This window comes from Herbaspirillum huttiense, from assembly GCF_047300815.1.
Lineage (GTDB): Bacteria > Pseudomonadota > Gammaproteobacteria > Burkholderiales > Burkholderiaceae_D > Herbaspirillum > Herbaspirillum huttiense_A.
In genome coordinates this window covers 2101911-2158402 of record NZ_CP178608.1, presented here as the reverse complement: position 1 = coordinate 2158402, position 56492 = coordinate 2101911, and the positions used below count along the sequence as shown (strand labels likewise).

General features: G+C 63.1%; 50 protein-coding genes, 3 tRNA genes and 3 pseudogenes (2 of these 56 cut by a window edge). 15 read left to right on the top strand and 41 right to left on the bottom strand.

The features are described 5' to 3' along the window. Both ACLRDN_RS09900 and ACLRDN_RS09895 read left to right on the top strand, forming a co-directional pair. Positions 1–158 carry the 3' portion of a nuclear transport factor 2 family protein gene (locus tag ACLRDN_RS09900; protein WP_015912832.1) on the top strand. It extends 385 nt beyond the left edge of the window, so only the last 158 of its 543 coding nucleotides appear in the window; the start codon falls outside the window, past its left edge; it ends in the stop codon at positions 156–158. Between the two features lie 181 nt (positions 159–339). Next, complete coding sequence (locus tag ACLRDN_RS09895) at positions 340–843, top strand: ClbS/DfsB family four-helix bundle protein (RefSeq protein ID WP_003821138.1); 504 nt, start codon at positions 340–342, stop codon at positions 841–843. Between the two features lie 46 nt (positions 844–889). Here the strand turns inward: ACLRDN_RS09895 and ACLRDN_RS09890 are convergent, their stop codons facing one another. The 11 genes from ACLRDN_RS09890 to ACLRDN_RS09840 form a co-directional block, all read right to left on the bottom strand. Further along, positions 890–2086: an MFS transporter gene (locus tag ACLRDN_RS09890; RefSeq protein WP_021204989.1), complete on the bottom strand. Its 1197-nt coding sequence runs from the start codon at positions 2084–2086 to the stop codon at positions 890–892. 79 nt (positions 2087–2165) lie between these two features. Continuing rightward, on the bottom strand, positions 2166–2552 hold the full coding sequence (locus tag ACLRDN_RS09885; RefSeq protein ID WP_015912830.1) for a MerR family transcriptional regulator: 387 nt from the start codon (positions 2550–2552) through the stop codon (positions 2166–2168). Positions 2553–2601: 49 nt separating this feature from the next. Then, the gene (locus ACLRDN_RS09880) at positions 2602–4107 is read right to left on the bottom strand and encodes an efflux transporter outer membrane subunit (protein ID WP_003821143.1); all 1506 of its coding nucleotides are present in this window, start codon (positions 4105–4107) and stop codon (positions 2602–2604) included. A 20-nt stretch (positions 4108–4127) separates the two neighbouring features. Further along, a complete protein-coding gene (locus ACLRDN_RS09875; protein ID WP_343478324.1) occupies positions 4128–7304 on the bottom strand; it encodes an efflux RND transporter permease subunit in 3177 nt (1058 codons plus the stop codon). Further along, the gene (locus ACLRDN_RS09870) at positions 7301–8539 is read right to left on the bottom strand and encodes an efflux RND transporter periplasmic adaptor subunit (RefSeq protein ID WP_343478325.1); all 1239 of its coding nucleotides are present in this window, start codon (positions 8537–8539) and stop codon (positions 7301–7303) included. The genes ACLRDN_RS09875 and ACLRDN_RS09870 overlap by 4 nt, the downstream gene beginning before the upstream one ends. Positions 8540–8650: 111 nt before the next feature. Beyond that, positions 8651–11365, bottom strand: a complete 2715-nt coding sequence (locus ACLRDN_RS09865; RefSeq protein WP_012614060.1) for a heavy metal translocating P-type ATPase — start codon at positions 11363–11365, stop codon at positions 8651–8653. Between the two features lie 166 nt (positions 11366–11531). Then, positions 11532–12101: a DUF4148 domain-containing protein gene (locus ACLRDN_RS09860; RefSeq protein WP_034018378.1), complete on the bottom strand. Its 570-nt coding sequence runs from the start codon at positions 12099–12101 to the stop codon at positions 11532–11534. 229 nt (positions 12102–12330) lie between these two features. Continuing rightward, positions 12331–12708, bottom strand: a complete 378-nt coding sequence (locus tag ACLRDN_RS09855) for an ArsR/SmtB family transcription factor (RefSeq protein ID WP_003821152.1) — start codon at positions 12706–12708, stop codon at positions 12331–12333. 43 nt (positions 12709–12751) lie between these two features. Continuing rightward, the gene (locus ACLRDN_RS09850) at positions 12752–13774 is read right to left on the bottom strand and encodes a cation diffusion facilitator family transporter (RefSeq protein WP_003821153.1); all 1023 of its coding nucleotides are present in this window, start codon (positions 13772–13774) and stop codon (positions 12752–12754) included. A 133-nt stretch (positions 13775–13907) separates the two neighbouring features. Next, complete coding sequence (locus tag ACLRDN_RS09845; protein ID WP_003821155.1) at positions 13908–15218, bottom strand: MFS transporter; 1311 nt, start codon at positions 15216–15218, stop codon at positions 13908–13910. 9 nt (positions 15219–15227) lie between these two features. Next, the gene (locus tag ACLRDN_RS09840; RefSeq protein WP_003821156.1) at positions 15228–15485 is read right to left on the bottom strand and encodes a metal-sensing transcriptional repressor; all 258 of its coding nucleotides are present in this window, start codon (positions 15483–15485) and stop codon (positions 15228–15230) included. Between the two features lie 399 nt (positions 15486–15884). Here ACLRDN_RS09840 and ACLRDN_RS09835 point away from each other — a divergent pair, with 399 nt between their 5' ends. The 6 genes from ACLRDN_RS09835 (at position 15885) to lpdA (ending at position 23939) form a co-directional block, all read left to right on the top strand. Further along, on the top strand, positions 15885–17096 hold the full coding sequence (locus ACLRDN_RS09835) for a TolC family protein (protein ID WP_223656232.1): 1212 nt from the start codon (positions 15885–15887) through the stop codon (positions 17094–17096). A 34-nt stretch (positions 17097–17130) separates the two neighbouring features. Then, positions 17131–17682, top strand: a complete 552-nt coding sequence (locus ACLRDN_RS09830) for a hypothetical protein (protein ID WP_015912829.1) — start codon at positions 17131–17133, stop codon at positions 17680–17682. Continuing rightward, a complete protein-coding gene (locus ACLRDN_RS09825) occupies positions 17679–18794 on the top strand; it encodes an efflux RND transporter periplasmic adaptor subunit (protein ID WP_003821159.1) in 1116 nt (371 codons plus the stop codon). Before ACLRDN_RS09830 ends, ACLRDN_RS09825 begins: the two co-directional genes overlap by 4 nt. 13 nt (positions 18795–18807) lie before the next feature. Further along, on the top strand, positions 18808–21954 hold the full coding sequence (locus tag ACLRDN_RS09820) for an efflux RND transporter permease subunit (RefSeq protein ID WP_012614056.1): 3147 nt from the start codon (positions 18808–18810) through the stop codon (positions 21952–21954). Positions 21955–22007: 53 nt separating this feature from the next. Continuing rightward, the gene (locus ACLRDN_RS09815; RefSeq protein ID WP_015912828.1) at positions 22008–22406 is read left to right on the top strand and encodes a hypothetical protein; all 399 of its coding nucleotides are present in this window, start codon (positions 22008–22010) and stop codon (positions 22404–22406) included. A 105-nt stretch (positions 22407–22511) separates the two neighbouring features. Next, positions 22512–23939: a dihydrolipoyl dehydrogenase gene (gene lpdA / locus ACLRDN_RS09810; protein ID WP_015912827.1), complete on the top strand. Its 1428-nt coding sequence runs from the start codon at positions 22512–22514 to the stop codon at positions 23937–23939. Between the two features lie 109 nt (positions 23940–24048). Here lpdA and ACLRDN_RS09805 read toward each other — a convergent pair whose 3' ends face one another. Continuing rightward, positions 24049–24405: an ArsR/SmtB family transcription factor gene (locus ACLRDN_RS09805; protein WP_015912826.1), complete on the bottom strand. Its 357-nt coding sequence runs from the start codon at positions 24403–24405 to the stop codon at positions 24049–24051. 235 nt (positions 24406–24640) lie between these two features. Between ACLRDN_RS09805 and ACLRDN_RS09800 the strand changes: the two genes are divergently transcribed. The 4 genes and pseudogenes from ACLRDN_RS09800 to ACLRDN_RS09785 all read left to right on the top strand — a co-directional run bounded on the left by ACLRDN_RS09800 (position 24641) and on the right by ACLRDN_RS09785 (position 28945). Next, positions 24641–27136 (top strand): heavy metal translocating P-type ATPase, encoded by a 2496-nt coding sequence (locus ACLRDN_RS09800; protein ID WP_017511447.1) that lies wholly within the window; start codon positions 24641–24643, stop codon positions 27134–27136. Between the two features lie 15 nt (positions 27137–27151). Further along, entirely contained in the window at positions 27152–27631 is a 480-nt protein-coding gene (gene cueR, locus ACLRDN_RS09795; RefSeq protein WP_012614052.1) for a Cu(I)-responsive transcriptional regulator, read from the top strand. A 15-nt stretch (positions 27632–27646) separates the two neighbouring features. Beyond that, positions 27647–27985, top strand: a complete 339-nt coding sequence (gene fdx, locus ACLRDN_RS09790; protein ID WP_012614051.1) for an ISC system 2Fe-2S type ferredoxin — start codon at positions 27647–27649, stop codon at positions 27983–27985. A 223-nt stretch (positions 27986–28208) separates the two neighbouring features. Next, positions 28209–28945, top strand: a pseudogene (locus ACLRDN_RS09785) (MauE/DoxX family redox-associated membrane protein). A 74-nt stretch (positions 28946–29019) separates the two neighbouring features. On the opposite strand, the gene ACLRDN_RS09780 reads toward ACLRDN_RS09785, so the two are convergent. Together ACLRDN_RS09780 and ACLRDN_RS09775 are read right to left on the bottom strand one after the other, a co-directional pair. After that, complete coding sequence (locus tag ACLRDN_RS09780) at positions 29020–29214, bottom strand: heavy-metal-associated domain-containing protein (protein WP_012614049.1); 195 nt, start codon at positions 29212–29214, stop codon at positions 29020–29022. Positions 29215–29314: 100 nt separating this feature from the next. Beyond that, positions 29315–29563, bottom strand: a pseudogene (locus ACLRDN_RS09775) (Lrp/AsnC ligand binding domain-containing protein); the annotation flags it as partial. On the opposite strand from ACLRDN_RS09775, the pseudogene ACLRDN_RS09770 reads away from it, so the two are divergent. Continuing rightward, positions 29559–30128, top strand: a pseudogene (locus tag ACLRDN_RS09770) (4-hydroxyphenylpyruvate dioxygenase family protein); the annotation flags it as partial. The pseudogenes ACLRDN_RS09775 and ACLRDN_RS09770 sit on opposite strands and share 5 nt — an antisense overlap. A 320-nt stretch (positions 30129–30448) precedes the next feature. Next, complete coding sequence (locus ACLRDN_RS09765) at positions 30449–31342, top strand: LysR family transcriptional regulator (RefSeq protein WP_012614048.1); 894 nt, start codon at positions 30449–30451, stop codon at positions 31340–31342. A gap of 26 nt (positions 31343–31368) precedes the next feature. On the opposite strand, the gene ACLRDN_RS09760 is transcribed toward ACLRDN_RS09765, so the two are convergent. After that, positions 31369–31662 carry a helix-turn-helix domain-containing protein gene (locus ACLRDN_RS09760; protein WP_024082527.1) on the bottom strand — a complete coding sequence of 98 codons (294 nt, stop codon included), beginning with the start codon at positions 31660–31662 and terminating at the stop codon, positions 31369–31371. A 104-nt stretch (positions 31663–31766) separates the two neighbouring features. Here ACLRDN_RS09760 and ACLRDN_RS09755 point away from each other — a divergent pair, with 104 nt between their 5' ends. Further along, a complete protein-coding gene (locus ACLRDN_RS09755; RefSeq protein ID WP_012614047.1) occupies positions 31767–32408 on the top strand; it encodes a substrate-binding domain-containing protein in 642 nt (213 codons plus the stop codon). A 66-nt stretch (positions 32409–32474) separates the two neighbouring features. Here ACLRDN_RS09755 and ACLRDN_RS09750 read toward each other — a convergent pair whose 3' ends face one another. The 26 genes from ACLRDN_RS09750 to plsX all read right to left on the bottom strand — a co-directional run. Next, positions 32475–34418, bottom strand: coding sequence for a tyrosine-type recombinase/integrase (locus tag ACLRDN_RS09750; RefSeq protein ID WP_012614046.1), 1944 nt, complete (start codon positions 34416–34418; stop codon positions 32475–32477). 226 nt (positions 34419–34644) lie between these two features. After that, positions 34645–34720 (bottom strand) — tRNA-Gly (locus ACLRDN_RS09745). Positions 34721–34731: 11 nt separating this feature from the next. Further along, positions 34732–34805 (bottom strand) — tRNA-Cys (locus ACLRDN_RS09740). A 153-nt stretch (positions 34806–34958) separates the two neighbouring features. Then, positions 34959–35034: transfer RNA gene (locus tag ACLRDN_RS09735), tRNA-Gly, on the bottom strand. 66 nt (positions 35035–35100) lie between these two features. Then, the gene (gene pgsA, locus ACLRDN_RS09730) at positions 35101–35691 is read right to left on the bottom strand and encodes a CDP-diacylglycerol--glycerol-3-phosphate 3-phosphatidyltransferase (RefSeq protein WP_039786370.1); all 591 of its coding nucleotides are present in this window, start codon (positions 35689–35691) and stop codon (positions 35101–35103) included. Between the two features lie 123 nt (positions 35692–35814). Then, positions 35815–37680 (bottom strand): excinuclease ABC subunit UvrC, encoded by a 1866-nt coding sequence (gene uvrC, locus ACLRDN_RS09725; protein WP_413459946.1) that lies wholly within the window; start codon positions 37678–37680, stop codon positions 35815–35817. Positions 37681–37697: 17 nt separating this feature from the next. Continuing rightward, complete coding sequence (nagZ, locus tag ACLRDN_RS09720) at positions 37698–38726, bottom strand: beta-N-acetylhexosaminidase (RefSeq protein ID WP_413459945.1); 1029 nt, start codon at positions 38724–38726, stop codon at positions 37698–37700. After that, positions 38723–39115, bottom strand: coding sequence for a holo-ACP synthase (acpS, locus tag ACLRDN_RS09715; RefSeq protein WP_034332931.1), 393 nt, complete (start codon positions 39113–39115; stop codon positions 38723–38725). The genes nagZ and acpS overlap by 4 nt, the downstream gene beginning before the upstream one ends. A gap of 10 nt (positions 39116–39125) precedes the next feature. Further along, entirely contained in the window at positions 39126–39899 is a 774-nt protein-coding gene (pdxJ, locus tag ACLRDN_RS09710; RefSeq protein WP_209533143.1) for a pyridoxine 5'-phosphate synthase, read from the bottom strand. Positions 39900–40062: 163 nt separating this feature from the next. Beyond that, positions 40063–40914 carry a DNA repair protein RecO gene (gene recO / locus ACLRDN_RS09705; protein WP_413459944.1) on the bottom strand — a complete coding sequence of 284 codons (852 nt, stop codon included), beginning with the start codon at positions 40912–40914 and terminating at the stop codon, positions 40063–40065. A 101-nt stretch (positions 40915–41015) separates the two neighbouring features. After that, entirely contained in the window at positions 41016–41945 is a 930-nt protein-coding gene (gene era / locus ACLRDN_RS09700; RefSeq protein WP_088753666.1) for a GTPase Era, read from the bottom strand. Beyond that, complete coding sequence (gene rnc / locus ACLRDN_RS09695; protein ID WP_413459943.1) at positions 41942–42928, bottom strand: ribonuclease III; 987 nt, start codon at positions 42926–42928, stop codon at positions 41942–41944. Before rnc ends, era begins: the two co-directional genes overlap by 4 nt. Positions 42929–43123: 195 nt before the next feature. Beyond that, positions 43124–44038, bottom strand: a complete 915-nt coding sequence (gene lepB / locus ACLRDN_RS09690) for a signal peptidase I (protein ID WP_034340789.1) — start codon at positions 44036–44038, stop codon at positions 43124–43126. A gap of 1 nt (position 44039) precedes the next feature. Further along, positions 44040–45833, bottom strand: coding sequence for a translation elongation factor 4 (gene lepA, locus ACLRDN_RS09685; RefSeq protein WP_413459942.1), 1794 nt, complete (start codon positions 45831–45833; stop codon positions 44040–44042). Positions 45834–45997: 164 nt separating this feature from the next. After that, on the bottom strand, positions 45998–46291 hold the full coding sequence (locus ACLRDN_RS09680) for a glutaredoxin family protein (protein WP_413459941.1): 294 nt from the start codon (positions 46289–46291) through the stop codon (positions 45998–46000). Between the two features lie 121 nt (positions 46292–46412). After that, positions 46413–47891, bottom strand: a complete 1479-nt coding sequence (locus ACLRDN_RS09675; protein ID WP_413459940.1) for a DegQ family serine endoprotease — start codon at positions 47889–47891, stop codon at positions 46413–46415. A 14-nt stretch (positions 47892–47905) separates the two neighbouring features. After that, a complete protein-coding gene (locus tag ACLRDN_RS09670) occupies positions 47906–48952 on the bottom strand; it encodes a MucB/RseB C-terminal domain-containing protein (protein ID WP_413459939.1) in 1047 nt (348 codons plus the stop codon). Between the two features lies 1 nt (position 48953). Next, entirely contained in the window at positions 48954–49646 is a 693-nt protein-coding gene (locus ACLRDN_RS09665) for a sigma-E factor negative regulatory protein (RefSeq protein ID WP_413459938.1), read from the bottom strand. Positions 49647–49722: 76 nt separating this feature from the next. Then, a complete protein-coding gene (gene rpoE / locus ACLRDN_RS09660) occupies positions 49723–50325 on the bottom strand; it encodes an RNA polymerase sigma factor RpoE (RefSeq protein ID WP_006463502.1) in 603 nt (200 codons plus the stop codon). Between the two features lie 91 nt (positions 50326–50416). Beyond that, complete coding sequence (locus ACLRDN_RS09655) at positions 50417–50914, bottom strand: protein YgfX (protein WP_413459937.1); 498 nt, start codon at positions 50912–50914, stop codon at positions 50417–50419. An 81-nt stretch (positions 50915–50995) separates the two neighbouring features. Continuing rightward, on the bottom strand, positions 50996–52237 hold the full coding sequence (gene fabF / locus ACLRDN_RS09650) for a beta-ketoacyl-ACP synthase II (RefSeq protein ID WP_039786392.1): 1242 nt from the start codon (positions 52235–52237) through the stop codon (positions 50996–50998). A 33-nt stretch (positions 52238–52270) separates the two neighbouring features. After that, positions 52271–52510 (bottom strand): acyl carrier protein, encoded by a 240-nt coding sequence (gene acpP / locus ACLRDN_RS09645; RefSeq protein WP_006463505.1) that lies wholly within the window; start codon positions 52508–52510, stop codon positions 52271–52273. A gap of 163 nt (positions 52511–52673) precedes the next feature. Further along, a complete protein-coding gene (gene fabG, locus ACLRDN_RS09640; protein ID WP_134222094.1) occupies positions 52674–53429 on the bottom strand; it encodes a 3-oxoacyl-ACP reductase FabG in 756 nt (251 codons plus the stop codon). Next, positions 53426–54358: an ACP S-malonyltransferase gene (fabD, locus tag ACLRDN_RS09635; RefSeq protein WP_413459936.1), complete on the bottom strand. Its 933-nt coding sequence runs from the start codon at positions 54356–54358 to the stop codon at positions 53426–53428. The genes fabG and fabD overlap by 4 nt, the downstream gene beginning before the upstream one ends. 87 nt (positions 54359–54445) lie before the next feature. Then, positions 54446–55432 (bottom strand): beta-ketoacyl-ACP synthase III, encoded by a 987-nt coding sequence (locus ACLRDN_RS09630; protein ID WP_413459935.1) that lies wholly within the window; start codon positions 55430–55432, stop codon positions 54446–54448. Positions 55433–55449: 17 nt separating this feature from the next. Beyond that, positions 55450–56492, bottom strand: partial view of a phosphate acyltransferase PlsX gene (gene plsX / locus ACLRDN_RS09625; protein ID WP_413459934.1) — the 3' portion only. It continues 55 nt past the right edge of the window; only the last 1043 of its 1098 coding nucleotides appear in the window; its start codon lies beyond the right edge, outside the window; its stop codon occupies positions 55450–55452.

The window sequence follows — 56492 nt, the reverse complement described above, 5'->3', positions numbered from 1 at the left end:
AATTCACCGCCACCAAGAACAGCAATGGCGGGACGTCGCCCTCCAGTTCGACCATCAGTTATTTCGGCGCGAGCTTCTTCCGTGTTTCGAACGGAAAGATTGTCTATGCCAGCGACTACTACAACCACAACACCATGCAGAAGCAGCTTCAGCAGTAACGTAAATCCGCAAACAGGAAATCACCGACATGTCCCGCTTCATCATGCACAAGCCCTCGGCGCCGCCAGCGCAGCGGTGAGGCAAGCGCTTTTCCTCAATCCAAGGTAATTGCGCTGGTGACTTGATGAATATCTGACACGCCGGTTATCGAGCCTTGTCTCGATGAAATAGAAATCCCGAATGAAACTACCAACCACGAAGCAGGAACTCCTTGACAAGGTTCGCGCCAGCCACCGAAAGCTCGGGGTAGAAGCTGCCACCATTCCCGCCAGCCACTACCGGCACACGGCCATGATCTGGCAGGAGCCGCGCCTGCATACCAACGCTGCGATGGTCCTGGTGGACGTCATCGTCTGGAACACGATGATCCTGCAGTTCGCGCATGATCGGACGCCTGGACCTTCGGCGTCCTTTTACTCGCCGAGTGCGATGGCGCAGCGGGCCGAGCGTCTTTCTGCCGGCTTCCAGCGCCGTTTCGCGGGCAGAGACCTTCGCGAGCTGGAAGCCATGCTCACGGAGGGACAGGACCGGGTGCTCGACTGCGTGGCGCACCATTCGAACGCCTCGCTTTTCGATCCCGCGTTGAGCCCGATGAAGACCCTCGGGCGCAAGATCCAGTTCTTCACCTCCACCGCCTACGACGACGCGCTGTCGAGGCTGCGCCAGTGGAAGCAGGTGCTGTAGCGGCCGAGGCGACCCACTGCGCGGAGCGCCTCTTGCACCGCTCCGATCAGACCGGAGCTGGCAGCGCCGGCTTTCGCGCGGCCTGCCACAGCAGCGGCACCAGGATCAGCGCCAGGGCCGGGAAGATCATCCAGTTGACCGCCTGCCAGCCCGAGCTGTGCAGGATCGATCCCGCGAGGAACGACACGGCCGCCGTGGCGGCGAAGACGAAGAAATCGTTCATGCCCTGCGCCTTGCTGCGCTCGGCCGGGGTGTGGCAATCGGTGACCATCGCCGTCGCGCCGATGAAGCTGAAGTTCCAGCCGATGCCCAGCAGCGCCAGCGAGCCCCAGAAGTGGGACAGGCCGAGCCCGCCCAGGGCCACCACCCCGGAGGCGGCGAGCAGCACCATGCCGACGGCGGTCACGCGCTCCTTGCCGTAGCGCACCATCAGTCGCCCGGTGAAGAAGCTCGGCCCGAACATCGCCAGCAGGTGCCACTGTATTCCTAGGGCGGCGTTGTCCACCGAATGCCCGTGGTTGACCATCGCCACCGGCGCGGCCGTCATCACGAACGCCATCACCCCATAGGACACCACGCCCGCAGCCACGGCCAGCAGATAGCGCGGCATCGCCAAGAGCTGCAGCACCGTCCGACCGCTATCGGCGACTGCTTCGGCCTGGGTCTGGCTCGGCGTGCGCAGCATCAGCAGGATCGGCAAGGCGATCAGCGGCAGCAGCGCCTGGCTGAGGAAGCTGCCAACGTAGGGCGTGCCCGCTACCGCATCGCGCGTGAAGATCACCAACTGCGGCCCGATGATGGCGCCCGCGAGACCGCCCACCATGACCCAGGAAATGGCCTTGGCCTTAAGCGCGTCCTCGGCGGTGTCGGCGGCTGCGAAGCGGTAGCTCTGCACATACGCGCCGTAGAAGCCCGCCAGGAAGGTGCCGGCGCAGAAGATCCAGAACGAGGCCAGCATGATGCCCAACGCGGCGATCAGGCCCGAGGCCACGCCGAAGCCGACCCCCACCACGTATCCGTTGCGGCGGCCATGGTGCCGCATGATGAAGGCGGCAGGCAAGGTGCCGATGGCAAGACCCAGGCCGAACAGACTCACGGGCAAGGTGATCCAGGCCGAATTCTTGGCAAGCTGCTGGCCGACCAGCCCACCCAGCGACATCACGATGGGCGCGCTGGCGCCGCCGAGCGCCTGCGCGGCGGTGAGAACGCCGATGTTTCGGCGCGTGATGCTCTGGTCGGTCATGGGCGTCTTTCTTATTCGTTTGTCTGGCCGGAAATATTACACGCATGAATATATATTCAGTTATATGGACATGCGATGCTCACGAACCATCGCGAGCCGGTCCATCCTCGGAAGCCCCGGCGGAAGCAGCACCGTGCAGGGCCAATGCGAGCAGGTGCTCTTTCACCTGGATCAGTTGCTCCATGCGTTCCTCAACACAGGCGAGATGGCCTTGGACAGCCTGCCTTAGCAGCTCAGGTTCCAGGAACCCCTCATGTGCCCAACCCAGTAGGCGGCGCACGTCATCCAGGCCGATTCCCGAGGCACGGTAGTTGCGAATCAGGTGAAGCCGTTCGACATGGGCCGGGCCATAGCGCCGATAGTTGTTGCGTGACCGCTCCGGGGCTTGCAACAGGCCCTCCCGCTCGTAGAACCGAATGTTCTCCGGGGGGGTGCCCGTCAAGCGCGCAAGTTCACCGATCCTCATCCGGTTCTCCGTGCGCAACGATGGGGAACGCCGCCGTTGCGCATAGCCCTTATCCCGGCGACCGGGCGGATGGTTGCCCGGTGGCGCCCGATTGCACCGTGTGCTCAGTCCAGCCGCCACCCAGCGCCTTGTAGAGGTGGATGAGGTTGTTCAGCCGCGTCAGGCGCGTGCGCACCAGGGTCTGCTGCGCACCGTACTGTGTGCGTTGCGCATCGAGCAAGGTGAGGTTGTCGTCCACGCCTTCCTGGAAGCGTTGCTCGGCTAGTTGGTAGGCTTTCTGGCTAGCCGCTACCAGGAGCTGCTCCGAGCGGATCTGCTCATCAAGCGTGCGCTTGCCCGCCAAGCCGTCAGCCACCTCAGCAAAGGCCGCCTGGATAGACTTCTCGTAGTTGGCGATTTCGATCCTCTTTTGTACCTGTGCCACGTCCAGATTGGCTCGCAACGCGCCGCCGCGGAAGATGGGCAGCGTGATCTGCGGCAGGAAGCTCCAGGCCCGCGAGCCCGAATCGAACAGGCCGTCCAGCGAAGCGCTGGCCGTGCCCGCCGAGCCCGTGAGGCTAATCGTCGGGAAGAACGCGGCCCGCGCCGCGCCGATGTTGGCGTTGGCGCCGATCAGCATCTGCTCGGCGGCGCGGATGTCCGGCCGACGCGCGAGCAGTTCGGACGGCAGGCCGCTCGGCAGGTCGGTCGGCACGATGTCGTCCGGCAGCGCCACGGCCTCGTCAAGCTGCCGGGACAGCTCCGGCGTCAGCGGCTGGCCCAGCAGCAGCACCAGCGCGTTGCGGTCCTTGGCCGCCTGCCGCGTGTAGGCGGCGCGGTTGGCCTCGGCGGTGCGCAGCGCGATCTCCGCGCGGCGCAGGTCGAGCTGCGTGGAATTTCCCGCTTCCACCAGTTGGGTGGTCAGGTCATAGGAGCGCTTCTGTGTGGCGAGGGTGTCGCTCGTCAGGCGCAGCAGTTCCTGGTCGGCGCGCAGCGTGAGGTAGGCGCTGGCCACCTCGGACACCAGGCTCATCTGCGTGGCGATGCGGGTCTCGTCGAGGGCCAGGTAGGACGCCAGCGCCCGGTCGTTGAGGCTGCGGATGCGGCCCCACAGGTCCAGCTCCCAGGCGGCCGTCACCCCGGCCACGTCGTAGCGCCGGAGCACGTCGCTTTGCCCCGTGGTACTGAGGTCGGCCGGTACGCGCTCTGACGCGCCGCGGGCGGAAACGCCCAGGTTCGGCAGCATCTCGGCACGCTGGATACGGTACAGCGCCTGAGCCGCCTCCACGTTGAGCGCGGCTTTGTGCATGTCGCGGTTGTTCTCCAGCGAAATGCCGATCAACTGCTGCAGCAGCGGGTCGCGGAAGAAGTCCCGCCAACCGATCTCGGCCGTGATCGCGTCGTCGGGCGTCGCGGCCGCCAGTTCCACATAGGCCGCGCCCGAGGGATAGGCCGTGTCGATCGGCGCTGCGGGCCGGTCATACTTCGGTGCCATGGAGCAGCCAGCCAGCGCCGCCGCGAGGGCGAGCGGCGCCAGCGTCCTGGCGGGTCGTGTGAATGCGAAAGATGTTTTCATGTCGTATGTCCTCCTGGCCGTCATGCGTGCTGGTCGGTCATGCCGCCACGGGCATGGCGCGCTTCGCGGCGCAGCGCCAGCTTGCGCACCACAACGTAGAACACCGGCGTCAGCACCAGGCCGAATACCGTCACGCCCAGCATGCCGGCGAACACCGCGATGCCCATGGCGTGGCGCATCTCGGCGCCCGCACCGCTGGCCAGCACCAGCGGCACCACGCCAGCGATGAAGGCGAACGACGTCATCAAGATCGGGCGCAGCCGCAAGCGCGCGGCTTCGAGCACGGCTGCCAGCGGATCGGCCCCTTCGCTTTCCTTCGCGCGGGCGAACTCCACGATCAGGATCGCGTTCTTGGCAGCCAGGCCGACCAGCACCACGAAACCGATCTGCGTGAAGATGTTGTTGTCGCCCCCAGAGAGCCAGACGCCGGCGATCGCCGAGAGCAGCGCCATGGGTGCAATCAGCAGCACAGCGAACGGCAGCGACCAACTGTTGTACTGGGCCGCCAGGAACAGGAAGGCGAGCAGCACCGCCAGCGCGAAGATGTAGATCGCCGTGTTGCCAACCCGTTTTTCCTGGAAAGTCAGGTCCGTCCATTCGTAGGTCATACCGTCCGGCAGCGATTCGCTCACGATCTTCTCAATCGCGGCGGTGGCCTGGCCGGACGAGTAGCCCGGCGCTGGCCCGCCGCTGATGTCGGCCGAGGGAAAGCCGTTGTAATGCATCACCCGGTCGGGGCCGGAACTGCGCTCGATGGTCGCGATCGCGCTCAGCGGGATCATGTCGCCCGCTGCATTGCGCACCTTGAGCATGCCTATGTCCTCAGCCTGCATGCGGAACTGCGCATCGGCCTGGGCCATGACCCGGTAGGTGCGACCGAAGCGGTTGAAGTCGTTGACGTAGAGCGAGCCAAGGTTGACCTGCAGGGTGTCGAACACCTCGGTCAGCGATACGCCCTGCGACTTGGCCTTCACCCGGTCGATGTCCACCTGCAACTGCGGCGCATTGGTCTGGAAGCTGGCGAGCATGTTCGCCAGCTCGGGCGCCTGCATGGCCTTGCCCATGATCTGGCCCTGTGCTTGTGCAAGCGCCTCGGGACCCAGGCCCGCCCGGTCCTCGATCTGCAGCTTAAAGCCGCCCATCGAACCCAGGCCCGGCACCGGCGGCGGCGGGAAGATGCCGACGAAGCCGTCCGGGATCTGGCTGAACTTGCCCATGAGCTTGCCCTGGATGGCGAAGGCCGACAGCGACGGGTCCTTGCGCTCATCGAAGGGCTTGAGCATGGCGAACATCAGCGCGGTGTTCGGCTGGTTCACCGGTCCATTGACCGACAGGCCCGGGAAGGCCACCACGCTCTCGACGCCCGGCTCAGCCAGTGCGATCTTGGTCATCTCCTTGACGACCGCCTCGGTGCGATCCAGCGAGGCGCCGGTCGGAAGCTGGGCGATGCCCACGAGGTAGTACTTGTCCTGGGCCGGCACGAAGCCCGCAGGCACCTTGTGGAAGCCCAGCCAGGTCAGGCCCAGGAAGCCGACGTAGAGCAGCAGCACGATGGCGCTGCCGCGCACCGCGCGGCGCACGCCCCCGACGTAGGAATTCGAGGCGCGGTCGAAGAAGCGGTTGAAGCGGCGGAAGAAGCCGCCGAACACGCCGTCGATGATGCGCGTGAGACGATCGGGCTTGGCCGCGCCGTGGTGCGGCTTGAGCAGGATGGCGGCCAGCGCTGGCGACAGCGTAAGCGAGTTGATCGCCGACAGGATGGTCGAGAACGCGATGGTTAGCGCGAACTGGCGATAGAACTCGCCCTGCAGCCCCGACAGGAACGCCGAGGGGATGAAGACCGCTGCCAGCACCGAGGTGATGGCCAGGATCGGGCCAGTCACTTCATCCATCGCCTTGCGCGCCGCGTCCTTGGGTGATTCGCCCAGCGCTATGTGGCGCTCCACGTTCTCCACCACCACGATGGCGTCATCCACCACGATGCCGATGGACAGCACCAGTCCGAACAGCGACAGTGTGTTCAGCGAGAAACCGAACATGTGCATCACCGCGAACGTGCCGACCAGCGAGACCGGCACGGCGATCAGCGGGATGATCGACGCGCGCCAGGATTGCAGGAACAGCACCACCACGATCACCACCAGGAAGATGGCCTCCAGCAGCGTGACGGCGACGGACTGGAGCGAGGCGCGCACGAAGACCGTGGGGTCGTAGGCGATCCTATACTCAATGCCGTCGGGGAACTTAGCTTGAAGTCGGTCCATTGCCGCGCGCACCGCGCTAGACACATCCAGCGCGTTCGCGCCCGGGCTCTGGATGATCTGTATCCCCACCGCCGGCTCGCCATTGAGCAGGCTGCGCAAAGAGTAGGAATCGGCCCCCATCGAGATGCGGGCGACATCCCGCAGGCGAGTTACCTGGCCGTCGGCGCCCGTCTTCACGACGATCTCGCCGAATTGCTCCTCGCTCGACAGTCGGCCCAGAGTGTTGACCGTGACCTGGAACGCCGCCGAGGCATCCGGCTGCTGACCAACCGAACCAGCGGCAACCTGTATGTTCTGCTCGCGGATGGCGGCAACCACGTCGCTCGCGATCAGCCCACGAGCAGCGACCTTGGCGGGTTCGAGCCAGACCCGCATCGAATACTCCCCGGCGCCCCAGACTAGGACATCGCCGACGCCTGGCGTACGAGCCAGCTCATCCTTCACATGAAGTGTGGCGTAGTTGGAGACGTACAGCGGATCATATCGACCTCCAGGCGAAAGCAAATGCACCACCATGAGAACGTCCGGCGACGTTTTCTCGGTGACAACACCGATGCGCTGAACTTCAGGCGGTAGGCGCGGCAACGCCCGCGAGACCCGGTTTTGCACCTGGATCTGCGCAATGTCGGCGTTGATATGCTGCTCGAAGGAGACGGTGAGCACCATTTTCCCGTCGGTGGACATCTGAGACTGCATGTACATCATGCCTTCTACGCCGTTGATCGCCTGCTCCAGCGGTGATGCCACGGTATCGGCGATCACTTGCGGGTTGGCACCGGGATAGCTAGCGGTGACCTGCACCGTGGGAGGCGTGACCTGCGGGTATTCGCTCAGCGGCAGCTGGAAGTAGCTGATCGCGCCCGCGATCAGCATCAGCACCGACAGGACGATGGCGAAGATGGGCCGGTTGATGAAGAAGCGGGGGAAATTCATTTGCGGGCCTCCGCCGAGCCGGCCGCGCCGTCAGCCTTGGCGGGGTCCGCGCCGGCGGCCGGTGCCGCGGGCGGCTGCATGGGCACCATGCGCGGCGTGACCGCCATGCCGGGGCGCACGAGGCCCTTGATGATGATCTTCTCACCGGCCTGCAGGCCGCCGTTGATGACGCGCAGCCCGTCCACCACCGGCCCCAGTTCGATGGGCCGGTACTGGGCCTGGTTGTTCTCGCCCACGACCAGCACGTAGTTGCGCCCTTGGTCGGTGCCCACGGCCTGATCGTCGATCAGGACGGCCTCGCGCGCCGCGCCGGTGGACAGCTTGGCCCGGGCGAACATGCCGGGTGCCATGCGCCCATCCGGGTTGGGCACAACGGCGCGCGCGCGGATCGTGCCGGTGCTTCGGTCAATGGTGTTGCCCACGAAGTCGAGCGCGCCCCTGTGCGGGAAACCCTTGTCCGTGGTCAGCCCGACCTGCACGGGCAGCGAGGCCTTGCCGCCGGCGCCCGCAGCGGGCCGCGAGCGGCTCACGACGTTGAGGTACGTGGCTTCGTCGATGTCGAAGTACACGTGCAGCGGGTCGATGGACACGATCGTGGTCAGCAGCGTGGCCGCGCCGGCGACACCGCCGCTGACCAGGTTGCCCTCGGTCACGAGCACGCGGTCAACGCGCCCGGCGATGGGCGCCGTGACGCGGGCGTAGGACAGATCCAGCCGCGCCGCAGCGACGGCGGCCTTGGCCGCTTGCACCTGGGCCTGGCGCGCACTGCGCGCGGAGACGGCATCGTCGTAGGTCTTGCGCGCGACAGCGCCGGTCGCCACCAGGCGCTCGGCGCGGTCGAAGTCGGCCTGGGCCTGACTGGCCAGCACCTCGGCCTGTTGCAGTTGCGCCGCAGCCGTGTCGAGCGTGACCTGGAACGGTCGGGGGTCGATCTGGAACAGCAGTTGTCCCTTGCGCACCAGGCTGCCCTCGGGGACGCTCACAGCATCGACGGCGCCGCCGACCCGCGAGCGCAGCTCGACGGTCTTGGGCGCGGCCAGGAAGCCGGTGTACTCGGCCGATGGCGCGACCGTGCGGGTGATGACCTCGGCCACGGGCACCTGCGGCGCCATCGGCGCGCCCGCCGGGGGCGCCGCGGCCTTGCCCTCGTCCTTGGCGTCGCGGGCAGCGATCGCTATCCCCCCGACGGCTGCGATGACGCCTGCCACCACAATGATTCTGATTTTTTTACGCATGGAAGTGACCCTTTCTTGGATGCAGGACTCCGGCCCTTCCGAAGCGCTCTGCAGACATTTGTGTGGAGGCTAGGCGTTACAACGACGGCAAGGTCAAGCCCTCTTGTTGCCTCAGCGGGCAGACGGCACGGACAAGGTGGTGGGACGCCCGGCGTCGTCGCCGTGGTTGGCCTCCGGCGCGCCCTTGAAGCGCAGCAGGCGCAGTGCGTTCAGCGTGACCAGGGCCGTGGCGCCGGTGTCGGCCAGCACGGCAACCCACAAGCCGGTGATACCCAACACGGTGGTGACCAGGAACAAGCCCTTGAGGCCAATGGCGAATACGACGTTTTGGTGAATGTTGGCCATCGTCGCCCGCGACAGGGCCACCAGGTGGGCCACGTCCGTGACGCGGCTCTTGAGCAGCGCGGCATCGGCGGTTTCCAGCGCCACGTCCGTGCCGCCGCCCATGGCGATACCCACGTCGGCGGTCGCCAGGGCCGGCGCGTCGTTGATGCCGTCGCCGACCATCGCCACCTTGGCATCACGCTTCATCTCGTTGACCAAGCGCAGCTTGTCCTGCGGCAGCAGCTCGGCCTCCCACTCGATGCCCAGCTTGCCGGCGATCGCCTGCGCGGTGCGGCGGTTGTCGCCGGTCAGCATGACCGAGCGCACGCCCATGGCGTTGAGCTGGGCCACGCCTTCGCGCGCGTCGCGGCGGGGCTCGTCGCGCAGGGCCAGCAGGCCCAGAACGTTCTTGCTGGCTTCGTCGAACAGGACCACCACGGTCTTGCCGCCATCCTCCAGCTTGTCGATTTCCCTGCGGTGCGCGGCTGTCAGCGTGGCCGTCTGTTCCGCATGGGCGGGCGATCCGACAGCGAGCGCACTGCCGTTCACGGTGGCGCGCACCGCCTTGCCGGCAATGGCCGATGCGCCCGTGGCCTGGGGAATCGCCACGTCCAGGCTCTTGGCATGGGCGACAATGGCCTTCGCCAAGGGATGGTTTGAGCCGGACTCGACAGCGGCGGCAAGCGCAAGGACCTGTTGATGCTTGAACAGCCCGAAGGGCAGGACCTCGGTGATGCGCGGCTTGCCCTCGGTCAGCGTGCCAGTCTTGTCGAAGGCAATGGCGCGCACGCGGCCGATGGTTTCCAACGCGTTGCCACCCTTGATCAGCAGGCCCCGTCGCGTGGCCACCGCAAGGCCCGAGGCGATGGCCGCCGGTGTGGAGAGCACCAGCGCACATGGGCAGGCAATCAACAGCAGTGCGAGGCCGCGGTACAGCCAGGTACCCCAGTCGCCACCCATGGCAAGTGGCGGAACCACCACGATCAACGCCGCGATGGCCATGACGGCAGGGGTGTAGTAGCGGCTGAACTTTTCGATGAAGCGAGCCGTGGGCGCCTTGGAGGACTGCGCCTGCTCCACCAGTTGGATGATGCGAGAAATGGTGTTGTCCGATGCCGTCTTCTCGACTTGTACTTCGAGCACGCCATCGACGTTGATGGAGCCGGCGAACACGTCGGCACCGATAGCCTTTTGACGCGGTACGGACTCGCCGGTGATAGGCGACTCGTCCAGGCTGCTTTCACCGCGGAGGATCTTGCCGTCCGCAGGCACCCGGTCACCAGGGCGCACCAGCACGCGGTCGCTCACGCGCAGGGAAGCGGCGGGCACTTCGCGCTGCCCGCCCGCGGCATCGAGCAGTACCGCCGTCTTAGGCACCAGGGAGGCCAGCGCCTTGATGCCGGCGCGCGCGCGGCCGGCGGCCACGCTTTCCAGCAGCTCGCCGATCGCGAACAGGAACACCACGGCAGCAGCTTCCTCGGCCTCGCCTATCACGAGCGCGCCCAGCGAGGCGACGACCATCAGCGTTTCGATAGAGAACGGCGAGCCTGACACAGCCAGCGCGAAGGCTTTGCGAGCGAACGGCAGCACGCCCGCGATCACCGCAGCGGCGAAGATCCATTCAGCGTAGCCAGGAACGAACTGCGCGATCGCGTAGGCCGAGCCCATCAGGCCGCCCAGGCCCAGCACGTGCTTGCCTTTCTTCGTCTGCCACCAGCGCTGATGGCGCGCCGTCGATGCTGCTGCTGGGGCCGCGGGTGCTGAGCCATCATGGCGGCGCACGTCGGAGACGCCGAAGCCCAGGCTCTTGATGGTCTTCTCGATGTGGCCGAGCTGCGTGGGGCCGCCAGACGCGAGCGTCAATTCCAGCGTTTCTGCGGTGAAGTTTATGCGGGCATCGGACACGCCATCCATGCGAGCGAGCGCCGTTTCGATCTTGCCGACGCAACTGGCGCAGTCCATGCCCTCGACGCGCATGGACACGTTGGGGGGCGTGCTGGGTGCTCCACGGGAGGCAGAGGCCGGCGCATGGTCATGCCCGCTGCAGGCCCCGTGATCGTGACCGTGGTCATGGGCATGGGCATGGCCGTGAGCATGGCCATGCCCATGGTCATCACCGCACGCTTTGCCGTGCGAATGATCGTGCCCGTGGTCGTGGGCATGCCCATGGTCATGGTGGCCGCCGCAGCCGGCGTGGTCATGCGCGTGGGCCGCATGGCACGGTGCAGGTGCTGCGGACATTTCGGACGCGGGCAGTGCCTGCACGTCGAAGCCCAGGGACCGGATTTTCTTGGCAATGTCGCGTGCAGTATTTCGGCTACTTGTGCTGCGCGTCAACGTCAGCGTCTCATTTGTAAAATTAACCTGTACATTTGATACGCCATCAATTCGACCAAGCGCTGTTTCAATCTTGCCGACGCAACTGGCGCAATCCATACCTTCGACCCGAAAGCCCAGTTGTTCGTCCTGCGCTCCTGTGCCGTCCAATGTTTCCAAAGACATATCAATCTCCTGGTTCTCTGAGTAATCGCCGTGGCAGGACGCACAAATCAGCGATCGGAATGTTATGCAAACAAATGAACACTTGTTTGTATGTTTATTCAAAAAAAAGAAAGAATCTCTTTCTGGCTGAACCATCCGACCGCTGCTTTATGCAGCTGCCATTAAGTCATTTTTTGTTGCGCAGCATCTGGTAGGTTTCAAATGCGGTGCGGTAGGCATCACTATAGGTATCAGGCGTCTGCTCACCAGCCCAGAATCCAGCCATTCCCGCAACCTGCCAATCTGCCAAATCACTCTTTACTTGAGCACGAGTCAATGCCACCGGAGCCTTGTAAGCCGCAACCAGCTTGAGCTGGAGATAGCTCTCGTAGGCTTGTTGGTAGGCTTGGGTGTGCGAAGCGGTGGTGATTCCGCGCGAGGTGAACGCGTGCATGCCGGAGATTTTCCACAGTTCCAAATCAGCCATCACTTCAGCACGAGTCTTTCCTGCTGAGGGCGCCTGATACATATCACCTTGGGTCAATTGCAAGTAGCGCTGAAAGGCAGCCTGGTATTGAGGGCTGAACGTATCCGGGCCGCTTTCGCCGCGAGACAACGCTTCCAACCCAGATTGCCTCCAAGCAGCCAGATCCTCCTGGACCTGTTGCCGTGTCATATCTGCGGCGAACGGTTGAGCGTTTACTCCAGCAGCAAAAAGTGCGGAAAGCAGAACAGCAAAGCGAATTTTCTTGGACATGGTCAATACTCCTTGACGTTAAAAATAATGGCGTGGTCCTTACGCCTTTCGGATACCCCGTAGACAAATAATAACACACATGAAGATATGTTCAAGTGTTTATTTTTAGAGTGCTTTTTGCTTGGGGTCTTCTAGGCATTCAGCAAGGCGCGCCGGTGTCTCTCTAGATTAATAGCCAAAAAAAGCCTACCCCTTGAAGGCGTAGGCCGGCGCGCACTCACATGTTCAGTCAATCGTCGTGTCTGTCCTCCGAAATGTGAACCGCCATGTCCTGGAGTACCTGGCTGACGTGCTGGTCGGCAATGCCGTAGAAGATGTGCTTGGCTTGGCGCTCGCCGCGCACGAGGCGCGCGCCGCGCAACAGGCGCAGGTGATGGCTGACCAAGGACTGCGACAGGTCTAGCGAGCCAGCAATGTCGCCCACTGCGACCGATCCGCGCATGCACTGCAACAGGATTTTCAATCGCGATTGGTCGCCCAGCAGGCGGAAGGTCTCTGCCAGAACAGCGACGTCACTTTGCGATAGTGCGAGGACATCAGTGGTCGTGCCGTGGTTAGAGGTCGAACATTGCACAATAGCGGCGCTGGTGGTTTTGCGGGATGTCATGGATTCAAACCCTCAAGTGAACTGCGAACCGTCTAGCACGGCCTCAATGCTTGTGACCGGGAGCGGAGTGGTCATGGTCATGATTGTGCTCACTGTGGTCGTGGCCGCTGTGGTCCTGACGGCCTGTCGTGGGTTGCAGGCTGCAGATGTTCTCGTCAGCCTCCGAGTTCCAGTCGATTCCGACTGTGGCGTGTTCGATGCTGAACTGCTCTCGCAGCACCGCCTCGACGCGCTTGACCACAGCTCGCGCCTCCTCGTCCACGTTGGGTCGAACGTGTAGCGTGGCCATCGTGCGACCGGAAGTGAGTTGCCACACGTGAACATGGCTGACAGCCGCCAGGCCGGGCACAGTGCTCATCAGGCCTTGTTCCACCTTTTCCGGCGAAGCGTCCTCTGGCGCACCCTCCAACAGGATATGGATCGACTTGGCCAGGAGCTTCCAGGCGCTGCGCAGAATCAACGCCGCTACTAGAACCGACAGGATGGGGTCGATCGGAGTCCAGCCGGTGAAGTAGATGACGATCGCTGCAACGATGGCGCCGACAGAGCCGAGCAGGTCACCCATCACGTGGAGGATGGCACCTTTCACATTGACGTGATCGGTTTCGCCGCGGGTCATGATCCACAGCACGAGGACGTTGATCAGTAAGCCGAGCACGGCGACGATCATCATCGGGCCGGCGAGGATGACGGGCGGCGCCTGCAGCCGCTCCCACGCCTCGTAGGCGATCCATGCGACGATCGCGAACAGGGTCACGGCGTTCAGGAAGCCGGCGATGACCTCGAAGCGCAGGTAACCGAATGTGCGTTTGCTGTCGGCTGCGCGGCGACCGAATCGGAAGGCAGCGTAAGCCAGGGCAAGTGCCACGGCGTCGGTCAGCATGTGGCCAGCATCGGCAAGTAGGGCTAGCGAGCCCGACAGCACGCCGCCGACAGCTTCCACGAGCATGAAGCCGAAGATCAGGAAGAAGGAAACCAGAACCTTGCGCTCGTTGGCGCTCGTCACTGTGGGGGTGTGGTCGTGATCATGGTCGTGACCATGGTCATGTGCATTGGATTGGGACATGGGCGCCTCTGCTGGTTGAGTGTTTGACTATGGCGAAATATAACACATGAATATGTGTTCATGTGATATATTTTCGCTCACCCTTCTCAGCCTCCGAAGCCATGCGTTGTGATGCCGCAACGAGAAAATGTGCCTATCCTTTCGGCCAGATACGGTGCAGGTCATCCAGAATCAGCTGGTGATGGTGCCTGCCTTGGTCTGCGTGTGTGCGTAAATGAGGGTGATCCGGCGGCAAGCTGGGGTGGTCATGCGCCACGTCAGAAGGGTCGCTGGCCGGCCACAGCCAGAGCGTCAGCGCCACGCCGGCCAAGCCGACCAGGGACATGACAATGAAGGTCGATGGCAAGCCCATGACCGCGCCGAAGCGGCCGGCAAGTGGGTAGCAGATGAGCCAACAGGCGTGCGACAGCGCGAAGTGTGCCGCGAAGATCGCAGGACGGTCCTCGGCATGGGCCGAGCGGCGCAGAAGACGGCCGGATGGCGTTTGCGCCACGCTGTAGCCAAAGCCGATGATCAACCACAGCGGCAGCAACAATGCATAGCTCGGCAGCAGTGCGCCGATCCCCGTGCCCACGACCAGTACGGTAGCGCCGGTGAGCATCGCGGTTCGGTCGGCCACCTTTTCCAGTAAGGATGGCAGAACGAAGGCTGCCACCATCGAACCGCCTCCGAATGCCGCCAGTGCCGACGCCACTTCGACCTCGCCTAGGCCAAAGCGCGCCTTCACGAGAACCACCGTGTTCACGATCACCATGGCGCCCGCCGCCGAGACGGCCAAGCTGATCGCCAGCAGGCCCCGCAGGCGTGGCGTAGCGAGATAGATGCGTGTGCCGCGGGTCGTGCGATCCCAAATGCCGCGGCGCGGTCCGGGAATAGTTGTGGGCAACCGCACGCTGACCACGAGCGCGGCTGAAACGAGGAAACCGAGCACTGTTCCCGCGAACAGGTTGTGAAAGCTGATGACGGTCAGCAGCGCAGCAGCCAGCATCGGGGAAATCAGGCTTTCCAGGTCATAGGCCAGCCGGGACAGCGACAGCGCCTTCGTGTAGTCCTCTTCATCGGGAAGGATGTCCGGGATAGTGGCTTGGAAAGTCGGCGTGAAGCCGGCGGATGCCGCTTGCAGGACAAAGATCAGCAGATAGATCTGCCAGACCTCGGTGACAAAGGGCAAACAGATCGCGACAACCGCTCGTACCAGGTCCAGCGCTACGAGCAATGACCGTCGCGGGAACTGGTCGGCGAAGGCCTGTGCGACTGGAGCGACTCCCACATAGGCCAGCATCTTGATAGCCAGCGCCGACCCGAGCACCGCACCTGCATCGGCCCCGGCCAGCTCGTAGGCAAGTAGGCCGAGCGCTACCGTCATCAGGCCTGTGCCGACGAGTGCGATCACCTGCGCGGTGAACAGGTGGCGGTAGGTGCGGTTCTTTAGGACGGAGAGCATCGAGAGACCTCAGAGCAGTCTGGTTAGCGCCTTCATTTCGGCTAGAACGGAGTCCTCATCATGAGATAGGCAGTGGTCGATGTGGTCATGGATCAGGACGCGCTTGGCCGCTGTGACGGCGCTCTCCACCGCAGCGAGCTGGCGAGCGATGTCCAGGCAGGTTTCTTCTCCTTCGATCATCCCGATGACGTGTCGCAGATGACCCTCGGCGCGCTTGAGCCGTTTCACGAGATCTGGGTGGCTGGTGTGCTTGTGCATCTCTTTCATGCAGCAATCATATCCCCCCCCGGGGGATATGCTCAAGGAGTCTGCATAGCTGTTTGCGCAGTGGATTAGCCCCACCTCGCCTCTCGATGTCTTGCGCCCGACGCCCTCTCTAAGGCGATTGGTGCTCAAAGGATGTAAGGTTTTCTTTCCCATTCATATGAATAGATATACAATTGTTCATATCTAAGCCAGTGAACAGTGGCTTTTCAACGACAAGCACTTGCTCGGAAAGAGAACACCCAGCCGGGGGTAAGTACTGATGCAACACCGATGGAGAATTGAATGCTTCGCAAAGACATACGCAAGGGATGGATATGGGCGGTATCCACGCTTTGGGCCGGCACCGTGCTAGCCCAGCCAGTAGCCGCCCCTCACGTCCCATCCAGACCAGACAGCCACATGGTCGCCCAATTGTGGGAGTCAGCTTGGCAGCGGCAGCCAGAAGCCGCTGGAGAAGGCGCCTGGCAGCAGGCCGCCCAAGCACGCCAAGAGACGGCCGGCAGTTGGGTGGCAGGTCCGATGGCGCTGGAAGCCTCCACCAAAACTGATCGGTTCAACAACCGCAACGGACAGCGCGAATATGAAGTCGGGGTGGCTATTCCCCTTTGGATGCCTGGTGAGCGCGCCTCGTCGGCACGCTGGGCGGACGCGGAAAGCCTCGCGCTATCCAGCCGGATGCTGGCCGCCAAGCTACGCACGGCCGGACAGGTTCGCCAGGCATGGTGGGCATGGCAGCGTGCCCAGGCCGAATTGGTGGCGGCGCAGGATCGCACCCGCAGCGCGGACGAGTTGGCGCAAGATGTGGCTCGCCGGGTTCGCGCGGGCGACCTGGCGCAAGCCGACAGAAACCAGGCCGATGGCGCCTTGGCGTCGGCTCGTAGTGCCCTGGCCATTGCTCAGGCCGAAGAAATCACGCAGCGCGAGGCGTTGTTGGCACTGACCGGCATCGAGAGTATCCCGTCGCAGGCCGATTCCGCGCAGCCGGAGCAGTCAGGTGTCCGAGTTCAACCGGCATCGGCACAGCCGTCCGGCGCGTTGTTGGGTAACCACCCTGCGCTGCTGGAACTGCAGCACAAGGCGCTGGCGGCCCGCCGCTCTGCGGAACTGGTGTCCCATCAGAAGTACGCCAACCCCGAACTGACCCTGGCGACCACGCGGGATCGGGGCGGCTACGGCGAACGCTACAACCAGACGATCACGGTGGGTGTGCGCATTCCCTTCGGTACGGGTAGCCGTCATACCGAGCAATTGTCCAGCGCCAATGCGCAGGCACTGGAGGCTGAGTCGGCACTCGCGGCCCAGCGCACCCGGCTACTCTCGGAAATTCGAACTGCCCAATCGCGCGAACTGGCAACCAGCACCCAGATGCAGGCCGCTTCGGAGCGCCAGCGACTAGCCCAACAAACGCGCACCTTCTACCAAAAGTCGTTCGCGATGGGCGAGACGGACATGCCGACACGCCTTCGCATCGAGCAGGAGGCCACCGAGGCCGAGCGCGCGGCGCTGCTCGCCAAGGTGGAGCATGCCGCGGCCATCTCGTCCCTGTTGCAGGCACAAGGCACGCTGCCGCAGCCGACCGAGACTTTCACTGACATCTCCGGCACGCGCTGATCGGCGCGCGCTCAACCATCCTGGAACCTTAGAAATGTCGCAATCCTCTTTCTGGCGTGCAGCTGCCTTGTCCAGCCTCCTGCTTGGCAGTAGCGCAACGTGGGCCGGCGACGGCCATGACCATGGCGAAGCCGCTCCTGCCCCCGCAGCGGCCGCGCTTCCGCGCTTTGCCGCAGTTTCCGATGACTTCGAACTGGTGGGTGTGCTGAACGGCCAGCGTCTCACACTCTACCTCGACCATGCTGCCGACAACCGGCCGGTGACCGATGGCGAGCTGACCCTCGAGCTGGGTGGTCAACAGGTAAAGGTCAGCTCACACGGGGTTGGAGAGTTCGAGGCCGATCTGACTGAGCCGCTATCCGATGGCGAGACCTCAATCATGGCCACTATTACTGCGCAGGGCCAATCGGACCTGTTGACGGGCGTTCTCGATGTTCATAGCGAAGACGCCGAACACGAGCATGCCGTCGCATCCGGCCGTGTGGTCGTACTAGGTGGCGGTGCCGCAGTCCTCGGCGTCGGTGTCCTAGCGTGGGCGCTGCGCAGACGTACACGCACCAACGGTGCACTGCGAGGTGCAGCATGAAGCGCAACTTCCGTTTCCTAATGACGACGGCCATGGCGGCTGCATTGGCTCTGGCTGCTCCCGCGTTCGCTCACGACGGCCATGACCACGGCGACGAAGCGCCGGCTGCGTCTTCCAATGGCCCCCAGCGCCAGCCTGATGGCAGCGTGTTTCTTCCGAAACCGTCGCAACGTCAGATCGGTGTACGCACCCAGCTGATCAAGCAGGAGCCCTTGGCCCGCAGCCATGAACTGGCTGGCAAAGTAATCATGGACCCGACGACAGGCGGCAAGGTCCAGGCAATGGTAATGGGCCGGCTGGTGCCCGGGCCGGATGGTCTGCCGCAGATCGGCCAATCCGTGCGCAAGGGCCAGGTGCTGGCTTACATCGAACCGGCCAGCGGTGTGCTGGAGCGCTCAGGCCAGATGGCCCAGGTTGCCGAGCTGCGTGCGGGCCAAGCGCTCGCGCAGAAGCGCTTGGCCCGGCTGCGCGAGCTGTCGGAGACCGTGCCCCGCAAGGAGATCGAAGCAGCCGAAAGCGAAGTGAACAGCCTGACCGAACGCGCCCGCGCCTTGAGCGGGGGCCTCGCCGGCAGGGACGTACTGAAGGCCCCAGTCAGCGGCGTCATCGCATCCAGCCCCGCAGTTGCCGGGCAGGTCGTGGATGCGCGCGAACTGGTGTTTGAGGTGGTCGATCCGACCCAACTGCGCATCGAGGCGCTTGCCTACGATCCGGCAATGGCACAGAACCTGGCCGGTGCTGCACTCGCAGTAGGCGGTCAGAAGGTGCCGCTGAGCTTCGTCGGTGCCGCCAGCAGCCTGCGCGAGCAGGCCCTGCCCATGCTGTTCAAGGGCACCAGCGAAAGCCTCTCGCGCTTGGCGGTCGGTATGCCGGTGGTGGTCTTCGTGCAAGAGGCGACGACGGTACCTGGCTACCGCGTGCCTTCCGGTGCGCTGATGAAGAACCCTGCCAACCAGAACATCGTCTGGGTCAAAGACCAGGCCGAGCGCTTCGAGCCGCGTGTCGTGAACATCACTCCTTTGGATGGTGCATCCATCGCTGTCACTTCGGGCCTGGCGGACGGCGACCGCGTGGTTGTCGAGGGCGCGTCCCTGATCAATCAAGTTCGTTGAGGGGCACCATTCCATGTTCAAGTGGCTTCTCGAAAATAGCTTACGAAACCGGCTCCTGGTCATCATCGGGGCGCTGGTGCTGATGGCGTATGGCGCGTTCACCCTGACGCGCACGCCGGTAGATGTCTTTCCCGATCTCAACAAGCCGACCGTCACTCTCATGACGGAGGCTGGCGGCATGGCTGCCGAAGAAGTCGAGCAACTCATCACGTTCCCGCTCGAAACGGCCATGAACGGCCTGCCCAGCGTCGAAAGCGTGCGCTCGGTCTCCAGCGCCGGGCTTTCCTTCATCTACGTGACATTTGACTGGAAGACCGACATCTTCCGGGCGCGCCAGATGGTCTCCGAACGCCTGACGTCCATGGAGGAAGGGCTAGCCCCGGGCGTGACGCCCACTATGGGGCCAATCAGCTCAGTGATGGGCGAGATCATGCAGATTGCAATCCCCATCGGTGCCAAGCCCTCAGGGCAGAAGAACGCAGCCCCGCCGCTGTCGGCCATGGACACTCGCGAGTACGCGGACTGGGTGCTACGCCCCCGGCTGATGGCCATACCTGGTGTTGCCCAAGTCATCCCGATCGGAGGCGAGGTCCGTCAGTTCCAGGTCCAGCCCAACACCACGCGAATGTCAGAGCTGGGCGTGACTGCGTCCGATCTGGATGCGGCTCTCAAGGGCTTCTCCGCGAACACTTCCGGCGGCTTCCTGGAGATCAATGGCCGCGAGTACCTGATCCGCAACCTGGGCCGCACGTCCCGACTCGACGACCTGCGTAACCTGCCTCTCGCGGTGCGTGCGGGCCAACCCATCCTGCTCCACCAGGTCGCCGATGTTCAGTTTGCGCCAGCCATCAAGCGCGGCGATGCGGGCTTCGAGGGCCTGCCAGCCGTGATCCTGGGCATCCAAAAGCAGCCCACGGCCGATACGATTGCACTGACCCGCTCGATCGAGTCAGCGTTGGCGGACATGAAGGGCTCACTGCCGGCTGGCATGGCCGAGCCACAGGTGACCTTCCGACAAGCCAACTTCATCGAGGCGTCCATCAGCACGCTGCAAGGCAAGCTCATCGGCGCATCGGTCTTCGTGGCGGTGATCCTGTTCTTCTTCCTGGGCACTTTGCGCCCCCTGGTGATCGCGTTGACCGCGATTCCTGCCTCGATCTTCGTGACCGGGCTGGTGTTCCACTATTTCGGCCTATCAATCAACACCATGACGCTCGGTGGGCTGGCGATCGCCATCGGCGGTCTCGTGGACGATGCTGTGGTCGATGTGGAGAACATCATGCGGCGGCTCAAGGAGGACCGCACCCGCCACCCTGAGAACCGGCTGACGCCCCTGGTCATCGTTGCCAGGGCCTCGATGGAGGTTCGCTCGGCGATTCTCTACGCCACGATGATCATTGTGCTGGTGTTCCTGCCCCTGTTCGCGCTGCCGGGGATGGAGGGGCGCTTGTTCGTGCCGCTGGGCATCGCCTTCATCGTCTCCACGCTGGCCTCGCTGCTGGTCTCTGTGACGGTCACTCCGGTGCTTTCGTACTACCTGCTGCCCAAGATGAGGACGCTGGACCATGGCGACACTCGGCTTCTAGCCTGGTTGAAGACGCGCTATCAGGGCGGCCTGCAGCGGGTCTTGCAGCGGCCGCGTGCCGCCCTTGGCATGGCCGCTGTGGCTGTCACACTGGCTGTCGCCGCGGTGCCATTCTTCCCGACCACGTTCCTGCCCCCGTTCAATGAAGGAACGTTGCTGGTGGGCCTGCGCCTGAATCCCGGTGTGACGCTGGCCGAATCTTCGGCGCTTGCCCAGCAAGCCGAGCTGCTGGTCGCGCAGGTGCCAGAGGTGCAGCACGTGGGCCGGCGCAGCGGACGGGCCGAGCTGGACGAGCATGCCGAAGGCGTGCATGTCAGCGAGCTGGACGTGGGCCTGCTGCCCGCCTCGGAGCTAAAGCGCTCCATGGAGGAGATCACCGCCGACATCCGTTCGCGTCTGGCTCACTTGCCCGGCTCCATCGGCATTGGCCAGCCGATCTCGCACCGCATCGACCACATGTTGTCGGGGGTGCGCTCGCAGATCGCCATCAAGGTGTTCGGCGAGGACCTGGACGTCCTGCGCGGGCAGGCGGATCTGCTGCGCGCCAAGCTGGCCGGAATTCCGGGGCTTGCTGACCTGGAGATCGAAAAGCAGGTCCTAGCGCCGCAGATCAAAATCCGCGTGGATTATGCGGCGGCGGGACGCTACGGCGTGGCCGCACCGCAAATTCTGTCCACGCTGCAAAGCCTGGTCGAAGGCGAAAAGATCACCGAGGTCATCGAGGGCAACCGCCGCTTCGCGCTGGTGGTTCGCCTGCCCGAGCAGGCGCGGTCGATTGAGGGCTTGAGCCGCATCCTCATCGACACGCCCATGGGTCGGGTCCCGTTGTCGCGCCTTGCCACCATCGAAGACAGCGACGGCCCCAACCAGGTCAGCCGCGACGATGGCCGTCGACGCATAGTTTTGTCGGCCAACGCTCAGGGACGGCCGCTGTCCGAAGTAGTGGCCGACATACGCAGCGTCGTCCAAGAAGTGCGCTTGCCCGAAGGCTACTTCATCACGCTGGGCGGCCAGTTCCAGGCACAAGAGGAAGCCTCGCGACTGGTGGGCCTGCTGTCCATCGTCTCCCTGACGCTCATGTTCGTGGTGTTGTACACGCGCTACAAGTCGGTCGTCCTATCAGCGCTCATCATGGTGAACATTCCATTGGCCCTGGTCGGCGCCGTGTTGGGGCTGTGGCTGTCTGGCCAGCCGTTGTCCGTGGCCGCCCTGGTCGGCTTCATCACGCTCGCGGGTATTTCTGTGCGCAACGGCATCCTGAAGGTGAGCCACTACCTCAACCTCATGCGCATGGAGGGCGAGGACTTCGACCAGAAGATGATCGTGCGTGGCTCGCTCGAACGGCTTTCCCCGGTTCTGATGACCGCGCTGGTCACGGCCTTCGCGCTGGCCCCGCTGCTGTTCGAGGCGTCCCGACCCGGTACTGAGATCCTGCACCCCGTCGCGGTGGTGATCTTCTCGGGGCTGGTCAGCTCCACGCTGCTAGACACCTTCCTTACACCCGCCATGTTCTGGCTGTTCGGCCGCAAGCCTGCCGAACGCCTGCTGGACGACCGCGACGCGGAGGCATTCTGATGCAACGCCTTCTGTCACCCGATTTCAACCACCGTAACCCTATAGGAGCTTTCATGTCTGTTCGATTTCGTTCCCTCACGGCCGGCACCGCCCTCGCCCTGGCATCCGTCACCGCCTTCGCCGCAGGCGACCATGACCACGCGCATGACCACAAGCCGCTGCATGGTGGCGTCGTGACCGAAGTCCGGGACGTGGACTACGAGTTGGTCGTTCAGCCCGCAGCAGCGCAACTCTACCTGCGCGACCACGGCAAGCAGGTCAATGTAAGCAACACCAAAGCCAAGCTCACACTGTTGACCGGCTCACAAAAGCAGGAGGTGCAACTCACGCCTGCCGCGGACGGAAGCCGCCTCGAAGGCAGCGGGACCTTCGCCGCAGCCAAGGGCACGAAGGCCGTCGTCCAAGTCGAACGTGGGGGCAATACCGCGAGCGCCCGGTTCGTTCTGCCGTAGTGTTCAACGTGATCGTCAGGGAACGAGCTGTAATCTGGCGACCACCTGACAAAAGGCGCGACATAGGCGCTCACTATTTCCTCAAAAACTTTGGAGATGTAAATCATGGAAATGCATTTCGACGTCATTGTTATCGGTGCCGGCCCAGGCGGATACATCGCGGCCATTCGCGCTGCCCAATTAGGCATGAAGGTCGCTTGTGTAGATGCCTGGAAGAACAAGGACGGAAAGCCAGCACCTGGCGGCACCTGCAACAACATCGGTTGTATCCCTTCGAAAGCGCTACTGCAGTCGTCAGAGAACTTTGAACAAGCCAAGCACCACTTTGGCACGCACGGCATCTCCACGGGTGATCTGCGCATGGATGTGACCACGATGTTGGAACGTAAGAATCAGGTCGTGAAGTCCAGCAACGAAGGCATCCTTTATCTGTTCCGCAAAAACAAGGTCCAGTTTTTCAACGGCCTGGCGTCTTTCACCAGGACTGTCGATGGTGGCTTCGAGGTGAGCGTCGCCGCCGATGAGGCTGTTACCTTGGTGGGCAAGCAGATCATCGTTGCCACAGGCTCCAACGTGCGGCCACTCCCCAACCTACCGTTCGATGAGCGGGTCGTGCTCTCCAACGACGGCGCGCTGGACATCGCGGCCGTGCCCGATCGGTTGGCCGTCATCGGTGCCGGCGTGATCGGCCTGGAGCTGGGCTCCGTTTGGCGCCGCCTGGGGGCGGATGTCACGATCCTCGAAGGCTTGCCCAGCTTCCTGCCAATCGTCGACCAAGCCATCGCCAAGGAGGCGAAGAAGGCGTTCGACAAGCAAGGCCTGAAGATCGAACTAGGTGCGAAGGTTCGCGAAGTCAATGCAACCGAGGCTGGCGTGACTATTCACTACACCGACAGCCAGGGCCAGACGCAGTCCTTGCAGGCAGACAAAGTGATCGTGGCTATCGGCCGTGTGCCCAACACCGAAGGCCTGAATCCGGCCGCCGTGGGACTCCAACTGGATGAGCGCGGCGCCGTGCTGGTGGACGATGAATGCCGCACCAGTGTGCCCGGCATCTGGGCCATCGGTGACGTGGTGCGTGGCCCGATGTTGGCGCACAAGGCGGAAGAGGAAGGTGTCGCAGTGGCCGAGCGCATTGCCGGCCAGCACGGTCACGTCGATTTCAATACGATCCCCAACGTCATCTACACCAGCCCAGAGATTGCCTGGGTAGGCCGCACCGAGCAGCAGCTCAAAGAGCAGGGCACCGCCTATCGAATCGGTTCCTTCCCGTTCATGGCCAATGGCCGCGCGCGTGCGCTGGGCGACACGCCGGGCCTCGTCAAGGTGATCGCCGATCCTGCCACTGATGAGATACTCGGCGTGCATGTGGTCGGCCCGCAGGCCAGTGAACTGGTGGCCGAGGCCGTGATCGCCATGGCGTTCAAGGCCAGCAGCGAAGACATCGCCCGCATCTGCTTTGCCCATCCGACCCTCTCCGAGACGTTCAAAGAGGCCTCGCTGGCCGTGGACAAGCGCGCGCTCAACTTCTGATTGATCGGAAGCGGCATCCAAACCACCTCACCGAACGCAGCTGCGGGCGGTGGGGCGCATATCGCCATGGAACGTAGGCCACGCCGCAACGGCATGCTATGCCCAACAGTTACTCGTCGTTGTGGTCTTCCGCGATGTGGGTGGCCATATCCAGCAGCACCTGGTTCACGTGCTTGTCCGCCACCTCATAGAAGATCTGTTTGGCTTGGCGCACGCCCTTGACCAGGCGAGCACCGCGCAGCAGCCGCAGGTGGTGGCTCACCAGCGACTGCGAGAGTTCGAGGGTTTCAGCGATGTCCCCGACCGAGGAAGAGCCTTTCATGCAGCACAGCATGATTCTCAGCCGGGACGGGTCACCCAGGAGGCGGAATGTCTCAGCCAAGATGGTCACGTCATTCTGTGACAGCGATTCCAAATCGGCGCTGGGACCCTTCGGTGGGGTACTGAATGGCTTACTTGTATTCATTTTTAAAATATTTCCTAACCTCGAATGGCTGTTTTCGCCCTTCAGAATTAACAAGGCAGCGGCCGCTTAGGCGCGCGCAGCAAAGAACCAGTGCGAGCCTGGCAGGCAAGGCCTCCGTTCCCCGTGCACCGGGTCATTTCTGAAACCTGACAGCATCCGAAAAAGCGCTTGACCTTCCCACGATGGTAAACCCTAAGCTCCCTCCATGTCGAATTTCAACTATGGGAAGCACACCATGAGCATGGCAACAACGAGTAGTGCTGGCGCCCAAGCAGCGGCAATCAGCCTGCCCATCGAGGGCATGACCTGCGCAAGCTGTGTCGGCCGAGTCGAGGCCGCCCTTGCCAAGGTCGAGGGCGTGGCAAGCGTGTCTGTCAATCTCGCCACCGAGCGAGCGGACATTCGCCTGAACCGTCCTGTCGATCGCATGGCGCTGATCCAGGCGATCGAGAAGGTAGGGTACGACGTGCCTCAGGGCACCATCGAGCTGGCGATCGGAGGCATGACCTGCGCTTCGTGCGTGGGCCGCGTCGAGAAGGCGCTCAAGGCGGTGCCGGGCGTCACTGAGGCTGTGGTCAATCTGGCGACCGAGCGCGCTACCGTGCGTGGCGTAGCATCCGTGCAGGATCTGATTGCTGCTGTCGATAAGGTCGGCTACGAGGCCAGCCCGGTCGATACAGGCATGCAGGCCGACGAGGAAGCTGCCGAGAAAAAGGACGCCGAGCGCGCCGAACTCAAGCGCGACCTGACCCTGGCCGCCGTGCTGGCGCTGCCTGTGTTCGTGCTCGAAATGGGCTCGCACATGATTCCCGGCATGCACGAGTGGGTGGCTTCCACCATTGGCATCCAGCAGAGCTGGTATCTGCAGTTCGTGCTGACCCTGCTGGTGCTCGCCATTCCGGGCTGGCGCTTCTATGAGAAGGGCTTCCCGGCGCTGTTCCGCCTGGGTCCCGACATGAACTCGCTGGTCGCGGTCGGCACGGCCGCGGCCTTCGGTTATTCGATGGTCGCCACGTTCGCGCCCAGTCTGCTGCCGGCCGGCACGGTGAACGTGTACTACGAGGCGGCAGCCGTCATCGTGGCGCTGATCCTGCTGGGCCGCTTTCTTGAGGCACGGGCCAAGGGCCGCACCTCCGAGGCCATCAAGCGCCTGATCGGCCTGCAGGCCAAGGAGGCGCACGTGCTGCGCGACGGCCGCATCGTGGACATCCCGATCAACGACGTGGCGCAGGGCGACATCGTGGAAGTGCGCCCCGGCGAGCGCGTGCCGGTCGATGGTGAAGTGACCGAGGGCCGCAGCTTCGTGGACGAGTCGATGATCACCGGCGAGCCGATTCCCGTCGAAAAGGCGGAAGGCAGCACCGTGGTCGGCGGCACCGTCAACCAGAAGGGTGCGCTGACGCTGCGTGCCACCGCCGTGGGCGGTCAGACCATGCTGGCGCAGATCATCCGCATGGTCGAGCAGGCGCAAGGTTCCAAGCTGCCGATCCAGGCCGTGGTGGACAAGGTGACGCTGTGGTTCGTGCCCGCCGTCATGCTGGCCGCGGTGCTGACCTTCCTGGTCTGGCTGGTGTTCGGCCCGTCGCCCGCGCTGTCCTTCGCGCTGGTCAATGCCGTGGCGGTGCTGATCATTGCCTGCCCTTGCGCCATGGGTTTGGCGACGCCGACCTCCATCATGGTCGGCACGGGCCGGGGCGCCGAGATGGGCGTGCTGTTCCGCAAGGGTGAAGCCCTGCAACTGCTCAAGGACGCCAAGGTGGTGGCCGTGGACAAGACCGGCACGCTGACCGAGGGCCGCCCGGTCCTGACCGACCTGGAGATTGCCGACGGCTTTGACCGCAACCAGGTGCTGGCGAAGGTCGCCGCTGTCGAATCGCGCTCGGAGCATCCGATCGCACGCGCCATCGTCGAGTCGGCCGTGGAAGGTGGCATCGCGCTGCCGACGATGACAGACTTCGATTCGGTCACGGGCATGGGCGTGCGCGCCACCGTGGACGGCGCGCGTGTCGAGGTCGGTGCCGATCGCTTCATGCGTGAGCTGGGGTTGGACGTGGGCAGCTTCGCTCGCACGGCCGAGCGCCTGGGCAACGAGGGCAAGTCACCGCTGTACGCCGCGATCGACGGCCGGCTGGCCGCCATCATCGCGGTGGCCGATCCGATCAAGTCCAGCACGCCCGCGGCCATTGCCGCGTTGCACCAGCTCGGCCTGAAGGTGGCGATGATCACCGGCGACAACGCGCGTACCGCGCAGGCCATCGCCAAGCAACTGGGCATCGACGAGGTGGTGGCCGAAGTGCTGCCCGAGGGCAAGGTCGAAGCCGTGCGCCGGCTGAAAGCCAGCCACGGCCAGATCGCCTACGTGGGCGACGGCATCAACGACGCCCCGGCGCTGGCCGAGGCCGACGTGGGCCTGGCCATCGGCACCGGCACCGACGTGGCGGTGGAGTCGGCCGACGTAGTGCTGATGTCGGGCAACCTGCAGGGCGTGCCCAACGCCATCGCGCTGTCCAAGGCGACCATCGGCAACATCCGCCAGAACCTGTTCTGGGCGTTTGGCTACAACACGGCCCTGATCCCGGTGGCCGCTGGCGTCCTGTACCCCGCATACGGTGTGCTGTTGTCGCCGATCTTCGCGGCTGGCGCGATGGCGCTGTCCAGCGTGTTCGTGCTCGGCAACGCGCTGCGCCTGCGCCGCTTCCAGCCGCCGCTGGCGGCGGATACCGCTCATTGAGAAAGGAGGAACACCATGAACATCGGTGAAGCATCCAAGGCCTCGAAGGTCTCGGCCAAAATGATCCGCTACTACGAGCAAATCGGTCTGATCCCTCCGGCTGACCGCACCGATTCGGGCTACCGCGCCTATACCCAGGACGACGTTCACCGGTTGCATTTCATCCGGCGTTCGCGCGACCTCGGCTTCTCGGTGGCCGAGATCACGGACTTGCTGGGACTGTGGAATGACAAGTCGCGCCAGAGTGCTGATGTAAAGCGTCTGGCCCAGCAACACATCGACGAGTTGGACCGGCGCATCGAGAGCATGCTGGAGATGGCCGCGACGCTCAAGGCGCTGATCCGGTGTTGCGCCGGCGACGAACGGCCCGACTGCCCGATCCTGCACACGCTGGAGCAGCCCGATATCAGTGACAACAAGCCCGAAGCGCGCACTGGCGCAGTGCCGCGCCGCGCGCGAGCCAACGCAGCAGGAAAAAAGCCGTGTGCGCACTGAGCAGCCAGGAGAGATATGCCCAAAATCACCGTCTTGCCCCATCCTGAACTGGCGCCTGAGGGAGCCGAACTGAACGTGCCAGCAGGCACTTCGATCTGCGAGGCCCTGCTGGACAACGGCATCGAGATCGAGCATGCCTGCGACATGAGCTGTGCCTGCACGACCTGTCACTGCATCGTGCGCAAGGGGTTCGATTCTCTAAACGAAGTCGAGGAATGCGAGGACGATCTGCTCGACCGGGCCTGGGGACTGGAGGCGCAGTCGCGGCTGAGCTGCCAGGCCATCGTTGCGACCGAAGACCTGACCGTCGAGATCCCCAAGTACACGATCAACCATGCCAAGGAGAACCACTAGGAGCCTGCGTGCTGCCTCAGGCGCACCGGCCTGCGGCAGGGTTGCTCTGGCAGATGGAGGACTGACGGCATTGCCGCCAGATAACCAACCCGTGGGCCAGACCAACCCGCGAGCCAGGTGTCTACACTCCCTTTGCACGGTCGTCGGTTAGGCTGGAAAGGTCATCAACGTCCTTAAATCCGTGACGGCCGGCCCATGGAAAGTCCCACAGGAGAAGTCCTGCATGTCTGCGCCCAAGCTAGCCACGCTCTACCGAATGGTCATGCCCGGCCATACCTGCCCCTACGGGCTGAAGTCGCTCGATCTGCTCAACCGCAAGGGCTACGAGGTCGAGGACAAACACTTGGCAAGCCGCGAGCAGACGGATGCGTTCAAGAAGGAGCATGGCATCGAGACCACGCCCCAGGTCTTCATAAACGGGCGGCGCGTGGGCGGCTACGACGACCTACGCAAATTCTTCGGCATGTCCGTGAAGGACAAGAACGCCGTGACCTAGACCCCTGTGATCGCGCTGTTCGCCACGGCGGCCGCAATGGCGCTGGCGGCGAGCTGGGCGGCCTTCGGCCAAGTCTAGAGCATTCAGGCGGCAGAGTGGTTCGTGGCCTTTGCCATGTGCCTCCTGGCGCTGCAGAAGCTCAAGGACGTGGACGGCTTCGCGACGACCTGCTGGCCAAGCGCTGGGTTCGGTATGCCTATTTCTACCCGTTCGCGGAGGCCATCGCAGGCGTCCAGATGGTCGCGGGCGTGGGGATGTGGGTGTCGATTCCGTTGGCGCTGTTCATCGGGACCGTCGGGGCCGTGTCGGTTTTCAAGGCGGTCTATGTCGATCGCCGGGAACTCAAGTGCGCCTGCGTGGGCGGGGACAGCAACGTGCCGCTGGGCTTCGTGTCCCTGACCGAGAACCTGATGATGGTGGCGATGGCCCTGTGGCCAAGGTCGGCCTACCTTGGGATGCACTGAGCGCCGCGCCAGGTACGGCGCAGCGCACGTGCTCGCATCGGCCGTCCTGTGTGCATGCCGGCCACGATGCGGTGTTACTGCGCGCGCGGCGGGAAGCCAGCTTCGCTCAGGGCCGCGGCGATCTGCTCTTGCGAGGCCGAGGTCTGGACCTCGACACGGCGGGTCGGCGGGTCCGTGACGATCTTGGCGTTGGGGTCGATCATTTGGATCGTTTTCGTCACAGTGCGGGCGCAGCCGCCGCAGGTCATGTCTTCGAGATGGAATTGCATGGAAAACTCCTTTCGGGTTGGGGTGTTTGAAGTGTGCTCCTTGCCACCGTTGGAAGGTCAATCGCTATTTGCATCCCCGCCACACCAACCGGCCGAATGCTCATAGGGGCAAGGCCGTGGTGCTCTTTACGCGATCCAGCACGAAGCTGGTCTTGCAGTCCTGCACGCTGGGGTGCTTGAGCAGCGTGTCGAGCACGAAGCGGGAGTAGTGAGCCATGTCCATGACGACCACCCGCAGCAGATAGTCCATGTCGCCGGTCAGCGCATGGCACTCCACAACCTCTGGCCAGTTCTGGACAGACGCGCGGAACACGTCCATGGGATTGCGCTTGTGCGAGTCGGAGTACTGGGCCGACTTCTACACGAAGTTCTTCAACTTCCAAGAGATCCGCTACTTCGACATCAACGGCGAGTACACCGGCCTAGCCTCCAAGGCGATGAGCGCGCCGGACGGCCTGATCCGCATCCCGCTGAACGAGGAAGCACGCCAGGGCGGCGGCCAGATTGAGGAATTCTTGATGCAGTTCAGCGGCGAGGGCATCCAGCACATCGCCCTGCTGTGCGACAACCTACTCGATGCGCTCGACCGCGTGCAGATGGCCGGTATCCCGCTGCTGACCGCCCCCAACGACATCTATTACGCAAACTTGGAAAAGCGCCTGCCCGGCCATGGCCAGCCCGTACCCGAGTTGCAGGCGCGCGGCATTCTGCTCGACGGCACGACCGAAGGCGGCCAGCCCCGCCTGCTGCTGCAGATATTCTCCGAGCCGCTGCTTGGCCCGGTGTTCTTCGAGTTCATCGAGCGCAAGGGCAACTACCGCGAGGGCTTCGGCGAAGGAAACTTCGGTGCCTTGTTCGAGTCGATGGAACGCGACCAGATCAACCGTGGCTCGTTGGAAATCAACCCGGCCTGATTTGGGCCTTTCCATGAAGGCAGAGCGCCTTCAGTCCTACATCTCGCGAGCCCCTCTGTGGGCTCGCGCTACTTTGGCGTCAGTACTGCCTTAGCCGCTCAAGCATTGAGCGGGTTGGCTTCGGCGTCACGTTCCGAAACAGTTGCTACCGCCCTTGACTTGAGTTAATACATGAACATATGTATTCTTATTCAGATACACCGATGGCCTTTTTCCTCGCCCTGAAGAGGGACCCAGCACTACGTCGCCCCCTCTAAGCGCACTTCGGCAGCAATGCGCCGTGGCCAACCCAATGACCAGGATTGCTGAAGGACGTGCCCATGGAACTTCGTCATTTGCGCTGCTTCGTGGCTCTCGCCGAAGAGCTGCATTTCACCCGTGCTGCGGAGCGCTTGCACATCGAGCAGCCGCCGCTGTCCCGCACGATCAAGGAATTGGAAGACGAACTGGGGGTGCTGCTCTTTGACCGCGATCGGCGGGGAACGCGGTTGACGCCAGCGGGCACCACCTTCCTTCAGGACATTCGCAGGCTGTTCACCAACCTGGAGCAGGCACGAGAAAACGTCAGGGCGATCGCCGCAGGCCTAAGAGGCAGCGTGCGCATCGCCATCTCCGATGGCGCCATCGACCCGCGGCTGTCTGCACTTCTTGCCCTGTGCCGCCAGGAGGAGCCGGAGATCGAAATACGGCTCTCCGAGGTCACCCTGGCGGAACAGTTGCGGGGACTGCGATCCGGCGACTTCGCGATCGGTTTCGCACACACCGCGGACGTCGGCGACGGACTGGTGACGGAGCCCATCTGGCAGGACCCGCTGGTGGTGACCGTGCCGATCCGGCACCCGTTGCTGGCCCACAAGGAAGTGTCGCTACGTGAACTCGTGAGTTACCCGCTGGTGATGTGCGATCCGCAGCTTTGCGAGGGCTACTGCCGCGAATTGACCCGGCTGCTACATCCCCTGGAGCGCGAGTCCACCATCGTTGAGCATGTCTCGTCGCTGGACATGATGCTCACATTGGTCGGAGCTGGTTACGGCATCGGCTTCGCAACGGCGACCCGAATCGCGGCGTGTCAACGTCCCGACGTGGTGATCCGGCCGTTGGCGCTCGATTCGGCCGTCATCATCACCTACCTGCTTCGGCCCGAAGGCGGTAGCGGACTATCCGCACCCGTAGAGCGCTTCATCGAGCGTTTGCGTTCGCCAAAGAGCGATTAGCTACGACGCCTGCGCCACATCCGGCGTCACGCATCGCCCTGAAGGTAGAGGTTGCGCTCCGTGGCCGTCATCAGTTCGGCCGAGCTGATCTTGAGAGCCAGGGAAATTTTTAGAATGAGAGCGAGTGTCGGCATGTGCTCGCCGCGCTCAATCTTGCCCATGTGCGAGCGCGCGATCCCCGCCAAGCCCGCGAACTCATCCTGAGCAATCCCCTGAGCCAGGCGAGCGGCTCGCACCGCTTGCCCGAACGCCAACGCCGGTGCGGACTCATAGGTGGTTACTCCGGCGGGCCGTCCAGGCCGAATAGTGCGCTTCTGCATTCGCAGAAGCGTCATGGAATCACTGATCTTTAACCACGTTAAAGATATCTCTTGAGTATGATGTCGGCTGCTCTTTTCGATCCCGTTGCCTCTTGGGGGCATCCATGCACAACGCCATCAGACCGTCCCCGAATTTCACACTCGCCATAGCGCCAGGTGTGCCGTCTTCACGGCTGTCGGCGCTGCTTGCACTGCAGCGAGCGCACGAGCCGGGTGTCGCGATCGCCGTGCGTGAAGTTTCGGATCAAGAGCTGGTAACGGGCCTGCATGAGGGCCGCTACGACGCGGGGCTATCTCTTAGCAGTGCGGGGGATCACCTGACGAGTAGCCGGAGGCTGTGGTGCGAAAGCATGGCCGTCGCGATACCACCGCGGTTCCGTTTGGTTGATCAGGCGAAGCTCACCATCTCCGATCTTCAGGACTATCCAATCTATCGCTGGCAGGCGGAGGCTTGTCCCTTGCTGGACGAGAGGTTGGCCTCCCTGATGCCAGTGGACCAAGAGAACATCCTGCCTGCAACTTCATTCGAGATGATGGCGCTGTGGGTTTCAGCCGGCTACGGCATCGGCGTATGCGCGCAATCGCGCATCGAGCGTGCCCATCAATGGGGGGTAAGCATGCGACCGCTCGCCGATGGCCCCTATGAGATCGTGACGTACCTCCAACGGCCCCACGCGCAAGCAGATTCTGCTGCCAAGCGTTTCGAGCGCAGGGCGCTGCAGATCGCCGAGGCAGGCGCCCTGTAGCAGGCACTCCTATAGGCCGGAGCCGTCTCATCCCGGCCATAGGTTGCAGCATGGGACTAGACCGGACTAGACCCCTTCAAGCACCGCTGCGCTGTCCACCAGTCGGCGGACGCTCTGCCGCACGTCCTCGGGGATGGGCCGCGGGGCAACGGCCTCGGGCACATCCGCATGGTGCTGGTAGTCGCCCATGAGAACCCGGATGATTGCGGGCACGTTCGTTGGCGTGACCGCATCAATGGCCGCACGATCACCCAGGTCGGGGTGAGGCTGGGTCAGCATGCGGTACAGGTCCCACGAATCGGCGTGCGGGCATTGGTTCATGAGCACTTGGGCCAGCTTGTGCTTGAGCGGCACCAGTTGCCAGTCGGGAACCCGCTGCCCCCGGTTGCCCAGGCTGATCGACAGCAGCTTGCCCGCCTTCAGCTCGCGGTTGATCTGGTCCTTGGACTTCCCGGCCAGCTTGCCGAACAGCGGGACCGGCAGATTGTTCGGCGACTCGTAGATGGCCAGCATTTCCTCGCGCTCGCGCTGGATCGCGGAGACTTCCGGCTCCGGGGCATGCACCGGAGGCGGCGGCACCTGCGACAGCCGCTGGAACATGATTCCGCCGCTGTTGGGGGTCACGACGATAGGCGTGGCCACCACGGGCGGCACGCCGGGGACAACAGGCTCAGCAGTCGTGGAGACCGCGCCCACCACTTCCTCCACTTCCGCCATTGCCGGCACCCCGTCGATACGGATGGTCAGATGCGCGCTCGCGGCTTCGACTTCACCCTGTTCGAGCAGGTCAAGACGGTCTGCCCAGTCCTGCATCATGCGACGCCGAGGCTCCACGTACTTGGCGTGGTTGTAGGCCGAACTCACCTTGTTGGGGTCGGAGTGCGAAAGCTGAGCGTCCACCCAAATCTTCGGGTATCCGATCTCGTTGAGCGCGGTCGAGATGGTGCCGCGGATGCCGTGGCCGGTCAGGCGCCCCTCGTAGCCCATGAGCTGCACGGCCTTGTTGAGGGTGTTCTCGCTGATGCGCTTCTTGAGTTCGCTGCGATGCGACAGCAGGTACTTCTGCGCTGGACGCATCACGCCCAGGAGATAGCGCACGATCTCGATGGCCTGCAGGGACAGGGGCACGATGTAGGGCGGCACGTCCTGCGGCCGCTTGCCGGCCTTGCGCATTTCGTCCTGGAGTTGCTTGACGACCTGCGGCGGGATGATCCACAAGCCGCGGTCGAGGTCGAATTGCTCAGGCTCGGCCAGGCGCAACTCGCCCGTGCGCACCCCCGTCAGGAACAGCAGCCGGACGCCAAGCTGGGTCTGCCAGCCCCGGGGGTTGTAGCGCCGGAGCTTCTGAAGGAACTCGGGCAGCTCGGGCAGGTGCAGATAGGGGTTGTGGGCCACCGGGGGCTTGGGCTCGGCCACCACGTCCAGGTCCGCGGCCGGATTGACTTCCAGCCCTTCGGCGATGACCAGGGCATAGCGGAACATCTGGTTGAACCAGGTGCGGACCTTCTCGGCGGTGGTGAACGCCTTGCGTTTCTCGATCGCCGCCACGACGCCCACGAGCTGGGGCCGTCGAATGTCGTAGATCGACATCTTCCCCAGGGTAGGCAGCACGTCCTTGTTGAAGATGCGCAGGATCTGCGAAAGCGTGCTCTGACGGCCTTCCTTGAGTTCCTTGCGGCGATGCTCGACCCAAGCATCGAAGACGTTCTTGAAGGTGTATTCGCCCGCCAGCTTGGCCGCGTGCCGGCGCTGGTCGCGTTCGATTTGGGGATCAATGCCCTTGGCGAGCAGAACCTGAGCCTTGTCCCGCTCGGCGCGGGCCTCGCGCAGACTGAGGGCGGGATAGCCACCCAGGGACATGCGCTTTTGCTTGCCCAGCCAGTAGTATCGGAAGATCCACGACTTGCCGCCTGCGGCAGAGACCATCAGGCCCAGGCAGTCGTTATCGGAGAGGGTGTAGCGCTTGCCGGTGGTTCTTGCCTGCCGGACTGTCAGATCAGAGAGTGCCATTTCGAGGCTCCTAAGTTATGACTTAGGCCTAATGCTCGTCATGGTTCCCGCTCAGCCCCAGCAACTATCCGGTAGCCGTCCCAACCGTATTCTTGTGCCTCAATTGGTCACTCAAAAACGGTAGCTGTGGGTGGATTTCCGTGGCGCTCGCTGGAATGAAAAAAGGGGCCAAAGCCCCTCTTTTCAACGACTTACAGACGTCAGTAGAAGTCTGTAGATCACTATCTGGAGCGGGAGAAGAGTCTCGAACTCTCGACCTATACCTTGGCAAGGTATCGCTCTACCAACTGAGCTACTCCCGCATGGAGCGTTTTGGAGGCGGGGGTCGGGATCGAACCGGCGTAGACGGCTTTGCAGGCCGCTGCATAACCACTTTGCTACCCCGCCTTGGGGACACGCATACTACCTAAAACACGTGTTGTTTGCAAACATCTTTTTTGACTTTTTATCGACTTGCGCCGCAGCCAAACTTTCAATGCTCGCTCACCTATCACAATAAAAAAAGGAAGCTTTTTCAGGCTTCCTTTTTTCCAAGTAACTTGGAGCGGGAGAAGAGTCTCGAACTCTCGACCTATACCTTGGCAAGGTATCGCTCTACCAACTGAGCTACTCCCGCATCGAAAACAGAACGCTATTATAAGGCGCCGTTGGTATTTGTCAACTATCGATCTTAATTATTTAATTATTTTTTTCTGTTCCCGGCATCGGCTTCCCTGATCATCGGCATGGCGCGGCGCAGGTAGTACAGCATCGACCACACCGTCAGCACCGCTGCCACCAGCAGCAGCAGGCTGCCCCACAGTCGCGTATCGATGAAGCCGAACAGGCTGTCGTAGTACAGCAGCATGGGGATGGCGATCATCTGGGCGGTGGTCTTGATCTTGCCCAGCGAACTGACCGCCACCGACTTGGAGGCGCCGATCTGGGCCATCCATTCACGCAGCGCCGAGATGGCGATCTCGCGGCCGATGATGATGAAGGCGATCACCGGATGCACACGGTCCAGGTGCACCAGCACCAGCAAGGCGCCGGTGACCATGAGCTTGTCGGCCACCGGGTCGAGGAAGGCACCAAAGGCGGAGGTCTGGTTCCAGCGGCGCGCCAGGAAGCCATCGAACCAGTCGGTAGCGGCCGCGACGATGAACACGGCCGTGGCGGCGATGCCTTGCTCGTAGCGGTTCAGCCCGATCTCAGGCAGGTAATAGACCCCGACGACCAGAGGAATGAGCGCCACCCGCAACCAGGTCAGCAGAATCGGAATATTGAAGGGCATACGTCTTGGTGGGTTGGAGCGGCGTACACGAAAAAAAATTTACCGAATAGTAGCAGAGTCGTCCCTTGCTGCGCCCGCCTTTACGTCGGCGCGCGCAGCAACGGGTCATCAGAGGCGAAGAACTCAATGCAACTGGCGATAGATTTCTTCGGCCAGCTGGCGCGAGATGCCTTCCACAGAGGCCAGGTCATCCACGCTGGCATCGACCACCCCGCGCAGGCCACCGAAGCGCACCAGCAGGCGCTGGCGGCGCTTGGCACCGATGCCCTCGATCTCTTCCAGGCGCGAGGTCTGACGTGCCTTGGCGCGCTTGGCGCGCATGCCGGTGATGGCGAAGCGGTGTGCTTCGTCGCGGATCTGGGCGATCAGCATCAGCGCGGCCGATTCCTTGCCCAGCTCCTTGGGGGCACGGCCATCGGCAAAGACCAGGGTTTCCAGGCCGACCTTGCGCCCTTCCCCCTTGGCTACGCCGACGATGAGACTGATGTCCAGGCCCAGTTCGGTCAGCACCTGGCGCGCCATCTCGACCTGGCCTTTGCCGCCGTCGATGAGGACGATGTCCGGCATCACGCCCTCGCCATTGGCGACCTTCTCGTAGCGGCGCGTGAGCACCTGGCGCATGGCGGCATAGTCATCGCCGGGCGTGATGTCGTTGATGTTGTAGCGACGGTATTCACCGTTCTGCATCGCATGGTGATGGAACACCACGCACGAGGCTTGCGTGGCTTCACCTTGCGTGTGGCTGATGTCGAAGCATTCTGCGCGCAGTTCGTCCAGATCTTCACGTTCCAGTTCCAGCACCTCAGCCAAGGCACGTGTGCGGGCCTGCTGCGAACCCTGCTCGGACAGCAGGCGTGCCAATGCGATCTCGGCCCCCTTGGCGGCCATTTCCAGCCACTGGCGACGCTGGCCCTGCGGCTGGAAGGTCAGCGTGATGCGGTGGCCGCACTGCTCCATCAAGGCCATCATCAGCGCCGGATCATCGAACTCGGTGCCGACGATGAGCGAGCCGGGAATGAACTTGTCGATGTAGTGCTGGGCCAGGAAGGCCTTGAGCACTTCCACTTCGATGCTGTCCTCGGCGGTGTCCATCGCATCATCCACGTGCGTAGGAAAGTAGGCGCGGTCGCCGAGATGGCGGCCGCCGCGCACCATCGCCAGATTCACGCAGGCACGTCCGCCCTGCACCGTCACGGCGATGATGTCGATATCGGCGTCGCTGACCGTCTCCATGCTCTGCTGGTGCAGCACGCTGGAGAGCGAACCGATCTGGTCGCGCACCGCAGCGGCCTGTTCGAACTTCAGGTCGGCGGCGAAGGCGTGCATCTTCTGCTCCAACGCTTCCATCACTTCGCTCTGGCGGCCGCGCAGGAATTTGGAGGCGTTCTCCACGTCGAGTGCGTAATCCTCGCGGCTGACCAGGTTCACGCAGGGACCGCTGCAGCGGTGGATCTGGTGCAGCAGGCAGGGCCGCGTGCGGTTGGTGAAGACGGTGTCTTCGCAGGTGCGCAGCAGGAACACCTTCTGCAGGATCTGGATCGATTCCTTCACTGCCCCGGCATTGGGGAACGGGCCGAAATACTGGCTGCGCTTGTCCACCGCGCCGCGATAGTAGGCCATGCGCGGGAAGGCGTGGCCGGTGATCTTCAGGTAGGGATAGGACTTGTCGTCGCGAAAAAGGATGTTGAAGCGCGGACGCAGCGTCTTGATGAGATTGTTTTCCAGCAGCAGCGCTTCGGCCTCGCTGCGGGTGACCGTGGTTTCCAGGCGCGCGATGCGCTCGACCATCATGGCGATGCGCGGGCTGGTCAGGGTCTTCTGGAAATAGCTGGAGACGCGCTTCTTGAGGTCGCGCGCCTTGCCCACGTAGAGCACGTTGTCTTCAGCGTCGAAGTAGCGATAGACACCCGGCAGGTGCGGCAGCCGGGCAACCGTCTCCAGCACGACTTCACGCGGATCGGGGAGCGGGGATGCAGGAATCTCGGACATGAGCGAAAGCGAAGAACTTACAGCGACTGCACCAGCGCGCGGGCGGCCAGGTAGCGCGGATCGGCTTGCAGCGCATCCCAGGCCAGCGCCTCGCCACAGGGCAGCAAGGTCGCGCGGCGCGCGGCAGAGGCGGCGTCGGTGCCGCCCTGCAGACCGGCGAGAATGGCATCGGCCTTGTCCGGCGAATTGCAGATCAGCGCCACATCGCAGCCCGCATCCAGTGCCGCCTGTGCGGCCTGCAGCGGACCACCGGCGACACTGGCACCGTGCATGCTGAGGTCATCACTGAAGATCACCCCCTGGAAACCGAAACGCTCGCGCAGCATCGAGAGCCAGACCTTGGAGAAACCGGCTGGTTGCGCATCCACCTTGGGGTAGATGACGTGCGCCGGCATCACGGCGGCCAGGCTCATGCCCAGCCAGTCATAGGGGGTGGCATCGTCGCCGAGGATCTCGTCGAGGCCACGCTCATCGACCGGAATGGCCACGTGAGAGTCGGCCGTGACGAAACCATGGCCGGGGAAATGCTTGCCGCAATTGGCCATGCCCGCCAGCGCCAGGCCGTGATTGAGGCTCTTGGCCATGAGCGTGACCACACGGGGATCGCGATGGAAGGAACGGTCACCGATGACGCTGGAGACGCCGTAATCCAGATCCAGCACCGGGGTGAACGACAGGTCGATGCCACAGGCGCGCAGTTCGGCGGCCAGCACGAAGCCGGTGGCCGTGGCCACCTTGGTGGCTTGCAGCACGTCGCGATCCCACAGCTGGCCGAGCTGGCCCATGGCCGGCAGGCGTGTAAAACCATCGGTGCGGAAACGCTGCACGCGGCCGCCTTCGTGGTCCACGGCGATCAGGACGCCGGGACGCGCCTGACGAATGGCAGCGGTCAGCGCAAGCAGTTGTGCGCGGTTTTCATAGTTGCGGGCAAACAGGATGACCCCGCCCGTCAGTGGGTGCTGGAGGCGCGCGATATCGGCGGCGTCCAGCGTGGTGCCGACCACGTCCAGCATCACCGGACCGAGCGGCTTGACGGCTTGATTCATGACTTCTCCACGATGACAAAGGCGACGGCGTATTCCACTTCGTCGGTGACGGAAACCTGGGCGCTCAGACCCTGCTCTTCCATCCATTCTTGCAAGGCGCCGCTGCAGACCACCACCGGCTTGCCGCTGGGCGCGTTCAACACCTGCATGGCACGCCAGGTCATGGGCATGCGCATGCCCATGCCGATGGCCTTGGAAAAGGCTTCCTTGGCGGCGAAGCGGGTGGCCAGGAAGCGCACGCCGCGCGCTTCCACCTTGGCCTTGCGGCGCAGGTATTTTTCCATTTCCTGCGGGCCCAGGATCCTGGCGGCAAAGCGGTCGCCATGACGCCCCAGGGTCGCCTCCAGGCGCGAGATCTGGAGGATGTCGGTACCGATGCCGTAAATCATGCGGCGCGCCTCAAGCCTTGGCCTTGAGGGCGTCCAGGCGGGCCTTGACCATGATGGCCTTCATCTCGGAGACCGCATTGCGCCAGCCGGCAAAGACCGCATGGGCAACCACGGCGTGGCCGATGTTCAGTTCAGCGATCTCGGGGATGGCGGCGATGGCCTGGACATTGGTGTAGTGCAGCCCGTGGCCGGCATTGACCTTCAGGCCGAGCTTGACCCCAGCCTGCACGGCGATGCGGATGCGCTCCAGCTCTTCCTGCTGTTCGCGCTCGCTGGTGGCGTCCGCATAACGGCCGGTATGAAGTTCGATGACAGGGGCGCCCGATTCTGCGGCCGCCTGGATCTGCTCCACATCCGGATCAATGAACAAAGAGACGCGAATGCTCTCCTGCTGCAACTGGCGGATCGCCGCCTGCACGTCGGCAAAATGGCCGCGCACGTCCAGGCCGCCTTCGGTGGTGACTTCGGTGCGCTTCTCCGGCACCAGGCAGACATCCTGCGGCTGGATGCCACAGGCGAAATCGATCATTTCCTTAGTCACGGCGGCTTCGAGGTTCATGCGCGTCTGCAGCAGCGGACGGATGGCCTTGACGTCTTCATCGCGGATGTGGCGGCGGTCTTCACGCAGGTGCAGGGTGATGGCATCGGCACCGGCTTCCTCGGCTTCCAGCGCGGCGCGGATGGGATCGGGATAACGGGTGCCGCGCGCATTGCGCAAGGTGGCGACGTGATCGATGTTGATGCCCAGGTCGATGACCGGGCCGGCAGGCTGCAGGAAACTCATGGTGTCAGGAAGCTTCGTTTGAATGATGTCGGGATGTGCTCAAGGCTGCACGTGAAGAACCGTGCAGCCAGTTCTGGATTGTAGCGGCTCGGGATCGCACGCGGGAACAGACGGGATCAATTGGCAGCATGTTCTGACCGGCGGCAAAGGAGCCGCCGCGCCATCACAGCTGCATCAGGTCGATCAGGATCTGGCGCGTGTTCAGTTGCGCACCGCCCAGGTGATGCGACAACAGGTAGCGCATCAGGAACTTGCTCTGCAATTGCGTGGTGGGGTCGCTGTAGTCTTCGCGCTCCATGTCCAGCAGCGTCTTGCCGGAGACCTTGGGCGCACGGTCGGAAATGCGCTCAGGACGCGTGCCCTGCTCGGGATCGACGACGTAGATGCCGTCGGGCTGCACGGTCTTGCCGCTGGCCACGCAATGGCTCCAGTTGCCGGCCACGCCGGTCTGCCTCAGCAGGATGCGTTCGAACTGGCGCAGCACGATGGGGGCGTTTTCGCCGTGGGCCAGCTTGTTGAGGGTGGCCACGTAATGGTCGAACAGCGCCGGGTGCGCATCTTCGCGCGCCAGCAGCTTGACCAGCAATTCATTGAGGTAGAAACCGCACAGCAGTGCCGATTTTTCCAGCGGCAGCAGGCCGCCTACCCATTCGGCATCGGTCAGCGTACGCACTTCGGACTTGCCGCTCCACGACAGCGACAGCGGCTGGAAGGTCTGCAAGGCACCACGCAATTTGGAATGCGGACGCTTGGCCCCCTTGGCCACCAGCGCAATGCGGCCGTGATCGCGCGAGAACACGTCGATGATCAGGCTGGTTTCCTTGTAGGGATAGCTGTGCAGCACGAAGCCCGGCTGCGCCAGTACCTTGTGCTCCTTCTCCGGCACCGCACGGCTGCGCGCACGGGGCGCGGCCGGCTTGCGCGCCGGGGCCTTGGCCGGTGCCCGGGGCGCGACCGGCGCGGCCGGATCAGCTACCTGGCCGTCGAGCTGGGGTTCGTTGAGCATGGTGGTCATGGATATCCGTCCTGAATGCGTGAAGCCACGTCGTTGGGGCGCGGCGTAATGCCATGATTATGCAGGGATTGCGCGCAGCCCGCAGAAGGCCGCACGCGGGCTCACTCGTAGCCGTAGGCGCGCAGGCCGGCTTCGTTGTCGGCCCAGCCCGATTTGACCTTGACCCAGATCTCCAGGTAGACCGGACCACCGAAGAGGCGCTCCATGTCCAGGCGCGCCTGCGTGGAAATTTCCTTCAGGCGAGCGCCCTTCTGGCCGATCACCATGGCCTTGTGGGTGTCGCGCTCGACCAGGATGGCCGCGAAGATGCGGCGCAGGTTGCCTTCCTGCTCGAACTTCTCGATCAGGACCGTGCTGGTATAGGGCAATTCTTCACCGACGAAGCGGAACACCTTCTCCCGCACGATTTCAGAGGCCAGGAATTTCTCGCTGCGGTCGGTGATGTCGTCTTCGTCGAACATCGGCGGATTCTGCGGCAGCAGCTTGCGCACTTCTTCCTGCAGGCGATCGAGCTGGAAGCGCTGCTTGGCCGAGACCGGCACCACGGCGGCGAAATCATGGTGCGAAGCCACTTCGCGGGCGAAGGGCATGAGCGTGGTCTTGTCCTTGTTGCGGTCGGCCTTGTTCAACACCAGGATGCAGGGCACGTTGGCCGGCAGAAGATCAAGCACCTGCTTGTCGGCCGGGCCGAAGGTACCGGCTTCGATCACGAAGAGGATCACGTCGGACGCCGTCAGGGTATTGGTGACGGTGCGGTTCAGCGTCTTGTTCAGGGCATTGCTGTGACGCGTCTGGAAGCCCGGCGTGTCGACGTAGACATACTGGGTGTTCTCGATGGTCTGGATGCCGGTGATGCGGTGGCGCGTGGTCTGGGCCTTGCGCGAAGTGATGCTGACCTTGGCGCCGACCAGCACGTTCATGAGGGTCGACTTGCCAACGTTGGGACGACCGACGATGGCGATATAGCCGCAACGGTAATCGCTCTCGGGGGTCTGTGCCGACGCGTCGTCGGCCATGGGGGAATCTGTCATGCTGTTCTGGATTGCGAGGCGGATGAAGCCGCCGAAATGGGTTCTGCTGCGGCCGTTTCAGTGCGGTCGCCGGTGGTCTTGCCTTCGTTGCGCGCCGCAACCGGCGCGCCCTTCTGTTCCTTGGGTTCCTTCTGCTCCTTTTGCTCCTTCAGCGGTTTGGCAGGTTTGCTGCCATTGGCTGTCGAGGCGTCGGGACGATTGCCCTTGCCCGCCTCGTGCTCGGGGGCATCCGGCTGGATGGTCGCAATGCCGGCCAGTTTGAGCTGGGTGGTGCGGGTACGCGGCTTGCGGCCGGCCGACGGGGTCTTGGCCAGCGCCAGCTGCACCGCTTCCAGGGCCAGCTTGGCGGCGGCCTGCTCGCCGGCGCGGCGACTGCCGCCGGTGCCGAAGACCTGGATGTCCAGCTTGGGCACCAGGCATTCGATCTCGAATTCCTGGCTGTGGGCCGCACCATGGGTGGCGATGACGTTGTACTGCGGCAGCGGGATCTTCTTGCCCTGCAAAAACTCCTGCAGCAGGGTCTTGGCATCCTTGCCCAGGGTCTTGGGATCGACGTGTTCCAGTACCGGGACGTAGAGCGAGCGAATCACCGCACGCGCGGCCTCGAAACCGGAATCGAGGAAGATGGCGCCAAAGAGCGCTTCCAGCGTATCGGCCAGGATCGAGGGACGGCGGAAGCCGCCAGATTTGAGTTCACCTTCACCCAGGCGCAGGAACTGCGAGAGCTCCAGCCGCTGGGCGATTTCATACAGGGATTGCTGCTTGACCAGATTGGCGCGCAGGCGCGAGAGGTCGCCTTCGTCGATCTTGTCGTAGCGTTCGAAGAGCAGCGAGGCCACCACGCAGTTCAGCACCGAATCGCCGAGGAATTCCAGCCGCTCGTTATGCAAGGCGCTATGGCTACGGTGGGTCAAGGCCTGCTGCAGGAGCGAAGCATCCTTGAATGGGTGGCCTAGCCGTTGTTGCAAGAGTTGAGGATCCATTTTTTCATCCGTCATTCAGTCTGCCGCCCCGATACGCGCAGTGGCGCGTGGATCGGGGATTACCAGCCTGACCAGTCAGCGGGATCGGTTCAAAGCAAAGCTGAAAACTGCTCCGGGTCTGCCTCCACAATGCAAAGTTGCCAGTTGGAAACCGAAGAAACTGCGCAAGCTGCTGGACCAGGATGCGGCGCGCTCTTAGTGGAAGCTGCCGATCCGCTTGATATCGCCCAGGTTCATCCAGACAAAGAAGGCCTTGCCGACGATGTTCTGGTCCGGCACGAAGCCCCAGTAGCGACTGTCGAGGCTGTTGTCCCGGTTGTCGCCCATCATGAAATATTCACCCGGCGGCACCGTGCAGGCGAAACCTTCGGCGTTGTAGGTGCACAGCTCATGATGCGGGAAGGCATCGGGATTGGGCACGAAGTTGGGAGCACGCTCATCGGTGAGAATCTTGTGCTCCACGCCGGTCAGGTTTTCCTGCCATTGCTTATAGTACGTCAGATTTTCGTCGTCCAGATAATCCGGCAGCGCTTTGTAAGAAATTTGTTCACCATTAACCGTTAAGCGCTTGTTTTTATAGACTATTTTATCACCAGGCACGCCCACCACGCGCTTGATGTAGTCCACCGACATGTCCTTGGGGTACTTGAAGACCATGACGTCGCCGCGCTGCGGCTGGTTCACTTCGATGATCTTCTTGTTGATGATGGGCAGGCGGATACCGTAGGTGAATTTGTTCACCAGGATCAGGTCGCCCACCAGCAGCGTCGGCACCATCGAGCTGGACGGAATCTTGAACGGTTCATACAGGAAGGAGCGCAGGCAGAACACCAGCGCAATCACCGGGAAGAAGCTGCCGGAATACTCGATCCAGGCTGGCTGCTTCAGGTGGCGCGCCTGCAGGTCGGCGCGGGCGCTGGCGACGGTGCCGTCACGCTTGACGCCTTGCGCCTGGTCGCGCGCGACACCGGCGTCGAACTCGGCCAGGGCGGCGTCGGCGCGGGCGCGGCGCTGCTTGGAGAGGAAGAAGGTGTCGGCAAACCAGATCACGCCGGTCACCAGCATCAGCACGAACAGAATGAGTGCGAAGTTGCCCAACAAAGCCTGCATGTTATTTATCGTCCACTTGTAAGATTGCCAGGAATGCTTCCTGCGGAATTTCGACCGAGCCCACCTGCTTCATGCGCTTCTTGCCGGCCTTCTGCTTTTCCAGCAGCTTGCGCTTGCGCGAGATGTCGCCGCCGTAGCACTTGGCCAGCACGTTCTTGCGCATGGCCTTGACGTTTTCACGCGAGATGATGGTGGCACCGATAGCCGCCTGGATCGCCACGTCGAACATCTGGCGCGGGATCAGTTCGCGCATCTTGGCCGCCACCTGGCGACCGCGGATCTGGGCCGCGGCACGGTGCACGATGATGGCCAGCGCATCGACCTTTTCGCTGTTGATCAGCATGTCGACCTTGACCACGTCGGCCGCACGGTATTCCTTGAACTCGTAGTCCATGGAGGCATAGCCGCGCGAGGTAGATTTCAAGCGGTCGAAGAAGTCCAGCACGATTTCGGCCATCGGCATTTCATAGGTCAGCTGCACCTGCTTGCCGTGGTAGCTCATGTTCATCTGGATGCCGCGCTTCTGCGTGCACAGGGTGATGACCGAGCCCACGTATTCCTGCGGCATGTACAGGTTGACGGTGACGATGGGTTCGCGGATTTCCTCGATCTTGGACACTTCCGGCATCTTCGACGGGTTGTCCACCATCAGCATGGTGCCGTCGCGCTGCTGCACTTCATACACCACCGTCGGCGCGGTGGTGATGAGGTCCATGTCGAACTCGCGCTCCAGGCGCTCCTGCACGATTTCCATGTGCAGCAAGCCCAGGAAGCCGCAGCGGAAGCCGAAGCCCAGCGCCTGCGACACTTCTGGCTCGTACATCAGGGCGGCGTCATTGAGCTTCAATTTTTCCAGCGAGTCGCGCAGGGCGTCGTACTGGTTGGCTTCCACCGGGAACAGGCCCGCAAACACCTGCGGCTGCACTTCCTTGAAGCCGGGCAGCGGCGCCGGGGCCGGCTTGCCGGCCAGGGTGATGGTGTCACCCACGCGCGCGGACTTCAGTTCCTTGATGCCGGCAATGACGAAACCAACCTGCCCTGCCGTCAGGGAGTCGCGTGATTGCGACTTGGGCGTGAACACGCCAATGCTTTCGGTCAGGTACTGGGTCTCGGTGGCCATCAGCAGGATCTTGTCCTTGGGACGCAAGGTGCCATTGACGATGCGCACCAGCATGACCACGCCGACGTAGTTGTCGAACCAGGAATCGATGATCAGCGCCTGCAGCGGTGCCTCAGGGTCGCCCTTGGGGGCCGGCACCTTGGCCACGATGGCTTCGAGCACGTCTTCCACGCCCAGGCCGGTCTTGGCCGAGCAGGGAGTGGCGTCGGAGGCGTCGATGCCGATCACGTCTTCGATCTCGCTCTTGGCGTTGTCGGGATCAGCGGAGGGCAGGTCGATCTTGTTCAGGACCGGCACCACTTCCACGCCCAGGTCCAGGGCGGTGTAGCAGTTGGCCACCGTCTGCGCTTCCACGCCTTGGGAGGCGTCGACCACCAGCAGCGCGCCTTCGCAGGCCGACAGCGAGCGCGAGACTTCATAGCTGAAGTCGACGTGACCCGGGGTGTCGATCAGGTTGAGGTTGTAGATCTGGCCATCCTTGGCCTTGTAGGCCAGGGCTGCGGTCTGGGCCTTGATGGTGATGCCGCGCTCGCGCTCGATATCCATCGAATCCAGCACCTGGGCTTCCATCTCGCGGTTGGACAAGCCCCCGCACAACTGGATGATGCGGTCGGCGAGCGTGGACTTGCCGTGATCGATGTGGGCGATGATCGAGAAATTACGGATATTGTTCATTAACAGACTGGAAACGATGAAAAAAGGCGCTCTGTAGCGGGCTTTGCCCAGCCGAGCGCCTTTGCAACAGCTTATTCGACCCGGCATTTTACCGGAATTCACCGGGACAAGCCCGACTTTCCGGTGCCAAGCCGCGCAGCCGGACCTGGCTGCGACAACACAACTTATTTCATTTCGGCAACAAATGCCTGCAGCCGCGCCACATCCAGATGGTAATGGCACAACTCCTGCCACTGGCCATCGCGGCCCTGCCCCATCAGCACCGGCACCAGCTCGTCGTAACGCGCAACGAGCGCCTCATCGGCATCCACATCGACCATCTCGATCGTGGCCGGGATCTCGCCCAGCGCCTGGCGCAAGGCCTCACGCAGGTCTTCACACAGGTGGCAGTAGCTGCGCGAATAGATGATGAAGTGCAAGGCTTGCCCTGCAACGGGGGGCGAAGATGGGGTGGTCATAGGCTCGTATGAAAGTTTCTTCCCTCAGCTTGGCGCAAACCAAGGAAAAAGGCTGCGGCCCCTGCGAGCCGCAGCCTTTCTGGTGAAGGATCAGGCAATTTTACGGAAAAATGACCCGGCTTCAGTTGCCGCCATTCGGACGCAGCGGCACGAACTGCGAGGAGTCGCCACGGCGTACCAGGACCGCTGCCCGCTTCTTGGCATCAAGCTTGGCCACCAGCTGGCCGAACTGCTTGCTGTCGTTGACATCGACCTCGTTGAGGCGCTGGATGACATCGCCCGGACGGATGCCGGCGGCGGCAGCGGCACCACTGACGTTTTCCACCAGCACGCCGTTGTCGACCTTCAGCTCCTTCTTCTGCGCGTCACTCAGGTCGCTCACCACCAGGCCCAGGGAGTTGGGGGTGTTGTCGGGCTTGGCCTTCTTTTCCTCAGCCTGCTTGGGCTTGTCGGCTTCCAGCTCGACCACGGTCACGCTGACATCACGCGCACTGCCCTTGCGCCAGATATTGACAGTGGCCTTGGCACCCGGCTTGGTGGCACCGACCATGCGCGGCAGGTCGCTCGGTCGCTCGATGGCGGCACCGTTGTATTTCAGGATGATGTCGCCCGCCTCCAGGCCCGCCTTGTCGGCCGGACCACCGGCTTCCACGCGTTGCACCAGCGCGCCTTGCGCGCGGGCCAGGCCCAGCGATTCGGCCACATCCTTGGTCACTTCACCGATCTGCACGCCGATACGGCCACGGGTGACGCGTCCGCTGGCCTTGAGCTGGTCGGCTACCCGCAGCGCCTCATCGATGGGCACCGCAAAGGAGATCCCCATGAAGCCGCCGGAACGACTATAGATTTGCGAGTTGATGCCGACCACCTCACCCTTGAGGTTGATCAGCGGACCACCCGAGTTGCCCGGATTGACCGCCACGTCGGTCTGGATCAGCGGCAGGTAGTCGCCGGTGTCGCGCGCCTTGGCCGAGACGATGCCGGCAGTCACGGTGTTTTCCAGGCCGAAGGGCGAGCCGATGGCCAGCACCCACTCGCCGACACGGATCTTGTCGGAGTCGCCCATGTTCAGGCGCGGCAGGTTGCTGCCATCGATCTTGAGCACGGCCACATCAGTACGGGTGTCCGAGCCCACGATCTTGGCCTTGAATTCACGCTTGTCGGTCAGGGTCACGTAGACCTCGCTGGCCCCATCCACCACGTGCGCATTGGTCATGATGAAACCATCGGCCGAGATGATGAAGCCCGAGCCCACGCCGCGCGGCACTTCTTCCTGCTGGCCCTGGCCACCCTGCTTGCCGTTGCCGCGCGGGGTGCCCGGCTGCTGCTGGCGCGGGATGGGGATGCCGAAGAAGCGGCGGAAGAATTCCTGCATTTCCGGATCATCCATGCCACCCTGCCCCTGGGCATTCTGGCGCACGCGCTCGGTGGTACGAATATTCACTACCGCCGGACCGGTGCGCTCGACGATGTCGGCGAAGTCAGGCAAGGCTGCCACCGTGGGCGAGGCCACGGGGGGTGCCGCCAGCACGGCCGGTGCTGCAGCGAAGACGGAAGCGGCCAGCATGGCGCCGGCAAGGGTGTTCTTCATGGGAGTCATTGCAACGGTCTCTTTTATTTGGATTTCAGTTCAATGGAATTGGCGACCTGACGGATCGCAGCGGCAGGCACTTCTCCCACCACGGTGAGCCAGTAATCTCCCTGGCGTTTGCCCAGGATGTTCATGGCGCCCTGCTGTATCGTACCCTCTTCCCGGCCTTGGCTGCCCGGCTCGATAAATACCGAGATGGCGGCCAGTCCGTCGGAAAACACGGCCTGCAAGACTTCGCGTTCAGCCGGACGGTTCTGGGCCGGTGCCGCACCCGCCTCACCGCTATCGGAAATCACGCGCCGCACCTGCTGGATCTTCTGGAAACCTGGCGGCGGCATGATCTGCCAGGCCGACAGGTCGGCCGGCACCATGGCCGCCTTCTCGATGCGCCAGCCGCGGGTGTCCTTGTAAGTGGGGTTGACCCGGGCGCGATCAATCCCCCCGATGTCAATCTGGGTAAAGGCAATCTGTTCGATCACCTCGCCGCCGCTGTCCAGTGTCTGCGCGCGCAGCAGCAGGCCGGTGGCCTGGTCGGCGCAGAAACGGTAGCCGTAGCGCAGCTTGTCGCGCGGCGCCAGCACGATGGCCTGGCAGTTGCGGCCGGCCACCCGCTCATCGCCATCGGACTGCAGCCGGTAGTAGCGGGCCAGATCCTCCGGACGCGCATCGACGATGGCCGGGAAGGTGTCGCGGGTGACCCGCTTTTCACGGCGCACGATGCGCTGCCCGGGGTCATAGCTGGCGACCTCCTCGTTGTCGCGCACGAATTCGCGCGGCTTGCCGTCAAGCAGCTCCAGCTTTTCCAGCTCACTCTTGCCGGCCACCACGTGGGTGACCCGCGAGCTGCGCATCTGCGCGGCCTGCTGGTAGACGAAACTGCCTGAATAATTGAGACGCTGGGCAGCAGATTGCATTTTTTGCAATTGCACCAACAATGCGGAAGAAGTGGAGGCTTCGCCGGCCGCAGTTGTGGAAACGCCATCCGCCGCTTCAGCGGATGGCGCCAAGGAAAAACCCAACAACGTGGTCAGCAAGCACAGTACGCCGTACAGACGCCCCGTCAGATGCATCTTACTTGTCTGCGTCCGAGGAGAAGGCTGCGGAACGGGTGTATTGCGCCGAACTGTAGGAAGGCGAGAATCGCTGATGGGCGAACAGGTAGTCGTCGATGCGCGGATCGCGCTTGACTTCACCCTGCTGGGCCAGCGAGCTCAGTTGGTTCACGTTCTGCGGATTGCCGTTGGTATCGGCGACGGTGGCAATGGCCGAGGGCACATTGACCGGTGCCGAAGCCACCTGGGCAACAGGCGCTGCGCCCTTGGCGTCGGCCGTCACCACCGCCTGCTGCGGCATGGCCACGAACACGGCGGCCACGGCAGCTGCAGCCGCTGCGGCGCTGGGCATCAGGAAACGCACCAGGCGGCCGGGACGGCTCGCGCGGTGGTCGCCATTGGCAGCCGCCACAGCTTGCGCCACCGGCGCAGCCACGACTGCCTTGACCGGCTCGGCCACCGCAGCCTGCGGCGCGACGATGGTCGGTTCGGCATCAAGCAGCGCGCTCATCTTGGCCGAGAAGCCAGCGCTCAGTGAGACATCCATCTCCTCCGAACGCAGCACCTCGCCGATGCGGTGGTAATCCTCCCAAGCGTCCTGGGCGTCCTTGGAAGAACGCAAGGCCGCGAAGGCAAGGGTCATTTCTTCAGATCCCAGCTCGCCATCAGCGAGGGCTGAGATCTGTTCTTTAGTTGTTACTTTGGTATCCATGTGCAGTCACCCGGCAAATATCTTAGTTCCATACCCGCTTTATTATTTTCTTTTTAACAACAGGCTTGTGGCCTCATCACCAGCGCTTGTCCGCCGCCGTATCCAGCAGTGGACGCAACTTCTCGGCAATTGCTTCCCGGGCGCGGAAAATGCGGCTGCGCACGGTGCCGATCGGACAATTCATCGCATCTGCAATCTCGTCGTAGCTCAACCCCTCGATCTCGCGCAACGTGATGGCAGTACGTAATTCTTCCGGCAATGCCTCCATCGCCACGTTGACCGTCTGAGCAATCTGCTTGGTGGCCAACATCGACTCTGGAGTGTTGATGTCCCTCAGATGGTCTGCATCGTCAAAAGTTTCAGCTTCTTCTGCATCTGCTTCTGTCGAAGTTGGCGCCCTGCGGCCCATGGTAACCAAATAGTTCTTGGCAGTGTTGATACCGATGCGGTAAAGCCAGGTATAGAAGGCCGAATCGCCGCGGAATTGCGGCAACGCGCGATATGCCTTGATGAAGGCTTCCTGCACCACGTCTTCGGCTTCGGCCTGGTCGCGTACCAGGCGCGACACCAGGCGCATCAGCTTGCGTTGATACTTGACTACCAATAGCTCGAACGCCTTCTTGTCGCCACGCTGGACGCGCTCAACAAGCTGTTGGTCTATTTCGCGTTCTGTCGTCAAACCGGGTTCCTTGTTTTTTATGGCCGTGTTGTTTTATCGTCATTGCCTCGCGCAGATGCTTCCAGCGCGGCAATTTTCAAGTCTGCCGGCCTTATTTTTCCAGCATCCTTGCCTTGGCCGTATTGTGACTGATCAGCCAGCGGCACGCCACGGAAAGTGCACGGAATGTATCTTCGGAGACGGAATCCGTGAGAATGGGGATGGTTCGGGTCTTGCCATTTTCCAGGCGCAGACGCAGGAACAGCATGCCCGGCCAGATGGTGCTGCCCGCCAGCAGCTGGGCCAGCCCGGCTTTCATGACCTGCGGCTTGGCACGCGCCGAGGGCAGCAGGTGCTCCACGACACGAATCTGCCCGGTACCGGAAATATGCAGCCAGATCACCTTGCGTGCGCGCAACACCAGCGCCATGGCCAGCGCCGCAGCCAGGATGCACGCCATACCCAGCAGGATGCGGGCAGTCCACGATAACGCTCCCGGCAGGCCGAACACCAGCAAGACGCCGATCAAGGCTACACACAGCGCAGCGAAGGCAGTCACCAGGAGGAGCAAGCGGGAAGGTTTGATATCCGCAGACACTGCGATCGACATGGGTTGCCCGGGCGGAAAGTGCGCAAAGTGCGCCATCAAAACGACAAACCCGGCTTCCGAAGGGAAGCCGGGTCTTGCATTTTACATCTTGCCGATGACCAAGGTACCGTTGGTGCCGCCGAACCCGAAGGAGTTCTTGACGGCAATATCGATCTTCATGTCCCGCGCCTGGTTGGCGCAGTAATCCAGATCGCATTCCGGATCCTGGTTGAAGATGTTCATCGTCGGCGGCGACACCTGATTGTGCACTGCCAGCACGGTCAACACCGTTTCCAGGCCACCAGCACCACCCAGGAGGTGGCCGGTCATGGATTTGGTCGAATTGACAACCATCTTGTAAGCATGGTCGCCGAATGCGGCCTTGATCGCGTCGGATTCGTTCTTGTCGCCCAGGGGGGTCGACGTACCGTGCGCGTTCAGGTACTGCACTTCATCCGGATTGACGCCGGCATCGCGCAGTGCATTGAGCACGCAGCGGCGCGGACCATCCAGGTTGGGCGCAGTCATGTGGTAAGCGTCGCCGCTCATGCCGAAGCCGAGCAGTTCTGCATAGATCTTGGCGCCACGGGCCTTGGCGTGTTCGTACTCTTCGAGCACCATCACGCCGGCACCCTCGCCCAGCACGAAGCCGTCGCGATCCTTGTCCCAGGGGCGGGACGCAGTCGCGGGATCGTCGTTGCGGGTCGACAGTGCGCGCGCCGAAGCAAAGCCACCGATACCCAGCGGGGAAACGCTGGATTCAGCGCCGCCGGCCACCATCACATCTGCATCGCCGTACATGATCATGCGTGCGGCAGAGCCGATGCAATGCAGGCCGGTGGTGCAGGCGGTGACGATCGCCAGGTTGGGGCCCTTCAGACCGAACTTGATGGACAAGTTGCCCGAGATCATGTTGATGATCGAGGCCGGAATGAAGAAGGGGCTGATGCGGCGCGGACCACGGTTGGTCAGTTCGGCGTGGGTTTCTTCGATCAGCGGCAAGCCGCCGATGCCCGAGCCGATCATGACGCCGATGCGCTCGGCATTCTCATCGGTCACCGTCAATCCACTGTCCTGGATGGCCTGGATACCGGCGGCCATGCCAAAGTGGATGAAGGTATCCATATGACGCGCTTCCTTGGCGGGGATGTAATCCTCGATATTGAAGCCCTTGACTTCACCGGCGAAGTGCGTGGTGAAGGGGGTTGCGTCGAATTTGGTGACGGTAGCGATGCCGGACTTGCCTTCCTTGATGGCACTCCACGTATCGGCGACGTTGTTGCCGACAGGCGAGATGCATCCCAGGCCGGTAATGACTACACGACGTTCACGAGTGCGGCTCAAGCAATTCTCCTGAAACTTTGACCAAAGCCCTTATCAGGCCTTGACTTGCGACTTTGCGTAGTCGATCGCCTGTTGCACGGTGGTGATCTTTTCAGCTTGTTCGTCGGGGATTTCCATTTCGAACTCATCTTCCAGTGCCATGACCAGCTCGACGGTGTCCAGCGAGTCGGCGCCCAGGTCGTCCACGAACGACGATTCGTTCTTGATGTCGGCTTCGGCGACGCCCAGTTGCTCAGCGACGATCTTCTTCACGCGTTGTTCGATATCGGACATAGTGTTCCTCCAGAGGGATGATAGGTTACAAAAGTGCGCGCATTTTAGCAGGTTTGCGCGCGGAAAATTTACTTTTAACTATTCCTGGCAAGATTGTGCCAAGTCCAGCTTAACTGCAAACAAAAGTCGCCAAAAGGACTTGAATCAAGCCCCAAAGACTTACTCAACCCATGTACATGCCGCCATTGACATTGAGGGTCGTACCGGTGATGTAGGCTGCTTGCGGCGAGGCCAGGAAGGCCACCGCATAGGCGATCTCCTCGGCCGCGCCCAGGCGTCCCAGCGGGATCTGCTGCAGGATGGCGGCGGACTGCTGTTCGTTCAGCGCCTTGGTCATGTCAGTATCGATGAAGCCGGGCGCAACGCAATTGACGGTGATGTTGCGGCTGCCGATCTCTCGTGCCAGCGCGCGGCTCATGCCGGCCACACCGGCCTTGGCGGCGGCATAGTTCATCTGGCCGGGATTGCCGGCCTCGCCCACCACCGAGGTGATGTTGATGATGCGGCCGCTACGGGCCTTCATCATGCCGCGCAGCACGGCGCGCGAGAGGCGGCCGACGGCGGTCAGGTTGGTGGCGATGACGCTGTCCCACTCCTCGTCCTTCATGCGCATGGCCAGCTGGTCCTGGGTGATGCCGGCATTGTTGACCAGGATGGAGAGCGCGCCGAATTCCTTCTGCACCTGCTCCACCAGCGCCACGCTGGCCTCGGCATCGTTGACGTTGAGCACCGCGCCACGGCCGGCTTCCGGACCCAGCGCCGCCAGGTATTCGGTGATGGCGGCAGCGCCCGACTCCGAGGTCGCCGTACCGACCACCTTGGCACCCTGACGGGCCAGTTCGGTGGCGATGGCGCGGCCGATGCCGCGCGAAGCGCCGGTCACCAGGGCGACCTGGCCTTGCAGATTCAATGCACTCATTTCAGCAACTCCAATACTTTGTTCAGGGACTCCTGGTCGACGATGGCTTCACCCACCAGCTCACCATTGATGCGCTTGGTCAGGCCGGTCAGCACCTTGCCGGGACCGCATTCGATCAGGTGGGTGACACCGTCGGCACCCATCTTCTGCACCGTCTCGACCCAGCGCACGGGCGCAGCCGCCTGGCGCACCAGGGCATCCTTGATGGCAGCCGGATCGTTGACCACGGCCACATCGACGTTGTTGATCAGCGGGATCTGCGGCGCGGCGAAGGCGACGTTGGCCAGATAGGCTTGCAGGCGGTCCGAAGCCGGCTTCAAGAGCGAGGAGTGGAACGGCGCCGACACCGGCAGCGGCAGCGCGCGCTTGGCGCCCTTGGCCTTGGCGATGTCGCAGGCACGGCCGACAGCGGCCTTGTGGCCGGCGATCACGACTTGTGCGGGGGCATTGAAGTTGACGGCCTCGACCACTTCACCTTGCGCCGCTTCGGCGCAGGCAGCGCGCACGTCTTCATCAGACAGGCCAAGAATGGCGGCCATGCCACCCTGCCCGACCGGCACGGCTTCTTGCATGGCTTGCGCGCGGAAGCGCACCAGCGGTACCGCATCCTTGAAGGCGATCACGCCGGCGGCGACCAGCGCCGAATATTCGCCCAGGCTGTGGCCGGCGACGAGCGCCGGTGCCTTGCCGCCTGCAGCCAGCCAGGCGCGATAGAAGGCCACGGCAGCCGTCAGCATGACGGGCTGGGTGTTGGTGGTCAGGTCCAGGTCTCCCTTGGGACCTTCAGCGATGAGCTTGCCCAGGTCGAATTGCAAGGCGTCGGAAGCTTCTGCGACGGTCTGGCGCACGACTTCATTGTCGGCGAAACCATTGAGCATCCCGATGGCCTGCGAACCCTGGCCCGGGAAGACGAAAGCGAATGTAGTCATGCTTGGAGGTAGATAATTTGGATGAAAATGCAGGAAATCGAAGAGGCCAGTGCACCAGAGGACTGCCGCAGCAGCCCCCTGCCCGCTTTACATGCGCGCCAGCACGGCGCCCCAGGTGAAGCCACCGCCGACGCCTTCCATCATGACGGTATGACCCGGCCGGATGCGGCCATCGCGCACCGCCTGGTCCAGCGCCAAGGGAATGGAGGCGGCCGAGGTATTGCCGTGTTCAGCCACGGTGACGACCATCTTTTCCAGCGGCAGGCCCATCTTCTTGGCCGTACCCTGCATGATGCGGATATTGGCCTGGTGCGGCACCAGCCAGTCGACGTCAGTGGATTGCATCTGGGCCGCTTCCAGGGCTTCGCGCGCCACCTTGTCCAGCAGCGACACGGCCAGCTTGAAGACCGCCGGGCCGTCCATGTACAGGTAGGCGCTGCCAGCGACAGCGCCGTTGTTGACGCTACCCGGCACGCACAGGATGTGGCCATGGCTGCCATCGGCGTGCAGCTTGGTGGCCAGCACGCCCGGTTCCTGCGAGGCACTCATGACGATGGCGCCGGCGCCGTCGCCGAAGAGCACGCAGGTGGTGCGATCCTTGAAATCCAGGATGCGCGAGAACACTTCGGCGCCAATGACCAGAACGTTCTTGTGAGCACCCGATTTGATGAAGCTGTCTGCCACCGACATGGCGTAGACAAAGCCGCTGCAGACGGCCTGCACATCCATGGCCGGCGCGCCATTGGTGATGCCCAGCTTGCGCTGGAGCACGCAGGCGGTGCTGGGGAAGCCACCCAGGTGATCCGGGGTGGAGGTGGCCATGATGATCAGGTCGATGTCATTGGGCTGCATGCCCGCCGCCTCCAGGGCGCGCTGCGCCGCCTGCAGGGCCAGGTCGCTGGAGAGCTGGTCCGGTTCGGCATAGTGGCGCGCGGAGATGCCGCTGCGGGTGACGATCCATTCGTCCGAGGTCTCGATGCCCTGCTCGGCCAACTGCGCGGCCAGCTCATGGTTGGTGACGCGCTTGGCCGGCAGGTAGCTGCCGGTGCCGACGATTTTGCTGTAAGTGGTCATGCCGTCTTCTTGCTCTGTTAGTTCGGTTGATCCAGCGAGACCGGCGCCGGCTCGAAAGCCTTGGCAGCGGCCTCGGCCGTGCGCCCCTGCTCTTGGGGCATCAGCTCCGCCATGCTGGCGGCAATACGGGCGAGCACATCATACTTGGCCGCATCATACGCGCGGCGGATGGCCCATTCGAACGCATACACATCGGCCCCGCCGTGGCTCTTGAAGACCAGGCCCTTCAGGCCCAGCAAGCTGGCGCCATTGTAGCGGGAAGGATTGAGGCGGCGCGACAAGGCCTTGATGGCGCCATAGGCGATCAAGGCACCGAGCTTGTTGATGATGCCCTTCTTGAACTCGCTGGTGAGCACCTGCTTGACGAAGCGCCCCAAGCCTTCAGAGGCCTTCAGGGTCACGTTGCCCACGAAACCGTCGCACACCACCAGGTCGGTCGTGCCTTCGAAGATATCGTTGCCTTCCACGTTGCCGTAAAAGTTGAGGATACCCTTCTCATGGTCGGCCCGCAGCAGGGCGGCAGTCGCCTTGACCAGCTCGTTGCCCTTCATGTCCTCTTCACCCACGTTCAACAGGCCCACGGTCGGCTTGGCCTTGCCTTCCATGACCGCGACCAGGGCCGAGCCCATGAGTGCAAATTGATGTAAATGCTGTGGCTCGCAGTCGACGTTGGCGCCGAGGTCGAGCATGTAGGTGGGGCCATCCTTCTGATTGGGGAGGATGGTGCAGATGGCCGGACGATCCACGCCCGGCAGGGTCTTCAACACATAGCGCGAGACCGCCATGAGGGCACCGGTATTGCCGGCCGAGACGGCGGCGTGGGCTTGGCCCTCCTTGACCAGGGTCACGGCCACGCGCAGGGAAGAATCCTTCTTGCGGCGCAGGGCGACCTCGATCGGGTCGTCCATGGTCACCACTTCGGTGGCGTTGTGAATGCGGATGCGGGCTTCGCCGGCCAGCTTGAATTTCTTCAGCAGCGGCTGCAGCACGGCTTCCTGGCCGACCAGGATCAGCTCTGCATCAGGTTGGCGCTTGAGGAAGGAGGCAGCGGCCGGGAGCG

What these genes read in the sequence shown, in the direction of transcription:
- ACLRDN_RS09880 (WP_003821143.1), bottom strand. Translation starts at nt 4,107, where the DNA reads ATGAAAACATCTTTCGCATTCACACGACCCGCCAGGACGCTGGCGCCG.
- cueR (WP_012614052.1), top strand. Translation starts at nt 27,152, where the DNA reads ATGAACATCGGTGAAGCATCCAAGGCCTCGAAGGTCTCGGCCAAAATG.
- ACLRDN_RS09885 (WP_015912830.1), bottom strand. Translation starts at nt 2,552, where the DNA reads ATGAGGATCGGTGAACTTGCGCGCTTGACGGGCACCCCCCCGGAGAAC.
- nagZ (WP_413459945.1), bottom strand. Translation starts at nt 38,726, where the DNA reads ATGAATCAAGCCGTCAAGCCGCTCGGTCCGGTGATGCTGGACGTGGTC.
- fabG (WP_134222094.1), bottom strand. Translation starts at nt 53,429, where the DNA reads ATGAGTGCATTGAATCTGCAAGGCCAGGTCGCCCTGGTGACCGGCGCT.
- pgsA (WP_039786370.1), bottom strand. Translation starts at nt 35,691, where the DNA reads ATGCCCTTCAATATTCCGATTCTGCTGACCTGGTTGCGGGTGGCGCTC.
- ACLRDN_RS09760 (WP_024082527.1), bottom strand. Translation starts at nt 31,662, where the DNA reads ATGCAGAAGCGCACTATTCGGCCTGGACGGCCCGCCGGAGTAACCACC.
- ACLRDN_RS09655 (WP_413459937.1), bottom strand. Translation starts at nt 50,914, where the DNA reads ATGTCGATCGCAGTGTCTGCGGATATCAAACCTTCCCGCTTGCTCCTC.
- ACLRDN_RS09890 (WP_021204989.1), bottom strand. Translation starts at nt 2,086, where the DNA reads ATGACCGACCAGAGCATCACGCGCCGAAACATCGGCGTTCTCACCGCC.
- ACLRDN_RS09765 (WP_012614048.1), top strand. Translation starts at nt 30,449, where the DNA reads ATGGAACTTCGTCATTTGCGCTGCTTCGTGGCTCTCGCCGAAGAGCTG.
- rnc (WP_413459943.1), bottom strand. Translation starts at nt 42,928, where the DNA reads ATGGATCCTCAACTCTTGCAACAACGGCTAGGCCACCCATTCAAGGAT.
- ACLRDN_RS09870 (WP_343478325.1), bottom strand. Translation starts at nt 8,539, where the DNA reads ATGCGTAAAAAAATCAGAATCATTGTGGTGGCAGGCGTCATCGCAGCC.
- ACLRDN_RS09805 (WP_015912826.1), bottom strand. Translation starts at nt 24,405, where the DNA reads ATGAATACAAGTAAGCCATTCAGTACCCCACCGAAGGGTCCCAGCGCC.
- ACLRDN_RS09850 (WP_003821153.1), bottom strand. Translation starts at nt 13,774, where the DNA reads ATGTCCCAATCCAATGCACATGACCATGGTCACGACCATGATCACGAC.
- ACLRDN_RS09830 (WP_015912829.1), top strand. Translation starts at nt 17,131, where the DNA reads ATGTCGCAATCCTCTTTCTGGCGTGCAGCTGCCTTGTCCAGCCTCCTG.
- ACLRDN_RS09670 (WP_413459939.1), bottom strand. Translation starts at nt 48,952, where the DNA reads ATGCATCTGACGGGGCGTCTGTACGGCGTACTGTGCTTGCTGACCACG.
- ACLRDN_RS09860 (WP_034018378.1), bottom strand. Translation starts at nt 12,101, where the DNA reads ATGTCCAAGAAAATTCGCTTTGCTGTTCTGCTTTCCGCACTTTTTGCT.
- ACLRDN_RS09840 (WP_003821156.1), bottom strand. Translation starts at nt 15,485, where the DNA reads ATGAAAGAGATGCACAAGCACACCAGCCACCCAGATCTCGTGAAACGG.
- ACLRDN_RS09845 (WP_003821155.1), bottom strand. Translation starts at nt 15,218, where the DNA reads ATGCTCTCCGTCCTAAAGAACCGCACCTACCGCCACCTGTTCACCGCG.
- ACLRDN_RS09895 (WP_003821138.1), top strand. Translation starts at nt 340, where the DNA reads ATGAAACTACCAACCACGAAGCAGGAACTCCTTGACAAGGTTCGCGCC.
- acpS (WP_034332931.1), bottom strand. Translation starts at nt 39,115, where the DNA reads ATGATTTACGGCATCGGTACCGACATCCTCCAGATCTCGCGCCTGGAG.
- ACLRDN_RS09680 (WP_413459941.1), bottom strand. Translation starts at nt 46,291, where the DNA reads ATGACCACCCCATCTTCGCCCCCCGTTGCAGGGCAAGCCTTGCACTTC.
- ACLRDN_RS09675 (WP_413459940.1), bottom strand. Translation starts at nt 47,891, where the DNA reads ATGACTCCCATGAAGAACACCCTTGCCGGCGCCATGCTGGCCGCTTCC.
- fdx (WP_012614051.1), top strand. Translation starts at nt 27,647, where the DNA reads ATGCCCAAAATCACCGTCTTGCCCCATCCTGAACTGGCGCCTGAGGGA.
- ACLRDN_RS09800 (WP_017511447.1), top strand. Translation starts at nt 24,641, where the DNA reads ATGAGCATGGCAACAACGAGTAGTGCTGGCGCCCAAGCAGCGGCAATC.
- ACLRDN_RS09755 (WP_012614047.1), top strand. Translation starts at nt 31,767, where the DNA reads ATGCACAACGCCATCAGACCGTCCCCGAATTTCACACTCGCCATAGCG.
- uvrC (WP_413459946.1), bottom strand. Translation starts at nt 37,680, where the DNA reads ATGTCCGAGATTCCTGCATCCCCGCTCCCCGATCCGCGTGAAGTCGTG.
- ACLRDN_RS09875 (WP_343478324.1), bottom strand. Translation starts at nt 7,304, where the DNA reads ATGAATTTCCCCCGCTTCTTCATCAACCGGCCCATCTTCGCCATCGTC.
- ACLRDN_RS09865 (WP_012614060.1), bottom strand. Translation starts at nt 11,365, where the DNA reads ATGTCTTTGGAAACATTGGACGGCACAGGAGCGCAGGACGAACAACTG.
- recO (WP_413459944.1), bottom strand. Translation starts at nt 40,914, where the DNA reads ATGACCACCATGCTCAACGAACCCCAGCTCGACGGCCAGGTAGCTGAT.
- ACLRDN_RS09820 (WP_012614056.1), top strand. Translation starts at nt 18,808, where the DNA reads ATGTTCAAGTGGCTTCTCGAAAATAGCTTACGAAACCGGCTCCTGGTC.
- pdxJ (WP_209533143.1), bottom strand. Translation starts at nt 39,899, where the DNA reads ATGAGTTTCCTGCAGCCTGCCGGCCCGGTCATCGACCTGGGCATCAAC.
- ACLRDN_RS09630 (WP_413459935.1), bottom strand. Translation starts at nt 55,432, where the DNA reads ATGACCACTTACAGCAAAATCGTCGGCACCGGCAGCTACCTGCCGGCC.
- ACLRDN_RS09780 (WP_012614049.1), bottom strand. Translation starts at nt 29,214, where the DNA reads ATGCAATTCCATCTCGAAGACATGACCTGCGGCGGCTGCGCCCGCACT.
- ACLRDN_RS09665 (WP_413459938.1), bottom strand. Translation starts at nt 49,646, where the DNA reads ATGGATACCAAAGTAACAACTAAAGAACAGATCTCAGCCCTCGCTGAT.
- ACLRDN_RS09835 (WP_223656232.1), top strand. Translation starts at nt 15,885, where the DNA reads ATGGTCGCCCAATTGTGGGAGTCAGCTTGGCAGCGGCAGCCAGAAGCC.
- ACLRDN_RS09825 (WP_003821159.1), top strand. Translation starts at nt 17,679, where the DNA reads ATGAAGCGCAACTTCCGTTTCCTAATGACGACGGCCATGGCGGCTGCA.
- acpP (WP_006463505.1), bottom strand. Translation starts at nt 52,510, where the DNA reads ATGTCCGATATCGAACAACGCGTGAAGAAGATCGTCGCTGAGCAACTG.
- lepB (WP_034340789.1), bottom strand. Translation starts at nt 44,038, where the DNA reads ATGCAGGCTTTGTTGGGCAACTTCGCACTCATTCTGTTCGTGCTGATG.
- ACLRDN_RS09750 (WP_012614046.1), bottom strand. Translation starts at nt 34,418, where the DNA reads ATGGCACTCTCTGATCTGACAGTCCGGCAGGCAAGAACCACCGGCAAG.
- ACLRDN_RS09815 (WP_015912828.1), top strand. Translation starts at nt 22,008, where the DNA reads ATGTCTGTTCGATTTCGTTCCCTCACGGCCGGCACCGCCCTCGCCCTG.
- fabD (WP_413459936.1), bottom strand. Translation starts at nt 54,358, where the DNA reads ATGACTACATTCGCTTTCGTCTTCCCGGGCCAGGGTTCGCAGGCCATC.
- lepA (WP_413459942.1), bottom strand. Translation starts at nt 45,833, where the DNA reads ATGAACAATATCCGTAATTTCTCGATCATCGCCCACATCGATCACGGC.
- ACLRDN_RS09855 (WP_003821152.1), bottom strand. Translation starts at nt 12,708, where the DNA reads ATGACATCCCGCAAAACCACCAGCGCCGCTATTGTGCAATGTTCGACC.
- era (WP_088753666.1), bottom strand. Translation starts at nt 41,945, where the DNA reads ATGACAGATTCCCCCATGGCCGACGACGCGTCGGCACAGACCCCCGAG.
- lpdA (WP_015912827.1), top strand. Translation starts at nt 22,512, where the DNA reads ATGGAAATGCATTTCGACGTCATTGTTATCGGTGCCGGCCCAGGCGGA.